Genomic DNA, 55,269 nt, shown 5'->3' with positions numbered 1-55,269 from the left:
TTCCTTGCCTTCCGAAGTCTCCGCGAGATTGTCGGCATCATCACTGCCATGCATCATCACCGTGGGGACCTGGATCGGCGGATTCTCGCGCAGCCGCTTTTCAAGCTGCTCGTGCTCAGCTGCGCCCGGCACCTCTCCCCAGCGTTGCAAGTAGGCGTGTATGCTGATCGGAGCCCAGTCGTCGTTGTCCCAGGACGTGGCGGCGCTTGAAAACTCCGCATCGGTGAAATTCCATCCTGGGGACCACGTCTGCCATAGATAGCGGCAGAGGCGACGCCTGTCCTTGTCCATCGCTTCACGGCCTTGCTTGGTTGCGACCAGCCACTCGTACCAATAGGCCTTCGCCAGGTCATAGGACATATCGCCGATCGGCGTGGCCGTGGCGTAGCCGGCGGACATGGCGAGCAGGGCCCGGACGCGATCGGAAAATACTGCGCCCACGACATAAGCGGCCCGGGCGCCCCAGTCATAACCGACGATGAGGGCGTCGCGGAGATTGAGACCTTCGATGAAGTCCGCGAGGTCTTGCCCCAACGCCGCAATCGCGCCGCTTCTCAACGTCGCCGCGGAACGGAAAGTCGTGGGCGTGCAGCCGCGCAAATAAGGCGCGAGAACCCGGCAGCCGAGCCGGGCAAGTTCAGGCGCGACCTTGTCCCAGCAGTGCACGTCGTCGGGCCAGCCATGGACAAGTACCACAGGCGATCCTCGCGGATCTCCCGCTTCCTCATAGGCGATGTTCAGATGCGGAGTTTCCACGTACTTCGTCATAGACGTCTCCGTCTTGTCGATCATGCGCCAAACCCTCTAAGGGGGCGGCAATATCCGGTGAAAACCAATGCCGGCGACACAGGTTCCAGAACTGACCGGCTCCAGGTTGATATCGGCGAACGAGATCGGATCAATCTCTGCGATCGTCGTTGGCAGGGCTGCTCCAGGAGCACTTGCGCTTATGAGCGGCCCCATGAATTGATATGTGTCTGTGGAAACTTTGGGCTACGACTTAGTCCCTGCAACCGGAACTGACAGGAAATTCAATGGCACGTGTTCGCTGTATCACCGAGATGGGCATGGGCGTCGATGTTCACGGCAAGGACGCTACCAAGGCGGCCAGGCGCGCGGTCTCGGATGCGATCCGTCATTCAAGCCTCGGCTTTTTCCGCATGCTCGGCAAGACTGCCAACGACATGTTCGTCGATGTCACTATCGGCGTGCCGAATCCGGACGCGGTCGATACTGCTGCTGTCGCAAAGGAACTTCCCTATGGCACGGTGAGCGTCAGCGCTGTCAGGGGCGGCCTCGAGATTCCAGCCGAGCAGGGCAGCGATGCCATCATCATCGCCAACGCCGCCGTGATCGTAAGCCTCGAGGACGGCAAGCCGGGTTAGACTTCTCTTGCCTCATAGTTGGGCTTGCCAATTCGGTCCCGGCGTGAAAGACATGGAACAGACGGCTTGCTCATGGAGCTTGCCGCGTAGGCGTTAACGTCAACCAACGCATATCAGCACAACGGGAGTTTGTGCCATGCCTGGTTTGACCCAACAACAAACGCCTTTCGTGCTCGGTGTTTTTCTCAGCGGCACGCATAGTTTCACTAAAGATCGGCAGGACGTCGTCGTGCTGCGCAAAGGCCTCGGCGTCGAGGGCGACGCGCATTGTGGGACGCTGGTCAAGCACCGCTTCGATGCGGCGCGCGATCCGACGCGGCCAAACCTGCGGCAGGTCCACCTCATCCAAGCGGAACTCATCGACGATCTGACCCGCAAGGGCTTCGTCGTGCAGCCCGGCGACCTCGGCGAGAACATCTCCACGCGCGGGATCGATCTGATGGCGCTGCCCGTGGGCACGCGCCTGCATATCGGGCACGAGGCGATCATCGAGATCACGGGCTTGCGCAGTTGTTGCGTGCAGATCGACACGTTTCAGCCGGGAATGCTGCGCGAGATCAGCGCGCGCGTCGACGGCAAGCTGGTTCGCAAAGGTGGCGTGATGGGCATCGTCATCGAAGGCGGCGAGGTGCGGCCGGACGACGCCATCGTCGTGCGCTTGCCGGACGGACCGTTCGTGCCGCTCGAAGTGGTGTGATGAGGAACTCGAGGTCCTCGGGAGGTGGCGACGTCAAGTTGGTTGGCGCGATCGGGCCATCGGCAGAATATCGGCTGTTGTCGACAGGCGGTTCGCGCTGCAATCCACATGCAGCCCAAATCCCGTCACGCCGGGATCGCCGAGTTCAGGCCGAAGCTGGAGGCTCGGGATCAGGTAGTCGCCGCCGTTCTGCTGTCGATACGGAATCGGTGGCGTTGTCGCCAATGTCCGCATCCGCATCCGCAGGCGGTCGGCGATGAGATCGAAGCCCTTCTCGTCGAGCTGGTCGACCCGGTAGGCCACGAAGGGTGGCAGCACGTCGTAGCCCGGGTAATAGAGGATGCCGTGATTGATCGGAAACAGGAGGTCATCGATAGGTCCATTGATGCCGCGCGGCGAATAGTGCTGCTCCCAGCCGCCGGTGGTCACGATCAGCATCGCGCGCTTGCCCGCCAGCGTGCCTTCGCCGAAACGGTCGCCCCAATGACGGTCGCTATGCTCGCCGACGCCATAGGCAAAACCATAAGCATAGACGCGATCAACCCAGCCTTTCAGGATCGCAGGCATCGTGTACCACCAAAGCGGAAACTGCAGGATCAGGACGTCGGCCGATAACAGCTTCTCCTGCTCTGCCTTGACGTCGTCAGTCAGCGTGCCCGCGGCGAAGGCTTCGCTCGAGGCGGCGCCGGGCTTGAGGCGCGCATCCTTCGCCAGTGCGGGGAAGTCGGCACGATCGATTTCCGACTTCCAATTCTGCGCATAGAGATCCGATATCAGCACGTCGTGGCCCTGGGCTGTCAGCTCGGCGACGGCAACATCGCGCAGCGCGCCGTTGAGCGAACGCGGTTCGGGGTGGGCGAAAACAAGCAGCACGTTCATCGGTCGATAATCCCTGCGGAAACTGCCCCTCAGCTAGACGATCCCGGGCCGATCCACTACATCTTAGCAATGCATAAGATTGTGCCGAATAATGGATAAATCCGATATCACGCTGGAGCGGATGCGCAGCTTCGTCCGCGTCGCCGAGCGCGGCAGCCTGTCGGCGGTGGCGCGCGAACTCGGCGTCGGGCAGTCCACCATCACGCGTCATTTGCGCGAACTCGAGGAGGCCGTCGGGGTACCCTTGCTGTCGCGCACCACGCGGCGCGTGACGATGACCGACGAGGGCGGCCGCTATTATGCCAACTGCATCCAGATCCTGCGGCTGGTGGAGCAGGCCGGCGACGAGGCCCGCGGCACGCGCGGACAGCCGGCCGGCACGATCCGGATCTCCTGCACGGCGGCGATCGGCGTCCTGCACATCAGCCGATTGATCTTCGCATTTCAGGATCGCTATCCCGATATTGCGATCGATCTCAGCCTTACCGACGAGCGCGTCGACCTTGTCCGCGAAGGCGTCGACATCGCGTTGCGCTTGGGACCGCTGACGGACAGCTCGATGAAGCTGCGCCCGCTCGGCCAATCGCGGCGTCTGATGGTGGCCGCGCCCGCTTATCTCGACTCGCACGGGACGCCCTCTGTCCCGCAGGATCTCGCGCAGCACCAGGGCATCCGGATGTCGAACATCGCAGGCAGCGACATGCTGGACCTGGAGGGGCCGCGCGGCGAGCGCCACACAGTTGCGTTCGGCGGACGGCTTCGCGTCGACCACGGTCTTGCCGCGCGCGAGGCGATGGTCGCCGGCCGCGGCATCGCGCCTGCGCATCGATGGCTGGTGGACGACCTCTTGAAGGCCGGTCGACTGACAGAGATCCTGCGGCGCTATAGGCCGTCACCCGTCCCGCTGAACATGCTGGTCGTGCCGGAGCGCGCGGGCATCGCGCGCGTTCGACTCTTGATCGATTTTCTCGCCAGCGAGATCGGCTCCATCCCGGGCATTGAATCGCCGCGTTCGCGCGCCGGGAAGCGGCCTGCACAGAAAGGCTGACGCCTTGGTTGCGAACCGATCACGCCTGGCCCTGGAAGAGATTGTAGCCGGGCGTGAGCAGATTGTGCGGATCGTAGCGCCGCCTGGCGTCGCGCAGCAGTGGCCATCGCGGGCCGAAATGTTCGCGCCAATCATCCGGCGACATCGCAAAGGCGCTGACGGGATAGAGCATACCGCCCGCCTTGCGAACGCGATCGTAGAGCGCACGGTTTGCTGCAACCATCCGCGCGGTTGAAGCCGCATCGGTGTCGGACGGAATGCGGATCACGTTGAACGGAAACACGACGCTCTCGTCCGGCAACCGCACCAGCGGCGCGCGAAACGCCTCGGTTTGCATCGGGTACCAGGTGATCCGCCCGAATGGCCCGACATCCGCGTTGCTCAGTCCGCCCATGATCTCGCGCGCCATCTGTTCGGCATTGCTGCCGCGCAGGAACGTGAACAGCCAGGGCTGCGGAATGGACCACTGGCCCTTCGACCGCAGGAGGTTCTCGAACTTGGCGAAGGCCAGCGCATCCTCGCGATAAGAGAGGTCGGCGATGACAGCCTTGCCGCGGTCATCCGCGAGGTCAGCAAGCGCCGTGCTCTCGTCGGGCGCGGTGTCGCCGTTGTAGAAGATCGCGCCCTCGAGCTGATAGCGCCAGCCGCCGCTGCCGTCGGGCAGGATCGCGCCCTGCAATTGATCGAAACGCTTAGCTGCCAGGGCGCGCCGCTGATCCGTGGTCAGCGAAGCAAGGTCGCGATAAAAGAGCTGATAGCGGCGAACCCGCTCGGGTGCGCGCACCAGGCGCAAGCTGGCACGGGTGATGATGCCGCATTGGCCGAGACCGGCTCTGATGGCATCAAACAGATCGGAATTCTCGGTCGCCGAACAGGTCAGCTCCCGGCCGTCCCCGGTCACGGCGCTCAATTCGAACACGTGATCGGCCTGCATGCCGTGTCGCGACGACATCCCGCCGATACCGCCGATCGCGATCGTGCCGCCGACGGACAGGCCGAGATAATTGGTCAGCACCGGCGGCGTCAGCCCGCGTGCCAATGTTGCGTCGAGCACGCTCTGCCATGTCGCCCCGGCCTCGACCACGATGCGGTCAGCCTTGACGTCGCCGATGCGATTGAACTCGCGCATGTCGACGACGACACCATCTGTCAGCGCGCGGCCATAGGTCGAATGGCCCTGGCCGCGCGCTGCGACCTTCAGTCCGCGCTCGGCTGCCCATCGCATCAAGGTCGCGATGTCCTCGCTCTCGGCCGGCCTCAAGACCGCGCGCGGCGGCTTGTGGACGATCCTCCCGAAATCGTCCGCCGCCGCGGCGCGAACAGTTCCATCATGACTGAGCTCGCCCTTGAGCCGCGGTCCGTCGTTCGGATTGGCGTGTATTGGTGTGTTCATGTGAGCACCGGAAGCGAATGCCGCGGTAACGCCAAGACCTGCACGCAGCAGCGTGCGTCTGTCGGGGGACATGACGTGCTCCTCGATTTGAAAAGCCTGGCAAGGCAAATCAGCGCTGAGCCGCTCTGCAAATTGGGTTCACGGAGCCTGAGAGACAATCGACGCTACGCGGAATTGACCTTTCCGGAAATCGAGAAAATCAGGCCGCGTTAGAGACGCTCGCGCTTCAGTCGCTCTGCGAGCAATTCCGCGAACAGCCGTGTCTTCGCCGGCGGCATGCCGCTCGGCGGAAACACCGCCTGGACCGGAATCCGCGGCGCCTCGAACTCTTCGAGCAGGATCTCCAGCGCACCGCGATCGAACAGTTCGGCGATCTGCCAGAACGGACCGTATCCAATACCAAGGCCATGGCAGGCGGCGGCATGCGATGCGGCGACATTGTCGGTGCGGAAACAACCGCTGACGCGGACATTCCGGACGCGACCACGCACCTGGAACCGCCACGCCCCCGTCTCGCCTTCGCGAGTGCCATGCAGGATGCATTGGTGGCGGACAAGGTCGTCGGGACGATGGGGGCGGCCGTGGCGATCGAGATAGCCGGGCGCGGCGTAGACCACCGTGCGAAGCTCGCCGAGACGTCGCGCTTTCAGCGACGAATCCGGCAGATCCCTGATCCTGATCGCAAGATCGAAGCCGCCGCCGACAACGTCGATCGGGCGATCGGAGCCCTGCAGGTCGGCCTTGATGCGCGGGTAGCGCGCGATGAAGTCGGCAAGCGCGGGTGCGACGAAGGTCGAGCCGAACAGGACCGGCGCGCTGACGCGGAGCAGTCCCGATGGCTCGGCCCGCCGGCTCGCCGCTTCCAGCCGCGCCTCACTGATCTCGGAGAACGCCGGCTTGACGCGCCGATAGAACGCAAGGCCGGCTTCGGTGGCGAAGGATTTTCGCGTGGTGCGCCTGACGAGTTCGACGCCGACACTATGTTCCAGCGCCAGCAGCGAACGATTGACGGCCTGCACGGAACGGCCGAGCCGGCGCGCCGCGGCGGTCTGGCTGCCGGTCTCGATGACAGCCAGAAAGGCCTCGATTTCTTCCATCGAACCGCCTCCACATTTTCTCGAAATGCGGGAGGATATAGTGCTGATATCGATGGATGACCGCAAGGGCAGTCGGAGCGCTTCGCGATCGTGTCAGGTCGCGATGGAGCGCAGCGAGCATGACGGAGGTCGTCAATTCTCGATTATTCGGGTAACAGATTGGGAATGTCCTGCTATCTCGGTCTCGATGGTTTTCGCGGCGGCTGGGTGGTGGCCTGGATCGACGATCAGGGCAACCACGGCTTTGACCATTCGCCGCGCCTGGATCGGCTTCTCGCGGCCGCGCACAAGCGCGCCATGATCGATATGCCGATCGGCCTCACGATCAGGGGGCATCGGACCTGTGATCTGCGCGCTCGCGCATTGGTCGGCGCTTCCGTATTTCTCGGGGCGCGGCGCAATCTTTGGGAGTTTCCGGACCAGGCTTCGGCGAACCGCTACTATTGGCAGCACGAGGGCCTGGGCATGGGCGTGTCCTGCCAGCTCTGGAACATCAGGGGCAAGATCAGGGAAGTCGACGATTTCATCACACCGGAGCGTCAGGCGACGGTCGGCGAGGCGCATCCGGAACTGATCTTTCGGAATCTCGGCAGGCAAATCCGCCTGGAAGGCAAGAAGTCGGAGCAAGGTCGCGAGCAGCGGTTAAAACTGTTGGCCGAGCGGGGCTTTGTCAAACTCTCGCACTGGCTGGGACAACGTCGCGGCACCGGGATCGGACGCGACGATTTGATCGATGCCTGTGCCTGCGCGGTGGCCGCGCGAGACAGTAATGCCCGCCTCGGCGGCGATGAGGTCGACCTTCGCGGCTTGCGGATGGAGATCAATTACTAATAACGGCGGGCCTGTTCTGCGTGAGCTTCGGCGCTCTCACTTCCGCGTAACCTCCGGGAAAATCCACATCGCGACCACCATGAACGGAGCGAGCACCAGGATCGCGATCTTCGGACCGTGCTGCCCGATCGAGTCCTGGTAGAAGTACGCCGCGCAAGCGACGAGCAGCACGATGATCGATAGAGCTGTCTTGATCGGGACGGGCATCGGCATACTCCTCTATGAGGCGGTCAATCCCTGCAGCGGCAAGCGCACGAGCGCGAGCGCTGCGATCTGGACCAGACCAAGGACGGCGAGCCCGCTGCGGCTGTCGCGCCACGCGCTCGGAATGATTTGAAACACGGCGGGAATGAACAGGAACACCAGGCCGCCGAACACCACGACGGAGGTCCAGCGCAACATCTGGTGCGCAAACGAGGCCACATCCGCCAGCAGGATCACCAATAGCGCGAGATTGACGAGCACGAGCGCCCCGCCGGCCAGACCCGCGATCGATTGCGGCCTGGCGCTTGGCGGGAACATGCCGACCAGCGTGAAGAAACTGAGGCAACAGGCTGCAAAGGCCGCTGCGAACAGCGCCAGCGCCAGGACATTCGTCTCGATGCCCGCCATCGCGATTACTCCGCCGGCACGGAGCTCACGGCCGGATCGATCCGCGGCGTGCGCGCGGTCTTGCGCATGTTGCGCTTGACGAAACGCGTGTCGTAGCCGTTGAAGAGATGCCCGAGCAGGCCGCGATCCAGGTCGGAGGTGCCGAACAGCCAGTCCATGACCGGGAAGGTGAGGTTCATGTTCCGCTCCATCATGATCGATTGATCGTGATGGGCGGTGTGGTGACGGCGGATCGTGTTCACCATCGGTACGTTGCGGACGAACCAGTTCTCCTCGACATGGCAGCAGAAATGCATGAACTCGTAGATCAGGTACATCGACGTCGTCGTTGCGATCAGTAGCCATCCGACATTCGCCGAGATGATATAGCCGGCCACGATCGCGAGCGGGATCGACATCAGCGTGAAGGTCGCGAGCGCGTAAGGCGGGAAGAATGTCACGCGCCAGTCATGATGATCGGCGAAGCGCATCTCTTGATCGGTGAAGAACTGGTGATGCATCAGGGTGTGGCGATTGTAGATCGCGCGGAACGCCTTGATCTGCGAAGGGCGGTGCATCACGTAGCGGTGGATCCACCACTCGAAGAAGTTCGCGCCGAGGAAAGTTATGGGAACGATGAGCAACTCCCATGCGCGCAGGTCGCGGATATTAGCGATGTAGATGTAGAGCGCGGTGAAGCCGATCGCGTAGATGATGAAGACGTGCAGCCAGCCATTGTACCAGCCGGCGACGCGCTCCCTGTAGGTTTCGCGGTAGCGGCGCTGGCGATCCGACATGGCGGTTGTTGCGAGTTCCATGGCCGACCTCCCGATGTCGAACTGAGATGACATTCGAACTTGCGTGTGATATATCACTCATCTATCAATGCTGCAAGATGGTGGTTAACGCCATGAGGTGGCAGGAGGAAACGCATGAAGAGATTTTGCGGAGACCGTACCATCGACGGCGTCGTGGTCACGGTGGACGGCCGGCCGCTCGATCAGAGGCTCGATCTACACCGCTACACCGCGAACGGTTTCGAATGGAGCTACGAAGGCGAAGAGCCACGGCAGTTGTCGCTGGCGATCCTTGCCGAGCACTTGAACGACGCCGCCGCGGCAAAGGCGCTGGTCGAGCCGTTCATGAAGGCGGTGGTTGCTAATTTCGGCAATGAGTGGGAAATGAGCTCTGCCGACATCGACGCCGCGCTGGCGGCACTGCGGAAAGATCCGATTTCTTTTCGGGCGGCATCCTGAAACGAGCGGGGTGGAGATTTGGAAAGTGGGGCTCAGGTATAAGGCGGCGGTGCTGCACGCGCCGAAATCTCCGCTCGTCATCGAGACCGTCGAGGCGGGCGAACTTGCGCCCGAGGACGTCCTTGTCCGCGTCAAGGCAGTGGGGCTTTGCCATACCGATCTCGAGGTGATCGAAGGCAGCCTGCGCAATCCGATGCCGATCCTGCTTGGTCATGAGGCGTCCGGCATCGTCGAGCAGGTCGGCCCGAACGCGCGCGGCGTGTCGGTCGGCGATCACGTCGTCCTCTCCTGGAATCCGCATTGCGGGCATTGCTTCTATTGCGACCGCGACCTGCCGATCCTCTGCGAACCTTATCTCGCACAGGCGCCGCTCGCGGTGCAGTTCGATGGGCTGAGCCGCGCCCGTCTGGGCGATGGGCGCGAGCTCAAGCATCTGATGTATCTCGGCGCGCTCGCCGAATACTGCATCGTGCCGGCGCAGCAGGCGATCGTGGTGCCGAAGGACCTTGCCTTCGACCAGGCCTGCCTGATCGGTTGCGGCGTCATGACCGGTGTCGGTGCTGCGCTCAACGTCGCCTCTATCCATTACGGCGACAGCGCGTTGGTGATCGGATGCGGCGCGGTGGGTCTTGCGGCGGTGCAGGGCGCGCGCATGGCCGGTGCCGGCGCGGTGATCGCTGTCGATCTCGACGACGGCAAGCTTGATCTGGCCAGGCAGCTTGGGGCCACGCATGCGATCAACGCCGGCAAAGAGGACGTGATCGATCTTTCGCGCCAGTTGACCGGCGGCCGCGGCGTCGATGTCGTTCTGGAGTCGGCCGGCAGTGCACGCGCCTTTCGGATGACCAGCGAGGTGGTGCGCCCCGGCGGCGAGATCATCTGGCTCGGCAAGATCGATGTCGCGCAGGACGTCGCGTTTCGATGGGGTTCGCTGATGCAGGAAAAGCGCATCCGCCGCTCCAGCTATGGCGGTGCCCGTCCCTTACGCGACTTTCCGATGCTGGCGCGCGCCGCACTCGACGGCCGGTTGAAGCTGGAGCAACTGATCACGGCGCGAATATCGCTTGAGGAAGTCAACGAAGGTTTCGATGAGCTGCGGCGCGGCGCGGCGATCCGCAGCGTCGTAGTGTTGTGATCACGTCTCAATGGTCTTGCGGGTGAAGCTTTCGATGTAATCGAGCAGGCGATCGGACGCCTTCGCCGCTTCCTCCGGATCGCGCGCGGCGATCCGCTCGGCGACATCGGCGTGCAGGCGCGCCGACAGCGGCAGGTCGCCGACCTCCCGATAGTGCTGGTACCAGAAGCGTCGCGAGAGGCCGTGCATGAGGCCCATGGCGCGAGAGGCGAACTCGTTTCTCGCGGACTGGCTGACCAGTTCATTGAAGGCGCGATCGAGCCGCATGAAGGTCATGTCGTCGGCTTCGTCGGAGGCGCGGCGCATGTCCCTGGCGATCGTTGAGAACTGCGCGATTTCCTCCGGTGTCGCGCGCTCGGCGGCGGCGCGGGCCATCAGCCGCTCAAGCTCGCGGCGCACTTCGAGCAGGCGCATCTGTGTCCTGAGGTTGATCTGCGACACCAGGATGCCCCGTCGCGGCAGGATGACGACGAGGCCATCGCGCGCCAGCCGCTGCAAGGCCTCCCGGATCGGGGTGCGACCGATGCTTAGTTTGGCTGCCAGCGACTGTTCCGACAGGATGGTCTCGGGCGGCAAGGCGAGAGTGACGATCAGTTCCTCGAGCTGCCGGTAGGCGCGGTCGGTCAACGTCTCCTGATCGCGCTCGTCGCGTTCGGGCTCGACGCTACGCGGCGCATGGCGCAAGCTTGGCTCGCCTTTCCTCGACCTGGCAGCTTTGCTGGTGCGGGCTCGTCCGGTTCGCCTGTCGGAGGCCATCTGCCGTGATTCTCCCTCTGCTCGTCACGATGATATTTCACGCGTGACGAGGAGGGTCAATCGGGCCTCGGTGCGGTCTGGCGAGCCGCAACGCTCTCGATCAGTGCGAGATGCTTTCGAGCGTTCGACCCCTGGTTTCCTCGCCCAGCGTGAATACGACAAGAGCTGCAAGCGCGAAGGCGCCGGCGCCGAGCGCGAACACACCGGACTGCCCGGCGACCGGCAGGATGAAGCCGATCAGCGAGGGACCGATCAGCGAGCCGATGCGCCCGATCGCCGACGCAAAACCGGTGCCCGTCGCCCGCACATGGGTGGGATAGAGCTCCGGCGTGTAGGCGTAGAGCGCCGACCACATCCCGAATGCGCAGAACTGCATGCAAAGACCGGCGACGATCAACTGGGTCTGGCTGGTTGCGCCACCATAGAAATAGCTGGCGATGGCGGCGCCGAGCAGGGCGCCGATCAGCGTGGGCTTGCGTCCGAGTCTTTCGATCAGCCACGCGGCGGTGAGGAAGCCCGGAATGCCCGCCAGCGAGATCAGGATGGTGTAGAAGACCGACTTGGTCACCGGAAAACCTTTGGCCTGCAGCAGGGCGCCAAGCCACGTCGTCAGGCCATAGAAGCCGAGCAGGGCGAAGAACCAGAGGCTCCACAGCATCACCGTCCGTCGTGCATAGCCGGGCGCGAACAGCGTGGCGAGACCGCGCGTCCTCTGCACCTCGACGAATTGCGGCTCAGGTGCCGGCAGCGCGGCGCCGTTGAGCCGCTGTGACACCTTTGCCTCGATCTCCGACATCACCCGGTCGGCGCCGGCGGCATCGCCGTGGGCGGCGACCCAGCGCGGCGATTCCGGCACGTAGCGGCGCACGATCAGGACGAAGATCGCGGGGATGCCCTGCAGGATGAACACCCATCGCCAGTCGGCAAACGAGAGCACGGCGTAGCAAAGCAGGCCGGACGCGATGAAGCCGAGCGGCCAGAACCCTTCGAGCAGGGCGATGTAGCGGCCGCGTTGCTTGGCGGGAATGATCTCGGAGACCATTGATTGTGCGACGGGGAACTCCATGCCCATGCCGAAGCCGAGCAGGACGCGCGCGGCCGCCAGCGTTTCCAGCGAAGGCGCAAGCCCGCAGAGGATGCTGCCCACGCCCCAGAAGATCATGCTGACCTGAAACACCCGGGTGCGGCCGAACCGATCGGCCAGCATGCCCGCCGACGCCGCGCCGATGAACATGCCGAGGAAACTCATGCTCGAGAGCAGGCCGGCCTGCGCGGTCGACAGGCCGAAGCTCTGCTTGATCGGACCCAGCACGAAGGTAAGCGCGCCGAGATCCATGCTGTCGAAGAACCAGGCGGTGGCAATGATGGCGAAGATTCCGCGCTGGTAGGAAGTCAGTGGCAGCCGCTCGAGGCGGGCAGCAATCGCGGATGTCTGTACGGTCGATGTCGCGGCGTCAGAAAGCGGTCGCGCCAGACCGATGGAGCCGCCCGTCGTCAAGCTACTCATGTTCGTCCTCCCCGAAATGCATTTTGTGTGCTTTTGTATATATCTGACATATTACTGATATCCGCATGACGTGCAACGGGGGTATTGCCCTGGGACGTGCGGGGTGCTGCCAGATGGGGCTTTTCTTGGCGGAGCCCCGGTCTGTCGCCCGCGGGCCAGGGCGGTCCGACCCCTCTCCATCATCCCTCGGGCCAGTTCAAGGCTGTCACAGGGTTTGACGGCCGGCTGGATGAAAACGCCGCCGGGGCCGCAATATCAGGGGCAGACGATGAAGTCGTAGGGCGACATCAAGTTGGCGCGCAGCCTTTATAGGTCGAGGTCGCCTCGTTGCCTGGAAACGGTATCAACTCGGCTGTTGCTGAAGAAAGTCGTTGGCGGCGGCCATGAATTCGCCTGCCGCTTCGAAATAGGCGAGGTGGCCGGCGGCTATTTCCCGATAGGCGGCGCCGGGAATGCTGTCAGCCAGTTCGCGCGTCGTTGTGACGATCTGGTCGTGGGCGCACCCGATCACGACGGTGGGGCGCACGAGTTGTCGGGCCTGTGCGCGTACGTCGACTTGGAGATCGAGCTCGATTTGACGGGCTATTCCGTCCCAATTGGCGGCCGACATGTAACCACTGATCATGGCCTCAATCGTCATGCTACCGGCGCCGGAGACGAATGCCGGTGTCAGGCCAGAGAGCACGAGCAGTCTCGTGAACGCGTCTCGGTTGTGGCGGACGAGGTCGAGCCATAGTCTGAATTGCAGCTCCAGCCTCGGTTCGGCGCCGGAAGCAAAGCCGGCAACCAGGATGAGCGAGCGAACCAATTGGGGTGAGGCAGAGGCAAGTTGGATTGCAATCGCCGCCCCGAGGGAGTGGCCGACCAGATCGAAGCGCGCCGCGCCGGCTGCTCGGGCGACCGCGGCGACCTGGGCGGCGAGCTTCTTCAAGCTAAGCGCTCCGCCGGCGTCCGTCGTTTCTCCCGAGCCCGAATAGTCGAGGCTGATGACGGTCCGGCTCTTGCTGAACTCTTCGATGATCGGTCCCCAATGAACGTCAAGGGCGGATGTCCCGTTCACCAATACGATAGCGGGCCCACGGCCCTGGACCCGGTAGGCGACGCGAGCGTCGTCCACGATCGCCATACCCTTGCTTGACATAAATTCACCTTATCGAATGCAGCGTGACAGTTCACTGCCGCCGTACTTAGTCTCGACGGAGAGGCGACATTTGAATCTCCGCGATGTTGTATGACGTATATCATGTAAAAACCTCGAAATGATGACTGATGGGCACATTCGCGTTACGGCTGTAACAGGCGCCAGTCACGAGGGCGCCGTGCGATAAACCCGCGACTCACTCCTCGCGGCGAAAATACTCTGGCTTCCCCGTGGTCCAGGTCTCGGCCCAGAGTTGACCGCCGCCGTCGATGGTCAGCGTCTCGCCGGTGATGAATCTGCCCGAGGGCGCGGCGAGATAGGCGCAGGCTTCCGCGATGTCCCACGGCGAGCCGGCGCGCATCATCGGGTTGGAGCGCGGATAGGCGGCGCGGGCTTGTTCGCTGTAGACGTTCCAGCCTTCGCTCTCGATCGCGCCGGGCGCGACGCAATTGACTCGGATGTTCAGCGGCGCCCATTCGACTGCGACCGCGCGCGACAGGCCGATCACGCCGGAGCGCGCGGCGATCGTGTGTGCGACGCCGTAAAGCCCATGCGTGGTGACGACCACGATGTTGATGATGCTGCCAGGCGCCTTCTGTTCGCGCCAGTGCTGCGCGGCGGCCTGCATCATGTACCAGGTGCCGTTGAGGTTGGTGTTGATGACGGCATTCCAGCCCTTGATCGAGAAATCGATCGCCGCCTGCGGAAATTGCCCGCCCGCACTGTTGACGAGACAATTGACGCGACCATGTGCGGCCCAGACCGCATCGAACAGCGCGCCGACCGCGTCCGGCTCTCTTATATCGGCGGCATGCGCGGAGGCTTTCAGGTGACGGCCAGCCAGTTGCGCCGCGAGCGCGTCAAGCTTTTCCTTGTTGCGGCCGACGAGAGCGACATGCGCGCCGAGCCGCGCGAACAGAAAGGCGACCGCGCGCCCGATGCCGCCGGCGCCGCCGGAGATCACCACGACATAGTCCTGCAGCGCATCGGCTGCAAACACGGTCGGATGTCGCGCAAGTTCGTCGTCGCTCGGGCCGGCATTTGCAGAGGTTTGATCGTCACCCATCTGTCAGATCCCTTGCCACGCACGCCCATCGGTACACCAGCACATGATCCGGTGACGTTGCAATCGGGTTTTCTGAAAAGATTATGCCCGCGCAAACGTGCTACGTTGGCGCGACCAGAGCCGACTATTCCGCAAGGCACCATGAACGGGAACGTGCATTGTTCGCAGCGCCACCGCATTCCATGATGGCGCCACCTTGATCCCTCCATCCGCAGAGCCCCCATGACAGCAGAAGCGATTCGCCCCGCCGCCCATCACCAGCCCTGGTACAAGATCCTCTACATCCAGGTCCTGATCGCGATCGCGCTTGGCGTGCTGCTCGGCCATCTCTATCCCGGCCTCGGCAAGGAGATGAAGCCGCTCGGCGACGGCTTCATCGCGCTGATCAAGATGATGATCGCGCCGGTGATCTTCTGCACCGTGGTGCACGGCATCTCCTCGATGGGCGACCTCAAGCGCGTCGGTCGCGTCGGCCTGAAGGCGTTGATCTATTTCGAGACCGTCTCGACGGTGGCGCTGGCGGTCGGCCTGCTTGTCGGCAGGACACTGCAGCCCGGGAAGGGCTTCAACATCGACCCTGGCTCGATCGATCCCCATTCGGTCGCGACCTACGTGACCAAGGCAAAGGAGGAGGGGATCGTCTCGCATCTGATGGCGATCATTCCCGACAGCTTCTTCGGCGCGCTGGCGCGCGGCGACCTGCTCCAGGTCTTGCTGATCTCGATCCTGTCGGGCTTCGCCATCGCCTTCATGGGCAAGGCCGGCGAGCCGATTGCGTACGCAATCGACCAGGCCGCGAAAGTCTTCTTCGGTGTGATCCGCATCATCGTGCGCGTCGCGCCGCTCGGCGCCTTCGGCGCGATGGCGTTCACCGTCGGCGCCTACGGGCTCGGCTCGCTGTGGAATCTCGCGGCGCTGATCGGCACCTTCTATCTGACCAGCGCGCTGTTCATCCTGATCGTGCTCGGCTCGATCGCGCGGCTTGCAGGATTCTCCATCATCCGCTTCATCGGCTATATCAAGGACGAGCTTTTGATCGTGCTCGGCACCTCATCATCGGAGACGGTGCTGCCGCAGATGATCCAGAAGATGGAGCATCTCGGCGCCTCGCGCTCGGTGGTCGGCCTCGTGATCCCGACCGGTTACAGCTTCAATCTCGACGGCACCAACATCTACATGACGCTGGCGACGCTGTTCCTGGCGCAGGCGACCAACACGCCTCTGACGATCTGGCAGGAGCTCGGCATTCTGGGCATTGCCATGATCACCTCGAAGGGGGCGTCCGGCGTCACCGGAGCCGGATTCATCACGCTGGCCGCGACGCTGTCCATCGTGCCTGACATCCCGATCCAGTCGCTCGCCATCCTCGTCGGCATCGACAAGTTCATGAGCGAATGCCGCGCGCTCACCAACCTGATCGGCAACGGCGTCGCCTGCGTCGTCATCAGTCTTTCGGAGGATGAGCTCGACAAGGCCAAGCTGCACGAGACCATGGCAAACCCGCTCGAACTCGGCGAGGCACTCGAGCCGGGCGGAGGCTCCTAGGCCCGTTCGTGATGCATAGCCGACGAGGTATGCTTCTGAGCGCGTCCACAACACCAGCGGTCCCCGGTTCGAGCAACGAGCGCGTTCTCCGTGCACCCGCTTGACTAACCCATATCCATTCGGTTATGGATATATCAATAGCCAGCGGGTTATCGATCTCAAATGCCGAACGCGCACGATGAACTCTTCAGGGCGCTCGCCGATCCGACCCGGCGGGCGATCTTCGAGCGATTGTGCCGCGAGGGAGAGCAGACAGTCGGGGCTCTGACGGCTCTGGCCGGGGTCTCGCAACCGGCGGTCTCGAAGCATCTCGGGGTGCTGAAACACGCGGGACTGGTGCGTGATCGCCACGAAGGTCGCCAGACGCACTACAGCGCGCAGCTCGGCGCCTTGGCCCCGTTGATCGACTGGACCAGCCAAATGGCCGGCTTCTGGCAGAGCCGGTTCGACAACCTCGAAGATTTGCTGAAAAGGATGGATCAATGACCAACATTGCGACCGAAACGCGCTCTGTCATTGTGGAACGTGAGATACCCCATCCGCCGGAAAAGATCTGGCGCGCGCTCACGCAACCGCATTTGATCGAGGAGTGGCTGATGAAGAACGACTTCAGGCCTGTCGTTGGTCATCGTTTCAATCTTCGCGGCGAGTGGGGCGGCGTGCTTGATTGCGAGGTGCTCGCGATCGAGCCGAACAAGGCACTGTCCTACACCTGGAATTTTACCCATGACGATGCAGCCTTCAATCTAAAGAGCGTGGTGACCTTTACGCTCACGCCAACGAGCACGGGCACCCATTTGCGCATGGAGCAGTCGGGCTTCCGGCCGGACCAGAAGCAGGCTTATGGTGGCGCCCACGCCGGGTGGCAGCAGTTCTTTGCGAATCTGGAGCAGATTCTGGCGCGGACAGATTGAGACGTGCAGGTGTGCGCAATGGCCAACAGGACGTCCGGCAAGTCAACGAAGGTCGCGAAGAAGGCGGCCGCCAAGCGGGGCGATGCGAGGTCGCAGCCTCGCAAGGCGGCAAAGCCTGTGCTCCTTGCAGGCGGCAACCCGCAGATCGCGAAGGCTTACGGCGATGCCCCGGTGCAAGCCTACATCGCGGCCATGCCGGGCTGGAAAAGCGATCTCGGACGCCGCCTCGATGCGCTGATCATGCGCACCGTCCCCGGCGTGCACAAGGCGGTCAAATGGAATTCGCCGTTTTACGGCGTCGAGGGCCAAGGCTGGTTCCTCGGGATCCATTGCTTAACGAAGTACGTCAAGGTTGCTTTCTTCCGCGGCGCGTCGCTGCGTCCTGTACCGCCCGGTGAATCCAAGAGCAAGGATACGCGTTATCTGGACATCCGTGAGGATGACGAGCTCGACGAAGTGCAGTTCGTCGCATGGGTGGAGCAAGCCAGCCAATTGCCCGGCGCACGAATGTGAGCGACCGGTGGGAGGACGAGTGACAACAATGAAGCAAGCCACAGCAACCATGAAGAAGAGCAGCGCGAAGGAAGGAGAGGGCGGCTCTCCCTCTCGGCTGATAGATGCGAGGATTAGGGAACTGGGTGATTGGCGGGGCGAAACGCTTGCTCGAATCCGAGATCTCATCAAGCAGGCCGACCCCGAAGTGGTCGAGGAGTGGAAGTGGAGAGGCGTTCCGGTGTGGTCGCACGGTGGAATCATCTGCACCGGTGAAACCTACAAGAGCGTCGTGAAGATGACCTTTGCCAAGGGCGCCTCGCTCGAGGACCCGTCAGGCCTGTTCAACTCCAGCCTTGAAGGCAACACCAGGCGTGCGATCGATATCCATGAGGGCGACAAGATTGATGAAGCCGCGTTGAAGGCGCTCATTCGCGCCGCCGTGGCGCTGAACCTCTCTCAGAAGAAACCAAAGCGCGCTTGAGAAGTGTAACGATCACTCCGGCACGCCCGCCGCCCGCAGCGCCTCGGCATAGGTCCGCGCCATGGGCTCGACCGGGAAGGGGATGCGCGACAGAAAGCCCGCGATCGAAAATTCCGGCTCGACCTTCAACAATTCCCGCGCGACCTGTGCGGCGCGGTCGCGCTCCCCGCTCTTCACCAGCGCCACGGTCAGCACGCGCAGCGCCACTGCGAAGCGGCGGTTTTGCGCCAGCGCCTTCTCGGCCCAGACGATCGCTTCGGGGAAATTCCCGTCCAGGACGGCGCAGATCGCGAGCGCTCCGGAGGCGAACCAGCCGCGCGGGTCGCGGGGATTGAGCCGCTGCGCCCGCTCGATCATGGCGCGGCCGGCACGCTGATTGCCGCGCATCGCCTCGATCCAGCCGCCGAGCGTCAAGGCCATCGCCGAATTCGGATTGATCGCGAGCGAGCGGCTGAACAATTCGCGCGCCGGCTCGATCTCGTCGGCCATGTTCCAGATCGCGAACGCGGCCATCCACAGCACCTGCGCATCATTCGGCGCGAGCTCGACCGCGCGCCAGGCCAGCGCGACGGCGGTGCTGCGATAGTCCTCGTCCGGCCGCACCCAGCCCTGGAAGTGACGCAGCGCGTGGCAATAGGCGGAAGCCGCCATTGCCGGTGCGTAGGCGGGATCGATCGCCAGCGCCTGGTCAAGGCGACTGATCGCCGCCGCAATGCTCTCAGGGGTGAACTCGTAACGAAGGCTGTAGGCGCGCAGCAGCAGGTCGTATGCGTCGAGCTGGCTCGGCGGAGAGGACCGGCGGCGCTCGGCTTCAGCCAGATGCAGCGTCGGCTCGATCGCGGCCACCACGCTTTCGGTGATGCGGTCCTGCAGGTCGAACACCTCGCTGGCGTCGCCATCGAAGCGGTCAGCCCAGAGATGAGCGGCCGAACTCGCGTCGATGAGCTGGCCGCTGATCCGCAAACGGTCGCCGCCGCGACGAACGCTGCCTTCCAGCACATAACCGACGCCGAGCTCGCGGCCGACCTGCCGGATGTCGACCGCCTTGCCCTTGTAGGTGAAGGAGGAGTTTCGCGCGATCACGGACAGTCCGCTGCAGCGCGACAGCGCCGTGATGATGTCCTCCGCGATCCCGTCGGCGAAATATTCCTGCTCGGCATCGCCGCTCATATTGGTGAACGGCAGCACCGCGATTGAGGGGCCCTCGAAGGCGGCAACGGGCGAGCTCGTGCTTTCGTCATCGGCCTGCTCGCGGACCTCGCCAACGAAGCGAATGCCTTTGCGCGGCAGCGTGCGGATCAGCCGCTGCTCGTCGCCATTGTCGCCGATCGCCGCGCGCGCGGCGTTGAGCCGGCTGCTCAGCGTCGCTTCCGAGACGATGCGTCCGCGCCAGACTGCCGCGAACAGGTCATCGCGGCTGACAACACGGTCGCGTGAACGGATCAGGAATTCCAGCAGATCGAACACCTGCGGCTCGACGGCGACAAGCCGGTCGCGGCGGCGCAACTCGCGGCGCTCGGTATCCAGAACGAAGTCATTGAAATGATAAAGCAAATTTCAGGGCCTGCCGGCTGGAACGTGGGTCGCGGCGAACCTAGCACAAGGCGGCTGAGGCAAAAATCAAAGCCGTCTGAAGGATAACTCCAACTAATCTCCAAGCGGCCATGACCGGTAAGGGGCAATAGGTCGCCAGTTCGAACCAGGAGATTGCCATGTCAGAGGATGTCAACGAGAGCCGCCGCCGTTTCTTCGGCGTTGCTGCCGGAACCTTCGCTGCCGCCCAGTTCGGCCTGATCGGACCCACCCACGCGCAGGGCGCCGAAAACGCGACTGCGCCTGCGGTACGACCGGGCGCGAACACCTCGTTCGGCCCCTTGAAGCAGATCGACGCCGGCGTCCTCAATGTCGGCTATGCCGAGGCGGGACCTGCCGGTGGCCCGGTGGTGATCCTGCTGCACGGCTGGCCATACGACATCTACAGCTATGTCGACGTCGCGCCGCAACTCGCGTCCGCCGGCTATCGCGTGATCATCCCTTATTTGCGCGGCTATGGCACCACGCGTTTCCTCTCTGACGCGACATTGCGAAACGGTGAGCCGGCTGCGCTCGCGGCTGACATCGTGACGCTGATGGATGCGCTCAAGATCGAGAAGGCGACGCTCGCCGGCTACGACTGGGGCGCGCGCACGGCCAACATCATCGCCGCGCTTTGGCCGGAGCGTTGCAAGGCGATGGTCTCTGTCAGCGGCTACCTGATCGGCAGCCAGGAAGCCGGCAAGATGCCGTTGCCGCCGAAGGCCGAACTGCAATGGTGGTACCAGTTCTATTTCGCCACCGAGCGCGGACAGCAAGGCTATGACAAGTACCGGCGCGATTTCGCCAAGCTGATCTGGCAGCTCGCTTCGCCGAAGTGGCATTTCGAGGACGCCACCTTCGAGCGCAGCGCCGCCGCCTTCGACAATCCCGATCATGTCCGCATCGTCATCCATAACTATCGCTGGCGGCTCGGGCTCGTCGAAGGGGAAGCGAAATACGATGATCTGGAGAAGAAGCTCGCGAGATCCCCTGTTATCACAGTGCCGACCATCACCATGGAAGGTGACGCCAACGGCGCGCCGCATCCGGAGCCGAGCGCCTACGCCAAGAAGTTCTCCGGCAAGTACGAGCACCGCCTCATCACCGGCGGCATCGGCCACAATCTGCCGCAGGAGGCCCCGCAGGCTTTTGCGGAGGCCGTCATCGATGTCGCCAAGGTCTGAAAGCGCGGGGATCGAACCGATGCGACGGAATCTGAAATGGGCTGTGGCGGCTCTCATGATGGCGTGTGCTGCGACCGCGGCGCCGTTCGCCGCGAGCCTTGCCGATGGTGGGGCGTCGCCGATCTTCGGCGTCAGGATTCCCGACGGCTATCGCGACTGGAAGCTGATCGCCGTCGGGCAGGAGGTCGCCTTCGATGAACTCAGGGGCGTCCTCGGTAACGACACGGCGGTCAAGGCCAGTCGGAACGGTGCGCTGCCGTTTCCGGACGGCACCGTCTTCGTCAAGCTCGCCTGGAAACATATCCCGGTCGAAGGTCTCAAGGGGGCCTTCATCACGGGCTCGCCCACGACCGTTCAGGTCATGGTCAAGGACTCCGCCAAATACGCCACCACCGGCGGCTGGGGTTTTGGCCGGTTCGTCGATGGCAAGCCCGTGGACGAGGCCCAGCACAAGACCTGTTTCGCCTGCCACGAGGCGCACGCCAAAGACCACGATTTCGTTTTCACGCGCTACGGACGCTGAGAATTCACAGGAGGCGTGGCCGCCGATCTGGCGCAACAGCCGTCGCGAAGCTACTTTCTCCCGGCAACGCACGCGAGGAATGGCCTTGAGCATCACCATCTACGGCATCAAGAACTGCGACACCATGAAGAAGGCGCGCGCCTGGCTCGACGGCCATGGCGTCGCCTATGATTTCCACGATTACAAGACGGCCGGCATCGCCAAGGACAAGCTGAAGCAATGGAGCGACGAGGTCGGCTGGGAAACGCTGCTCAACCGGGCCGGCACCACATTCAAGAAACTGCCTGATACCGACAAGGAAGGCCTGAACGAGCGCAAGGCCCTGGCGCTGATGGCGGCGCAGCCGTCGATGATCAAGCGCCCGGTGCTCGATCTCGGCGGCAAATTGCTGGTCGGCTTCAAGGAAGACATTTACGCCAAGGAAGTGAAATCGCGCGGCCGCAAGGGGTAGGGCGTAGACGATTTCCGGGAACCTCTCCGGCTTGGCCGCATCTAACTCTCGGATTTGCGAGAGATGAAGCGAGAACGCCGTGGAACGGGCTACCACTCCCAAAAACGGGTCGACTGCGGCCGACGACGCCGAACTCGTCAAGCGCGCCTTGGTTCGCGACGAGGCAGCCGTTCGTGCCATCCTGAAAGCCAACAACCGCAGGCTCTACCGGCTGGCGCGCGGCATCCTGCGCAATGACGGCGAGGCCGAAGACGTCGTCCAGGAAACCTATGTTCGGGCCTTCACGCATCTTACCGATTTCCGAGGGGAGTCCAGCCTTTCGACCTGCGGATCGCAATGAACGAGGCACTGGGACGGCTGCGCCGCGACCGGCCCGGCGTCCAGATTTCGTCACTGCCAGAAGGTGCGCTGGAGGCCCAAGTCATCCGGTTTCCCGTGATGTCTACTGCAGCCGATCCAGAAAAATCGATGGCCCAGCGCGAAATCCATGATGTCGTCGAGCGCGCGATCGACGAGCTGCCGGAGGCTTTTCGCCTCGTCTTCATCGCGCGCGTGATCGAGGGCATGAATGTCGAGGAGACCGCCGACGTTCTCGACCTGAAGCCTGAGACGGTGAAGACGCGGCTGCACCGCGCCCGTTCCATGCTGCGCGACAATGTCGAGAAGAAGATTGGTCCAGCCATCATGGAGGCGTTCCCGTTCGCCGGCCGCCGCTGCGACCTGCTGACCGAGGCCGTGCTGAAACGGCTCGGCTGCATCTGAAGAATTCCGGGAACCTCGGCCCGCCATCGCCATCCAACTCCTGTGCAAACGAAACGCGCCGCCGGGAACGCTGCGGCGCCACAGGAGGTCGGACATGTTCGCTCAACTAGGAGCGGCGATCGCCGCTGTCATGTTGTTAAGCGGGCCGGCGCTTGCCGAAGGCAAGCTCACCGATCCGCAGATCGCCCATATCGCCTACGCCGCCGGCAACATCGACATTGCGGCGGCCAAGCAGGCGCTGACGAAGGCCAGCAACAAGGATGTCAAGGCGTTCGCGGAAGGCATGGTGCGCGACCACGAGGCCGTGAACAAGCAGGCGCTTGACCTCGTCAAGAAACTCAATGTCGCTCCCGAAGATAACGACACCAGCAAGGCGCTGTCGAAGCAGGCGGCCGACAAGTTAGCCGAACTCGGCAAACTCAGCGGCGCAGCCTTCGACAAGGCCTACGTCGCTAACGAGGTCGCTTATCACAAGACGGTCAACGGCGCGCTGGAAACAAAGTTGATCCCGTCGGCCAGCAATGCCGAGCTGAAAAGCCTGCTGCAAACCGGACTGAAAATGTTTCAAGGTCACGAGCAGCATGCCGAGCGTGTCGCCGCAGGCCTGAAGTAACCAGTTTGTCGTAGCGGAGCTTCCCATGCAGCCTGGACGCCTTCGTCTGATTGCCGGCGTGCTTGCCCTTGTAGCGATGGCTGTCCCGGCGCATGCGGCGACGATCACGGTCGTGATGGAGAACCTGGAGATCTCGCCGGCCGAGGCCACGGCCAAGGTCGGCGATACCATCGAATTGGTGAACCGGGACGTGATCGCGCACACTGCGACCGCAAAGAACGGCGATTTCGATGTGATGATGCCGCCGAAGAAGACGGTGACTTACGTGCTAAGGAAGGCCGGCACCGTCGACTATTACTGCCGCTTCCATCCCAACATGAAGGCGGTGCTCAAGATTGGTGGTGAGCCGTCGCGGTGACTGCAGATTCCTGAACCTCGTCCCGACTGCGACTGACCCTCGCATCAGATCAGTCCTCGGCATTGAAAGGTCATCGCAACTGCGCGGAGCTCTAGACAGTCCGCGATCTTACAAGAGACTGCGGCAATGAGGCGAGGAACAGGACAGCACAGACGCAAAGCAGGACGATGTCCTTGAACAGAAATTCGCCGGTCAAATTCCAGGCCATCGGGTCAGTCGATATGCTCCATTTGACGACCCCGGGCGTCGTGAAGAAGAACGACCAGGTGATTGCAAAGGTGACTGCGCCCATCAACGAACCGACGGCTGACAGGAGCGGGCTGAAAGCGCCTGCCACAAGCAAGGCTGCAATCGCAAACTCGACAGCACCGAGGAAATACGCTTCTCCCCTGAGGCCGAAGATCGACAGCCATGAAATGAATGGACTGTTGCTGATGAACTGAGCGATGCCCTGTGCCGACTGCAACGTGAATTTTTGCATGCCGAACGATACGAAGATGATGACCATCACCCAGCGGAGGATCGCCAGCAAACGATAAGATCCGCCTCCATTCTCAGCGACATTGAAAGATGGTGTCTTGTGCGTCATTTCTTTCCTTCCCGACGAATATTGATTTCGGCTGGCGCGCAGATACGCGTTCCTCACTGCATTTACGCACGGGCAGGAGGGTCGTTACCAGTCGCCTGCTCACAATGATGTGTGTGGCGGAAAGTCTTGGCTGATCGGCGAAGCTACACGGACATTCGGCAATCCGTCCTCGGGTCGTCACTCCCAAATTCCACGGAAGGGTCAGTCGAATTCGAGCACGTCGGCGGGTGTGATGCGGCCCGGAGTTCGATGGAAGAGATCGCGATCGATCACCGCATGCAGCTTTGGCACCGGCAGCTTGTCGCCGCCGCGCATCAGGTTCTTGATCTCGAAATGGCCGTCCTCGCAGATCGTCTTCAGCGAGGCAATGATGCGGGTGATGTGGCCGTCCTCGCCGAATGGCAGCAGCAGCCGCTCATAGGCGACCAGCCGTCCATAGATGTCGTCGATATGGGCAATCGTGTAGACCGGCAGGCCGCGCGCGATGCAGGCGTAATAGGCCGGCATCACGATCGGCGCGAGGCGCGGCCCGATATAGTCGTCGAGAGCGCGGCCCTTTCCGGTGTGGCCGTAGGCGTGCGCCATCCGCGTGCCTTCACTCTGGATCGTCAACCGCGGCGGCTGCCGTTCGGCCTCGACCGTGTAGTGCACGAGGTCGAGCTCTTCTTCCTGGAGCCGCTCCGGCTCGTACTCAGCGGCGCGCGGCGTCGACTGGTCACGGGCGTACAGCCTGAGCCAGGCGTTCAGCAGATCGCGCTGCCGGATCGATTTCACGATCGATGAATTGGCGCTCTGAAATTCCAAGGTCGAGAATCCGCCCCAGGATCAATGGCCAGAGCATCCGCTTGACGCGGAAATATTCTATGAAGGCTTGGCTGCGCAGCAAAACACCGTTAATGGCGGCTTTCCGAAGCGACAATTCGGGTGTGGCGGCAATTCGACTATGGGAGAAGACGGAACCGATGTGGGTGCGTCCTCTATGCCCAGCTTTCCGCCTTGCCTAACCCTTGTCGCATCGGCATATTCCGCCGCCGGAGGCGGCGGTCCAGGATGGATTTCCGGGGTCGCGGGAAACCAACCGGATCAGGAAAAAATTGGCCACGCGCGGGAAGCGCGGTGCCGACGGGGGAAATTATTTGGCCGACGAGTTCATTCTCGAGACCCACGGATTAACCAAGGAATTCGCGGGTTTCTTCGCCGTACGCGACGTTGCATTGAAGGTGCGTCGCGGCAGCATCCATGCGTTGATCGGGCCTAACGGCGCCGGCAAGACGACGTGCTTTAACCTCCTGACAAAATTCCTAAAGCCCTCCGCCGGCCGGATTACATATAAGGGACAGGACATCACGGCGATGCCGCCGGCCGACGTCGCGCGTCTCGGCTTGGTGCGCTCGTTTCAGATCTCGGCGGTTTTTCCACATCTGACGGCGCTGGAGAATGTCCGCGTCGCTTTGCAGCGCCAGCACGGCAATTCCTTCGATTTCTGGCGCTCGAAAAGCGTGCTCGACCGCTATAATGCCCGCGCACTCGAACTGCTCGACGACGTCGGCTTGAGCGAGTTCGCCAACACTCCCGCCGTCGAGATGCCCTATGGCCGCAAACGCGCCCTTGAGATTGCAACGACGATCGCACTCGACCCGGAGATGATGCTGCTGGACGAGCCGATGGCCGGTATGGGCCATGAGGACATCGACAAGATCGCCGCGTTGATCAAGCGCATCTCCGCGAAATACACCATCCTGATGGTCGAACATAACCTCTCGGTGGTGGCGAACCTTTCCGACATCATCACCGTGTTGACGCGAGGGCAGGTGCTCGCCGAAGGCCATTATGCCGACCTCTCCAAGGACGAGCGCGTGAAGGAAGCGTATCTGGGAGCCGGTCATGCCTGAGCTGAAAATGGCCGAAGCCGCGGCCGCAAAGCCCGCGGAAGCAAAAGTGTTGGCCGTGCAGGACCTCCAGGCCTGGTATGGCGAATCCCACATCCTCCACGGCATCAATTTCCATGTGAATGCCGGCGAGGTGGTCACGCTGCTCGGGCGCAACGGTGCCGGCAAGACGACCACGCTGAAATCGGTGATGGGAATCATCGGCAAGCGCTCCGGTTCGATCCGCTTCGAGAACCAGGAGATCATCCGCGCGTCGTCCGACAGGATCGCGCGGATGGGTGTTGCGTTCTGCCCTGAGGAGCGCGGCATCTTCGCGAGCCTCGACGTGCGCGAAAACCTTTTGCTGCCGCCGACGGTGCGGCCGGGCGGCCTGTCGCTCGACCAGATCTTCGATCTGTTTCCGAACCTGAAGGAGCGCCTTGCGAGCCAGGGCACCAAGCTCTCCGGCGGCGAGCAGCAGATGCTCGCGATCGCGCGCATCCTGCGTACCGGCGCACGCTTCCTGATGCTGGATGAACCGACCGAGGGGCTCGCTCCGGTCATTATTCAGCAGATCGGCCACACCATCGCGCGGCTCAAATCGGAGGGGTTTACCATTCTGCTGGTCGAGCAGAATTTCCGTTTCGCATCGACGGTCGCTGACCGCTACTACATTGTCGAGCACGGCAAGGTGATCGACGGTTTTGCCAATTCAGAGCTCTCCGCCAACATGGACAAGCTCCACACTTATCTCGGCGTCTGACATTTGCCGACATCAAGAAAAGCAAGAAGGACAATCGTCATATGAAGAACAGGATTTCGGCGCTGCTGCTCGGCACCGCCCTGACGTTCGCCTCGGCCAACCTCGCGCTCGCCCAGGACAAGACCGTCAAGATCGGCTCGCTCTCCGACCAGTCCGGGCTTTATTCCGACCTCGGCGGGCCCGGCTCGACGCTCGCGGCGCAGATGGCTGTTGAGGATTCCGGGCTGCTCGCCAAGGGCTGGAAGATCGACGTCATCTCCGGCGACCACCAGAACAAGCCGGACATCGGCTCGACCATCGCGCGGCAGTGGTTCGATGTCGACAAGGTCGACGTCATCGTCGACGTGCCGAACTCCGGCGTGGCGCTCGCCGTCAACAACGTCGTCAAGGAGAAGAACGGCGTCTACATCAACTCGGGCGCGGCGACCTCGGACCTGACCAACGCCCAGTGCACGCCGAACACGGTGCATTGGACCTACGACACCTACATGCTGGCGCATTCCACCGGGCAGGCGCTGGTGAAATCCGGCGGCGATACCTGGTTCTTCCTCACCGCGGACTACGCCTTCGGCGCTGCGCTGGAGCGCGACACCACGGCCGTCGTGACCGCCAACGGCGGCAAGGTGCTGGGCAGCGTCAAGCATCCGCTCAATACGTCGGACTTCTCGTCCTTCCTGCTGCAGGCGCAATCGTCCAAGGCGAAGATCATCGGCCTTGCCAATGCGGGCGGCGACACTACCAATTCGATCAAGCAGGCCGCCGAGTTCGGCATCGTCTCCGGCGGCCAGAAGCTTGCGGCGCTTCTGTTGTTCCTCACCGACGTCAAGGCGCTTGGGCTTGATATCGCGCAAGGCCTGAACTTTACCGAGACCTTCTACTGGGACATGAACGACCAGACCCGGGCCTTCTCCAAGCGGTTCTCGGAGCGGTCGAAGGGGCACGCCATGCCGTCCATGGTCCAGGCGGGCGTCTATGCGGGCCTGCGTCACTACTTCAAGGCGCTCGAAGCGCTCGGCGGCAATCCGCATGACGGCACCAAGATCGTGGAGAAGATGAAGTCGATCCCGACCGAGGATGATCTGTTCGGCAAGGGCGAGATCCAGCCGAACGGTCGCGCCATCCATCCGGCGTACCTGTTCGAGGTGAAGAAGCCCTCGGAGTCCAAGGGGCCGTGGGATTTCTATAAGCTGGTCGCCACCGTTCCGGCCGACCAGGCGTTCACGCCGCTTTCCGAAAGCAAGTGCGCGCTGCTCAAGAAGTAACTATCATCGCCCGCCGGCGGTAAAGCCGGCGGGCTCCATTCGGGGGGAAGGGGCGAAGGCCAAAGCCATGCAGGCTCTCTACGCACAGCTACTGGTGGGACTGATCAACGGCTCGTTTTACGCGCTGCTCAGCCTGGGGCTTGCCGTGATCTTCGGCATGCTCAACATCATCAATTTCGCCCATGGCGCGCTCTACATGATGGGCGCCTTCTGCGCCTATTTCCTGCTCAACATCGCCGGCATCGGTTATTGGTGGGCGCTGATCATCGCGCCCATCGTGGTCGGCATCTTCGGCATGATCCTGGAGCGGACCATGCTGCAATGGCTCTCCGGGCTCGACCACGTCTATGGCCTGCTCCTGACCTTCGGCATCGCGCTGATCATCCAGGGCGTGTTCCAGAACTATTTCGGCTCGTCCGGCCTGCCGTACCAGATTCCCGACGCGCTCCGCGGCGGCATGAATCTCGGCTTCATGTTCCTGCCGATCTATCGCGGCTGGGTGGTGGTGTTCTCGCTGGTGATATGCCTGGCGACCTGGTTCCTGATCGAGAAGACGCAGCTTGGCGCCTATCTGCGCGCCGCCACCGAAAATCCGACGCTGGTGCGTGCCTTCGGCATCAACGTGCCGCGGATGATCACGCTGACCTACGGCCTCGGCGTTGGGCTTGCGGCACTCGCGGGCGTGCTTTCGGCGCCGATCAACCAGGTGCGGCCGCTGATGGGCGCCGATCTCATCATCGTCGTGTTCGCGGTGGTCGTGATCGGCGGCATGGGATCGATCATGGGATCGATCATCACCGGTTTTGCGCTCGGCGTGATCGAGGGACTGACCAAATATTTCTACCCCGAGGCTTCCAACACCGTCGTGTTCGTCTTGATGGTGCTGGTCCTGCTTGTGAAGCCCACGGGACTGACCGGACGGGCGGCCTGATATGTCAGCACTCACCGACGACACCCTGCCGATCACGCCGCGCGCGATGCGCGACGAGATGGTCGCCTTTGGCCTGATGGCGGTTCTGCTGGCCATCGTGCCGCTCACAGGCATCTATCCGTTCTTCGTGATGCAGGCGCTGTGCTTTGCGCTGCTCGCCTGCGCCTTCAACCTCCTGGTCGGCTACGGCGGCCTGCTGTCGTTCGGGCATGCGATGTTCTTAGGGACAGCCGGCTACGTCTCGGCGCATGCGCTCAAGGTGTGGGCATTGCCGCCGGAGCTCGGCATCATCGTCGGAACGGCCGCTTCCTGCGTGCTTGCCGTCATCACCGGCTACGTCTCGATCCGCCGGCAGGGCATCTATTTCTCGATGATCACGCTGGCGCTGTCCCAGCTTCTTTATTTCATCTACCTGCAGGCGCCATTCACCCATGGCGAAGACGGCATCCAGGGCGTTCCCCAGGGCTATCTGTTCGGCGTCTTCGACCTCTCCAAGCCGACGGTGCTGTATTACGTCGTGCTCGCCGGGTTCCTGGGCGGCTTCCTGCTGATCTACCGCACCATCAACTCGCCGTTCGGCGAGGTGCTGAAATCGATCCGCGAGAACGAGCCGCGCGCGATCTCGCTCGGCTACAAGACCGACCATTACAAGCTGCTCGCCTTCATCCTGTCGGGCACGCTCGCCGGCTTTGCCGGTTCGCTCAAGGTGTTCGTGGCGCAGAACGCCTCGCTGACCGACGTGCACTGGTCGATGTCGGGCGAGATCGTGCTGATGACGCTGGTCGGCGGCCTCGGCACCATTTTCGGTCCCGTGGTCGGCGCCTTCATCATCATCGCCATGCAGCAATATCTGGCTGGCTACGGCCAGTGGGTGACGGTGATCCAGGGCGTCATCTTCGTTGCCTGCGTGCTGACCTTCCGTCGCGGCATCATCGGCGAGCTCGCGCGCCTGCTGAGACGCTCGCTGTAGGGCGCGTCTTCGTAGCCGCCCGGGTGGAGCGCCAGCGTAACCCCGGGGTCGTTCGTCAACGTTGGTGCAGATGTCCCGGGTTAGGCTTCGCTCCACCCGGGCTACGACAGCGTTGCGTGGCGAGCACCCCACAAAGCGGTGGATGACCCGGTTCCGCCGGCGAAGCGCTGGCCGTCCCTGCACAGAATGTTCTATGACAGTTTTGTGACGGATCGCGGGGCGGTAATCCCGGAACGATGGAATTTGACCCTATGTTGCGCTGGTTTCGAGCCTTTTTGCCCAAGGAGGAGCGATTTTTCGACCTGTTCGCCCGGCATGCCAAGACTGCCGTCCAGTGCGCGATGGCGCTGCAGGACGTGCTGAAGGGCGGGGAGGAGACACCGGTCCACTGCCAGCGTGTCAACCAGTTCGAGAATGATGCCGACAATATCACCCGCGAGGTCCTGACTGCCGTCCGGCGCACTTTCATCACGCCGTTCGACCGCGGCGACATCAAGAACCTCATCACCGCCATGGACGACGCCGTCGATCAGATGCAGCAGACCGCCAAGGCGGTGGTGCTGTTCGAGGTGCGCGCATTCGAGCCGCCGATGCGCGAGATGGGGACCCTGATCGTGGAATGCGCCAACCTGGTCGGGCGCGCGCTGCCGCTGTTGCAGTCGATCGGCAGCAACGTCTCGATGCTGACGCAGATCACGGAAGAACTGACCAAGCTCGAGGGCCGGGTCGACGATCTCCACGACATCGGGCTGAAGGAGCTCTACCTCAAGCACCGCGACGCCAACACCATGGATTTCATCGTCGGCGCCGAGATCTACGATCATCTCGAAAAGGTCGCCGACCGCTTCGACGACGTCGCCAACGAGATCAACTCGATCGTGATCGAGCAGGTCTAGGTAGGTCACGTGGACGCTACGCTTGGTCTTCCGATCCTGGTGATCCTGATCGCGGTCGCCCTGCTGTTCGATTTCCTGAACGGCCTGCATGACGCTGCGAATTCGATCGCGACCATCGTCTCGACGCGTGTCCTGCGGCCGCATTTCGCGGTGTTCTGGGCGGCGTTCTTCAATTTCATCGCGTTCATGGTGTTCGGGCTGCATGTCGCCAACACCATCGGCACAGGGATCATCGAGCCCGAGGTCGTCGACGCCACCGTGATCTTCGCCGCGCTGGCCGGCGCCATCGTCTGGAACGTGATCACCTGGGCGCTCGGCATTCCCTCGTCGAGCTCGCATGCGCTGATCGGCGGCCTGGTCGGCGGCGGCATGGCGAAGGCAGGGATCTCGGCGGCGGTGTGGAGCGGGCTCTCCAAGACGCTGCTCGCGATCGTGCTGTCGCCGTTGATCGGGTTCCTGCTGGCGCTGTTACTGGTCGCGATCGTGTCCTGGCTGTCGGTGCGCTCGACGCCATTCGCGGTCGACCGCGCTTTCCGTGTCATGCAATTCGCCTCCGCCTCGCTCTATTCGCTCGGCCATGGCGGCAATGACGCGCAGAAGACCATGGGCATCATCGGTGTGCTGCTCTATTCGCAGGGGCATCTCGGCGCGGAATTTCACATTCCATTCTGGGTGGTGCTGGCCTGCCAGGCGGCGATGGCGCTGGGCACCCTGATGGGCGGCTGGCGCATCGTCCGCACCATGGGCCTGCGGATCACCAAGTTGACGCCGATGCAGGGCTTTTGCGCGGAGACCGGCGGGGCGGCAACCCTGTTCATGGCGACCTTCCTCGGGGTTCCCGTTTCCACCACCCACACCATCACCGGCGCGATCGTCGGCGTCGGCGCGGCTCGCCGGGTCTCGGCGGTGCGCTGGAACGTCGCAAGCTCGATCGTCTATGCCTGGGTCATCACCATTCCGGCCGCCGCCGCGGTTGCGGCGGCGACTTACTGGGCGGTGATGGCGTTGCGCTGATCAGGTAACCAATTTGAGCCCGATAATACCGGCTACGATCAGCCCGATGCTCGACAGCCGAAGCGCGGTGGCCGGCTCGCCGAACAGGATGATGCCGAGCGCCGCTGTCCCGACCGCACCGATGCCGGTCCACACCGCATAGGCGGTTCCGATCGGCAGCGTTTTCAGTGCCAGCCCGAGCAAGACGATGCTGCCGAGCATGCTCAGGAGCGTTAGCACCGACGGAACGAGCTTTGTGAAACCTTCAGTATATTTGAGCCCGATCGCCCAGCCGATCTCCATCAGACCGGCGACGAACAGGATGGTCCAGGCCATGACGACCCCTCCAAATTGGGCAGGGTCGTCCCCGCGGTTGACATGGTGAAAAAGAAAGGTCGTCCTTCCCACCATCGATATGGGACTGGCCGTTGCGTTCCACAATCACCAAATAGGCTTGATTGACACTGGTTTCCCTGCCAAACGCTCCCCGCCATGTCCGATGTCGCTCTGACAGCCGAATCGCCGTCCCGTTCCCCGCTTGCCGATGAAGTGGCGCGGCGGCGCACCTTTGCCATCATCTCCCACCCGGACGCCGGCAAGACCACGCTGACGGAAAAGCTGCTGCTGTTCGGCGGCGCCATCAACCTCGCGGGGCAGGTCAAGGCCAAGGGCGAACGGCGGAACACGCGGTCCGACTGGATGAAGATCGAGCGCGAGCGCGGCATCTCGGTGGTCACTTCGGTGATGACCTTCGAGTTCCAGGACCACGTGTTCAACCTTCTGGACACGCCGGGCCACGAGGACTTTTCGGAAGACACCTACCGCACGCTGACCGCGGTCGACTCCGCCGTCATGGTGATCGACGCTGCGAAGGGCATCGAGGCGCGCACGCGAAAGCTGTTCGAGGTATGTCGCCTGCGCGACATTCCGATCATCACCTTCATCAACAAGATGGACCGCGAGAGCCGCGACACGTTCGAGCTCCTGGACGAGATCGAGAAGACGCTGGCGCTCGACACCACGCCGATGACCTGGCCGGTCGGCCGCGGCCGCGATTTCATGGGCACCTATGACGTCAGGAACGGCGGCGTACGCCTGCTCGAGGGCGGCGGTGCCAAGACCGGGCAGGCCGAACAGATCGACATCGCCGATCTCGCCGGTCGCAATCCCAACCTCGACGTCACCGAGATCAAGGACGAACTGGCGCTGGTGTCGGAAGCCTGCAAGCCGTTCGAACTCGCCGCGTTCCGCGAGGGCCATCTGACGCCGGTCTATTTCGGTAGCGCGCTGCGCAATTTCGGCGTCGGCGATCTCCTGGAAGGGCTCGGGCAGTTCGCGCCGGCGCCGCGCGCGCAGGATTCCGACCTGCGCAAGGTCGAGGCATCGGAGCCGCGGATGAGCGCTTTCGTGTTCAAGATCCAGGCCAACATGGATCCGAACCATCGCGACCGCATCGCGTTTGCCCGGCTGTGCTCGGGCAAGCTCAGCCGCGGCATGAAGGCAAAGCTGGTGCGCACCGGCAAGAACATGAGCCTGTCGAGCCCGCAGTTCTTCTTCGCGCAGGATCGCTCGGTCGCGGACGAGGCCTTCGCCGGCGACGTCGTCGGCATTCCCAATCACGGCACGCTGCGGATCGGCGATACGCTCACCGAGGGTGAGGATCTGACCTTCGTCGGCGTCCCGAGCTTCGCGCCGGAAATTGTCCGCCGCGTGCGGCTGACCGACGCGATGAAGGCGAAGAAGCTGAAGGAGGCCTTGCAGCAGATGTCGGAGGAGGGCGTCGTGCAGGTGTTCCGCCCGCGCGACGGTGCGCCCGCGCTGGTCGGCGTGGTCGGCCCGCTGCAGCTCGACGTGCTGAAGGCGCGGCTGGATGCCGAATATTCGTTGCCTGTGGAGTTCGAGGTCAGCGAATTCCAGCTCGCACGCTGGATTTCCTCCGACGACCGCAAGAAGCTCGATGCGTTCATCGCCGCCAACAGCTCCGGCATCGCCGACGATGTCGACGGCGATCCCGTGTTCATGGCCAGGAACGAGTTCTATCTCGGCTACACCCAGGAGCGAGCCGAGGGCATCACCTTCTCCAACGTCAAGGACGTCAAGCGGAAGGCGTAATGGCGGCGTCGCCCTGCGTAGGGTGGGCAAAGCGAAGCGTGCCCACCATCGCGAGCGGAGTGTGAATGGTGGGGCACGGCGCAAATGCGCCTTTGCCCACCTACATCTGCAACTACATCTGTCGTCCCCCGCGAAGGCGGGGGACCCAGTACGCCGCGGCCTTTCGGTTAAGCACTACTGCCTCTGGAATACTGGGTCGCCCGATCAAGTCGGGCGACGACGGCGGTATGTGCGGAACCAGCCGCGCACGCAAGGAAGTGAACACGCGCCAGCTTGATGACGCCGCTTGCCACCCTCATTTTCCCAGGGGCGGCATCCAAAGGGCTTGCTTCATGCTGCGACGCGTCGTGATCTGCCTCGCATTCATCGTCCTCGGAGTTTCCGCGGGTCGCGCCGCGGAGCGGCAGCAGACCAACCCGGTGCCGTTCGCGCATACGCCCTGCAGCGTGCTCGACGAGGGACCCTGCACACCGTCCTATTGCAGTGTGTTCAACCATGGGCCGTGCATCCCCGAGATGGACTATCCCTATGGCCAGAACCTGCAGGTCACGGTCCTGACGGTGCCGCCGCAGGACCAGGCCGAGAAATACAAGAAGCCCGATCACGATCTCGATACCATCGGCGATCTCTTCGCCGCGCTGCGCTCCTGCTGGACGCCGCCGCCGGCCGACGACGCGCGCGAGGGCATGCAGATGTCGGTGCGCTTCAGCTTCAAGCGCTCCGGCGAAATGATCGCCACGCCCCGCATGACCTTTGCGACCACTGGCGTGCCGGCGGATACCCGCACCACCTATCTCAACGCGATCAACGCATCGCTGAAATCCTGCCTGCCGCTGAAATTCAGCAGCGGCCTCGGCGGCGCGCTCGCCGGCCGCCCGATTGCGATCCGCTATGTCGACAATCGCGAATTGAGCAAGCAGGCGGAGAAGCCGTAGCTCCGTCGCGTGTCATTCCGGGGCGCGGACAAAGTCCGCGAACCCGGAATCCAGAGGTTAGCCTGCGTGCATATCAACTCCAGATTCCGGGTCTGGCCCTTCGGGCCATCCCGGAATGACGGTGGCGCCCCCTGACGCATTGCACAACCTGCCCCCAAAATGATACGCGAGGTCGATAAACCGCACCACGCCGAGGGAGGGACACCGTGGGACTGCTGGTGATGATCCTGGGATTGGTCCTGTTCTTCGGCGTCCACTCCCTCACGACCCAGCGCGACCTGCGCGCGCGCCTCATCGATGCCGTGGGTGAGGGCGGCTACAAGATCGCTTATTCTCTGGTCTCCGCGATCGGGCTGGCGCTGATCATCTGGGGATTTGCCCGTTACCGCGCGACCGGCTGGATCGACGTCTGGTATCCGCCGACGTTCCTGAAGCACATCACCATCGCGCTGATGCTGCCGGCCGTGATCCTGGTGGTGGCGTCCTACATCCGTGGCCGCATCTACACGACCCTGAAACATCCGATGCTCTCCGGCATCAAATTATGGGCGGCCGCGCATCTGCTCGCCAATGGCGATCTCGGCTCGATCATCCTGTTCGGCTCGTTCCTGGCCTGGGCGGTGTTCGATCGGATCTCCCTGAAACATCGCGCCGATGCGGGTGCCCCGCCAATTCCGGTCGGCGGCCCCGGCAACGATGCGATCGCGGTCGCGGTCGGCGTCATCGCTTACGTGGCGCTCGCATTCGCGTTCCATCCGGTCGTGATCGGCGTCCCCGTCGTTGGAGCTTAATTATGTCCGTGCAATCAGCCATCAAGCGCAAGACCGCACCCGATATTCTCGGCCGCAAGAACGGCGAGCCGATCGTGATGCTGACCTCGTATCACGCGCATACTGCGGCGCTGGTCGACCGCTACTGCGACGTCATCCTGGTCGGCGATTCTCTCGGCAACGTCATGCATGGGCTCGAGACCACCGTGCCGGTGACGCTCGAGATGATGATCCTGCAGGGACGCGCGGTGATGCGCGGCTCAGAGCGCGCGCTGGTTGTGGTGGACATGCCGTTCGGCTCCTATGAGGCGTCGAAGGAGCAGGCGTTTCATTCCGCAGTGCGGATTTTGAAGGAGACCGAGTGCGGCGCGGTGAAGCTCGAAGGCGGCGCCCGCATGGCGGAGACGGTGGCGTTCCTGACCGAGCGCGGCATTCCCGTGATGGGCCATATCGGACTGACGCCGCAATCGATCAACACGCTCGGTTCGTTCCGCGCGCAGGGGCGCGATGAGAAAGGCTGGGCGCCGATCGAGAACGATGCGAAAGCAATTGCCGAAGCCGGCGCCTTCTCGGTTGTGATCGAGGCGGTGGCCGAGCCGCTCGCGCGCAGGATCACGCAGGCGATCGCCATTCCCACCATCGGCATCGGCGCGAGCGCGGCCTGTGATGGCCAGGTGCTGGTGCTCGAGGACATGCTCGGGCTGTCGCCGCGCACGCCGAAATTCGTCCGCCGCTACGGCAATCTCGGACCCTCGATCGAAGCCGCCATCGAAGGCTACGCCGCCGACGTCCGCGCGCGCAAATTCCCCGGACCCGAGCATGTCTACGAGATGAAGAAGAGCTAGAGGTTGGCGAAGTCATACCGAGTTGCTCGGCGATGGACGTTGCGTTCCCTCCGCCGTCATTCCGGGGCGCGACGAAGTCGCGAGCCCGGAATCCATCGGGCGGCAAACTTTGCGGTGGAATGGATTCCGGGCTCACGCTTACGCGTGCCCCGGAATGACAGCGCGTGAGGAAGCACGTCCCGCCATTCCGGGAGACGTGAAACAAACCTGTAGGACACGGTGATGGACTGGTCAGGGCATTCGATTCCGGACATGCGGCTCGAGGCGCGCTTCGGCGACCGCGTCGTGCCGGTGTTTTGCGAGCGGCCGAAGAGCATCTGGGCGATGATATCGGAGGCCGCTGCCAGGAACCCTGACGGCGAGGCGCTGATCTGCGGCGACAGGCGGATGAGCTGGCGCGAGGTGGTGCGGCAGTCCGCACAAGTCGCGGCCGGATTGCAGAAGCTCGGCTTGCGCGCCGGCGATCGGGTGGCGGTGCTGCTCGGCAATCGCATTGAATTCGTGCTGACGATGTTCGCAGCCGCGCATGCCGGCCTCGTGACCGTGCTGCTCTCGACGCGACAGCAGAAGCCCGAGATCGCCTATGTCCTGAGTGACTGCGGCGCCAGGCTCCTGATTCATGAAGCGGCGCTTGCGGAGCGTGTGCCTGGCGCGGCCGACGTCCCTGACCTGAAGCATCGGATTTCGGTCAGCGACGACAGCGCATCGCAATTCGCGACGCTGCTGGACAATGCGCCATCGCAGGCGCCCGCCACGGTCAACGAAGAGGATACGGCGATGATCCTCTACACATCAGGCACCACCGGGCGGCCGAAAGGCGCAATGCTCGCGCATTGCAACATCATCCATTCCTCGATGGTGTTCGTGTCGTGCCTGAAGCTGACGGCGGCGGATCGCTCGATCGCGGCGGTGCCGCTGGCGCATGTCACCGGCGCGGTGGCCAATATCACGACCATGGCCTGCTGCGGCGGCGCGCTGATCATCATGCCTGAGTTCAAGGCGGCGGAATATCTGAAGGTCGCCTCCCGTGAGCGCGTCACCTACACGGTGATGGTGCCGGCGATGTACAATCTCTGTCTGCTGCAGCCGGATTTCGACAGCTACGATCTTTCGAGCTGGCGCATCGGCGGTTTCGGCGGCGCGCCGATGCCGGTCGCGACGATCGAGCGACTGGAGGCAAAGATACCCGGATTGAAGCTCGCCAATTGCTACGGCGCCACCGAGACCACGTCGCCCTCGACGCTGATGCCCGGCGAACTGACCGCCGCGCATATCGACAGCGTCGGCCTGCCGTGCCCGGGCGCCGAGATCGTCGTCATGGATGGCAATCACCGCGAACTGCCACGCGGCGAGATCGGCGAGATCTGGATCCGCAGCGGCTCGGTCATCCGGGGCTATTGGAACAATCCGAAGGCGACAGCGGAAAGCTTCACTGCGGGCTTCTGGCACTCAGGCGATCTCGGCTCGATCGACGAGCGCGATTTTGTCCGTGTGTTCGACCGCCAGAAGGACATGATCAACCGCGGCGGCCTCAAGATCTATTCCGCCGAGGTCGAGTCGGTGCTGGCGGGCCATCCCGCCGTCGTCGAGAGCGCGATCATCGCAAAGCCGTGTCCGGTGCTGGGCGAACGCGTGCATGCGGTGGTGGTGACCCGCGACGAAGTCGGCTCCGAAGTCTTGCGCGCCTGGTGCGCCGAGCGGCTGTCCGACTACAAGGTGCCTGAGACGATGACGATCACGCGTGATCCGTTGCCGCGCAACGCCAACGGCAAGGTGATCAAGCGGCAGTTGCGGGAGGCATTTGCGGCGAGTCTGACAGCGCCGGCGTGAGGCGGGGGCGGAAAGCGGCCTGCGACGCGGGACGAACCCTCGCGCCGCCGCGATCGCAAACCTGCCCCGCACCGAATGCCCTTGCTCGTCGGGACAGGCTTGTCCCCGCCTGGCAGGCGAGGCATATTTTCCAGACGATCTTTCAAGGATTTCGCAAGGCGATGAACCAGGGAATCCAGCAAGTCGTCAGCGCTTATGTCAGACTGAAGGGTGTGACCGCGCTCCTGGAGATGAAGGCTCACCGGGAGAAACTGTTGTCTCGCGCGCTCGACACGGATCACTATAGCCTCGCGCTGTCACGTGAGCTGTGCCAGCAAGATCTCGCCGCGATCGAAGACGGCATCCAGCATATCTTGAAGAGCGGAACGCTGCGAGGTTGCGTCGATCGTATGCAGCCTCACTCGATCGCCGGCTGGGCTCAGTGTGTCGACCATCCGGAAATCCCGCTTCGCGTGGAAGTCTATTTTGATGGCAGACTGGCCGGTAGCGTTCTGGCCGACCGCTATCGACAGGATCTCGAAACAGCCAACCTTGGAAGCGGCAACCACGGTTTCGACTTCAGACCCGATCAACATGCTTTCCTCAGCGCAGAACTGATCGAGGTTGCGTCGCCGGATGGCAGGGTCCTTCACGGGGGAACGTTGAAGCGGGCACCTGCGGCGAGTGTCGACCAGGGTTTGGCCTCAAGCAGCCTAACGACAGGGCTGATGTGAACTTGGAAATCGGATACGGGCCGAAGGCGTCATTGCGGTTGCGCTACTCCCTCGGACAGGCTTTTATGGGCAGGTCCGATTAGCTGGGCGGTGATCTAGGCAATTTAATCCGGCCATCGCTATTTAATATTTAATACTTGCGGGACCGGCGGCATTTTCCGTCATTTTCCAGGTCCAATCGAGTTTCTTGAGCGGGTGTCAAACGCAAGGCAGCATATCGTCGGCGTCAAGGTGCGGCTGAACAACCAACAACCGCGAGGGACTCGAAGACGTGCTTGTTGGCTTGAACGCTGACAATGGACCAGAGATTGCGGCAGCGGCCGCTTAACGACCGATAGCCAGGATCAATTCGACGCCATGGAAGAATGCGATCTTCTCATTGCGCTGCTCCGTACAAGCCATGACTTGGCAACTCGTTACGGGCAGGTCGTCCGTCTCAGGGCAGAACTGGACCGACTGTCTCGGCTGACCACACTGCCGGCATCCGATTTCCTCGCAACATTTGGTCCGAGCGTGGACGCGACACCGAAGCGGCGCATCAAGTGATATCGGCTAGCCCCGGCGCAAAATCGGGGATTTACGCCTGGACGCGGCCTGACCATCGCGGGTGAGGGGCCGGGCTCGGCCACTGATCAATTAAAGGCTGTGTTGCTTCGCAATATGACGTCCGCATGTCGGATTTAATATTGCTATTATTATCGAACAATGTTAATTAATTAAATCGCGGGGCAGAGGAGATTAATACCATGGATTGGATGACCTGGACGAAATTCACACGCGCTTGGTCTCTCAAAAGCGTTCTTGGCGGACTGGCTGTGTTAGGGATCGCGGCCACCGGTTACGTCGTCCACGGAGGTGGCAGCCCTACCAATTGGACCGATGGCGGCGTCCAGGGCCCGCCTGGTGGTGTCGTCCAGGGCGCTCCGGGACCTGTCGCCGGCGCTGGACTTCCTATCGCTCTTGTTGCAGTCGGGTATGGCGTCTATCGTCTCGTAAGGCGTCGTCGCAAATCGCACTGACAACTCCATCGCCCGCTGGAACACGGCCGACCTGAGGGCAAGCGGCCAAGCACATGGCGTGACCGTCCCACCTGTGTGAGCGAAGCCGACGCTCTGCCTGTCGCGACAGGCGACGCCCTTCAGTCTGCTGCATTCCACGTCGACCGTGCACGCCTTGAAGGCCCCGGAATTCACGTTAGATATGTCGCGGGGGGATCCTGAAAGGGAGCCCGTTCAATGACGCCACGCTTCGTTTTCTTGGCTTTTTCAATCGCATTTATTTTGGCCGCGACTTTTGCGGCGATCACAACGGCCAGGCAGATCCATAGCTATCAGGCCACTATAGCGGGACGGGCAATCTGAGCCGGATGGGGGGACTCGAGTGGTCCTGACGAAGCATTCGGCCGCGTGGAGCGCGTCTTGCCATCGTGGCCCGTTCCGGCTGCACCGCACCGTGACGAAGTTGCCGCAAGAGCATCACCGAGAGCCTCAGGATTTCCGCAGTAACGGATACAGCGGACATTGCTCAGCGCGACCTTCAACGCCGGGTCGTGACCCGAAGCTGACATTTGCATCGGCAAGTGCCCCTTAACTGACGTTATAGCATGTCTGGCTCGGGTCCGGGATTTGCGCAGAACCGAAGTCGGGACCAGCAGCAATGATCCATAAGAGCGTTGACCACTAGCCTCTGCGGAACGTTCGAGGGTTTTGCCAGCCGAAGCGGCACGATCTGTTCGTCATGCGGCCGTTGCGTTGCCAGCGTATTGCTGCCCTTCTTGTTCCAGCCAATCGCAAAACACCGCAGTCTGTGAGCCACTTTCGCTCCCTGCGGGCAAGTAGGCGAAGTAACTCCTCGCCGGAAGACTGACATCGGGAAACGGCGCGATCAGGCGGCCGGCCGCGACGTCGTCGCCGATTAGGGCGGTTGGTCCCATCGCCACGCCCAAACCATCGATCGCCGCCTGAATGGTTAGGAAGAAATGATCGAATGTCAGCGTCGCCATCGGAGTGACGCGAGGCTGTCCGGCTTGCACCAGCCAATCGTGCCATAGCCGCGGCATCGAAGTGACGTTCAGCAACGTGTGCTGCGCGAGATCGGAAATATCCTCCAGCGGCACCTTCGCGACCAGTGCGGGGCTGCAGATCGGCAACCGGCGCTCCGAAAGAAACAGCCGCGACGTGAAGCCGTGAAACGAATCCGGGCCACCGCGGATGACGACGTCGAACGTGTCGGCAAGCGCGTCAATCGGGTCGTTTGACGTGGTGAGGCGGACCTCGATGTCGGGTCGCTCGTCGCGAAAACGGCTCAGCCGGGGAAGAAGCCAGCGCATGCTGAACGTCGCCAGCGCGTTGACGCGCAGCACGGCCGCCGGCACTTCGCCGCGTGTCGCGCGATGGCGCTGGACAGCGGACGAAATGCGGTCGAGCGCCGGGCTGATCTCCTCGAGCAGCGCCGTGCCGGCGGGTGTAAGCGTGACCCGCCGCGTCGATCGCCAGAACAGCGCGGGCGCTCCCAGCCGATCCTCAAGGAGGCGCACCTGCTGACTGATTGCGCCATGCGTCACGCCCAATTCGGTCGCCGCTTCCTTGAAGCTGCCAAGGCGAGCTGCCGCCTCGAAAGCGCGGACGGCGTTGAGCGGCGGCAAGGTCCTGCGCTGGACGGGAATACTCATTGGGTAGAAATCCTAACTCATAGCCCGATTATTACTGATTTGTGACGGTCGCCTCAATAGTCCAGGGTGAATTTGTCATGAGGGATCAGTGCATCGGCGGGTCCGAAACGGATCGCAATGTAGATTTTCTCTCTTCACCCCGGGAGCAGGAGGAATCGACATGAACGACGCAGCGATGGTGGCTGCGAGCCGTCCGCGCGAAACCGAATCAGGCTCGTCGGCCCCGGCGAAATCGCGCAGCCTGCTGGCCGCGTGCCTCACCCACGCGCTTCATGACGGCTATACCGACGGTCTCTATGCCTTCCTGCCGGTCTGGCAGGCGCAGTTCGGCCTGTCCTATGCGGCGCTGGCCGTCGTGCGCGCACTGTATTTCGGAACTATGGGGGGCATGCAGATTCCGGCCGACCGAGCTCTTCGCGGCTTGTCGCCGCGCGTGGCGCTAATCCTGTCCACCGTCGCCGCGGCGGCGGGCTTGCTGATCATGGCGCTGCCGTTCGGCTTTGCGGGGCTTTGCGTCGGCCTCGTCGTGGCCGGCATCGGATCGAGCATCCAGCACCCACGTGGTTCGATGCTCGTCACCGACAGCTATGGCGCGGCGTCGCGACGTCCGCTCGGCATCTACAACTTTTCCGGCGATCTCGGAAAAGCCGTGCTGCCGGCGCTCGTCGCGGTGCTGCTGCCGATCTTCGCCTGGCAATCGGTGTTGGGGTTAATGGCGGTGCTTGGAATTGTCCTGGTTGTCGCGCTGGTGTCGCTGGCACCGGCGGCTTCCGTCACGAGGAATGTCACGGCAGAGGCGACGTTCGGCCGCGGCCGCGGCGGCTTTCGCATCCTCACGACGATCGGCGCGCTCGATACGGCGACCCGCATGGGATATCTGCTGTTTCTGCCCTTCCTCATCCATGGACAGGGCGGGGGGTTGCCGGCCGTCGGAGTCGCGCTTGCCCTACTGTTCGTCGGCGGCGCGTTCGGCAAGGCGACATGCGGCTGGCTCGGCGAGCGGCTGGGTGTCATCGGCAGCGTCATGGTGACCGAGGCCGCAACCGCCTTGCTCATCGCGGCGACGCTGTTCACGCCACTGACGCCAACGCTCAGCCTGCTGCCGCTGCTTGGCATCGTGCTGAACGGCACCTCTTCGGTGCTCTATGGCACCGTGCCGGAGCTTTCCGGCGGCGATACGGGGCGGGCTTTCGCGGTCTTCTATACGAGCGTCATCGGCGCAGGAGGTCTCGCGCCGATCCTCTTCGGCGCGATTGCCGATCACAGCAGTCAGACGATCGGCGTGTTGGCCTCGGCGGCGACTGCCGCTTTGATCGCCCCGATCGTGCTGGCGCTGCGGCCTCATCTGCGCAATTCCACCGCGGGATCGCGCGAGAAGTCCGTTTGATGCCAGTGCCGGATGGCGGCGCCGCGCAGGATATTTCCGAAGATCGGGGTCAACCGGAAGTCCTGCCGTGAGGCCAAGCGGCGCTTCTGACCCGGAGCGGATTTCATCGTGAGACATGACTTCTATCGTGCGCCGGCGTGAGCTGGTAGCCTTCCAAGATGGGCACGACAGTGGCCGGCGGCTTACCCGACTTGATATGCTGGCGCGATCGAGCGCGCTGCTTGATGGAAGGAGTGATAAGATGATACTCAATCCGGATCACGTTACGATCGCAGTGGCAGACGCCGGCAAGGCGATTGAATTCTTCGCGCTCCTTGGTTTCAGAAAGGATCATGTCGCAACGATCGACGGCGGCATTCCCGCCCAGTACATGGGTATGCCGCGCATGAAAGCGCAGCACATAACCCTCGTGCTCGAAGGATCGAAGCCGCATTTCGAGATTCAGCTGCTTGAATTCGACCCGCTCTCGGGGACCGATCCCGGAGCGCACCCGACGAATCTGCGAAAACTGGGCTTCAATCACCTTGCGTTCCGCGTCGACGACATCGAGGCGACCACCGCGCACCTCGTAGCTAACGGCGTAGTCATGTTAAGCGACGAGATGGACTACATCGGTCGAAAGCTGCGGCTCTTCGAGGGTCCCGAGGGTATCACCTTCGAGTTAGTGCAGCGGGACGATTAGACGCTTCTGTCTCAGGCGAGCCATCCGTCACCTGAGCAATCCTGATTTCGCCTTTTGGCGCGATTACGAAGTGCGGGTGGCGCTCCAAAGTTGTCGGCTGGTCGGGGTGAACCGGAAATGGCTGGCCAGCCTTCCGAATGGTGAGTTTGACCCAAACCGGAAGTTAGCTCAGTCGGCCTGCTGCAAATTGTCCCAAAGATAAGAAATGACCTTCTCCTTGGTACCGCCCGTTTCTATCAATGTCTCGGTTTCTGTTAACGCCCGCGCGCCCCTGCGCTCATAAAATGCGCGTGCCAAAGAATTTTTTGTGAGGACGGTTGCTATCATAGCCTTAAAGCCGTTGCGACCAGCGTAGTCAATGCACGCCTCCAACAGAACCTTGCCTGCGCCTTTCGCGATATACTCGGGATCTAAGTAAATCGCGTAGAGTTCCGCGACACCGCTTTTAGTTGTTGGTCCGACGTCCGCAAAGCCAATCATCATGTCATTGTCAAATGCTACGAACACAGAGAACGGATCACCTAGAGCCAGATGCCCCCTATCCTTTTCAATCCAGCGGTAAGCCCGGTCTTCAGTAGAAAGGCCGTCTAGGTATTCAAGTGTATAGATATCCCGGTACGCTGCGCGAGTGGCTGCGATATGAATCCGAGCAACTTGAACGGCATCATCTTGAGTAGCTCGTGTAATTCGGAAATTTTCATTCATTCGAAATAGTAACCCGATCCATGGAATTAAATAAGGCGTTCGTTCGCGACGTATCCGCTATTGGCCGATCAGCGAAGTGGTGGGCGCCGTAATTAAGGCCGGCTTAGCAGCGCATCAGCGTACCAGCTTTATCGACGTGTTTGCGTTCGTTCGCGGCATGATCGACAGCTCATGGCCCATCGGAAGACCGGAAGTGACCGCCGCACGTCTAGAACGACGCGGATGGCCCCACGCCAGACATCCACGCGGCTGACGACACTCCACCCGCTCAGTTAGGAACGATTCGTCGCTGTGTGCTTTGTTCGATCTTTAGCGAGCCTGACATGCATCGCGGGAAAGAGGACAAGCCGTCTAGTGACTTGGCGCGCAGCGCGGTAGCGATTTGGCTATTCATCCTTTCTTTGGGGCTTCTAGCGCTGGTCGAGAAGTTGACGTAAGAGCGCCCCGCTTTGCTTACGCCGCTTGTTAACGACGTAGCCATTCCGCCAACTCTCCAAATCGCGCTGCAACCTGCAACTGGTGCTCTCCGCATCGGGACACCCCGAGTGGAGAGAGCCTTCATCCGGCGCCAGCCATAGCCCAAGCTTCGCTTCGGCGTCTGAGGTTCAGCCTGATGGATGGCGCTCTAGCGTCGAAGCTGAGCTTCGATGGCCGGCTTGTCGATGACCGACCAGACCTCCACGATCCTGTCTTCCCGGAATTCATAAATGACGTTCTCGGCGAAGGAGACTCGTTTCCCGTTGATCTCCAGTCCGAGGAACTCTCCCTTTGGCGTGCAGTCAAAGAGCAGCCGGCTCGACACGTAAGGCGGATCGGAGATCAGGAGCTGGATGTTGAAGGTGAGGTCCGGAATCTGGCGAAAGTCATTTTCCAGCATCTCGCGATAGCCGGACGGTCCGAGCTGCCGACCGTTGTGGCGCACATCGTCGTGGACGAACCGCCCCAGGTTCGCCCAGTCCTGCGCATTCAGGCAGCCGATGTAGTTTCGATAGATTTCGGAGAGATGTTGCGGCGTCACGACAGACTCCCTGTGCTACCTGAGAAGTGACTGAAGCATCCAATGCCATGCTGAGGAGGGGCTGGACGGGCGCGACGCGGGCGTAAAGCGGGCAGGGTAGCCTTCCACCGTTAACGCTTTGATCCGCCTCGCTTTGCCTTGCCACCGCCATATCATTAGGGTAACGCCGCCGCGATGTGGGGATCGGGCGCGGCTGCCGCCCGTGCATTTTGCTTCGCCCTCCGGGGATGGGATAGCCTTAAGTGTCTGAATTATTTAGTGAAGTCGACGAGGAACTGCGTCGCGAGCAGCTCAAGAAGCTGTGGGACAAGTATTCGCTTCTGATCATTGCGCTCGCGATTCTGGTCGTCGCCGGCGTCGGCGGTTGGCGCGGCTACGAATACCTCCAGGGCCAGAAGGCGGCCGAGGCGGGGGCGGCCTTCGACCGGGCCGTCGAGCTTTCCGAACAGAACAAGCACGCCGAGGCGGAGGCTGCTTTTGCCGACCTGGCTGCGAAGGCGCCGGCCGGCTACCGCGTGCTGGCGCGGCTGCGTTTGGCTGCGGAGGTCGCAACCCGCGACCCGCAGGCGGCCGCCAAGATGTATGACGAGATCGCCGCCGACCGCAGCGTCGGTGCGGCGGAGCAGGATCTGGCGCGGATCCGCGCCGCGCAATTGCTGCTGGAAAGCACAACCTACCAGAACATGCTGCAGCGGCTCGAGCCCGCCACGGCAGCGAACTCGACCTTCCGTCACACCGCGCGCGAGTTGCTGGCATTGTCGGCCTACCGTGCCAATGACGCCGCCGCGGCGCGACAGTGGCTCGACCTGATCGCCAATGACGCCGAGACGCCGCCGAGCCTGCGTTCGCGCGCCGAGGCGTTGCAGGCCCTGCTGCCGCCGGTCGCCAAGAGCTGATTGAGAGCTAACGAGTTGAGTAAGGGATCGCCCATGCGCCGCTCGCAACGTCTGATCGCAGCCGCCGTCGCCGTCGCACTTTGCAGCGTGCTGGCCGGCTGCGGAGGCGGCGGCCTGTCCAATTTCGATCCGTCGGACCTGCTCGACTTCCTCGACACCAAGAAGAAGCTGCCCGGTGAACGCAAGCCGGTGTTCCCCGATGGCGTGCCGGGCCTGGAGCAGGGCGTGCCGAAGGAACTGTACAAGGGCTCGCGGCAGGAACAGATCGACCAGCAGAACGCGCAGGCCGCCGCCGCTGCCGCTCCGCCGCCTGCGGAGCCTCCGCCGGAGCAGGCGAAGTCGAAGCGGTCGAAGGGCAGGGCGGCCGCCGCCAGCACGGCGCCTGCGGCGGAGCCGGCTGCCACCGATCCCGGTGCCGCGCCATCCGAGGAGGGCGCGGCCGCCGCACTGCCGCCGGAGCCGAAGGCGAAGAGGATGGCACGCAAACGCACCACCGCTCCGCCGCCCGATCAGACGGCCCAACCGGCCGCGCAACCGGCTCCCGCGCAGCCCACACAGCAATCCGCCGCACCATTCCCGGCCCCGCTGCCGAGCGGCAGTTTTACGCGCTAGTTCCTGCTAGACTTGGTTGAGACGCGTTTCCGCGCACAGCGCTTTGATGATCCATGCCCTTCACGATCGCCATCATCGGCCGGCCCAATGTCGGAAAGTCGACGCTGTTCAACCGTCTGGTCGGGCAGAAGCTCGCGCTGGTCGATGACGAGCCCGGCGTAACGCGCGACCGCCGCGAGGGGCAGGCGCGGCTCGGCGACCTCGAATTCACCGTGATCGACACCGCCGGTCTCGACGAGGGCGCCAAGGGCTCGCTGACCGCGCGCATGCAGGAGCAGACCGAGACGGCGATCGGCCTTGCCGACGCGCTGATGTTCGTGATCGACGCGCGGGTGGGACTGACGCCGACCGATCGCGCCTTTGCCGATTTCGTCCGCCGCGCCAACAAGCCGGTGGTGCTGGTCGCCAACAAGGCCGAGGGCAAGCATGGCGAGCTCGGTGCGATGGAATCCTATGCGCTTGGACTTGGCGATCCCGTCCAGATTTCCGCCGAGCATGGCGAGGGCATGGGCGAGCTTTATGATGCGCTGAACGCGCTGATGCCCGAGCGCGCCGTAGACGAAGACGCCGAAGATGACGAACCGGAATCGGACGAGGACGTCGGCCGGCGTCCGATCCGTGTCGCCATTGTCGGCCGCCCGAATGCCGGCAAGTCGACGCTGATCAATCATCTCCTCGGCGAGGAGCGGCTCTTGACCAGCCCGGAGGCCGGCACCACGCGGGATTCCATCGCGGTTGAAATCAACTGGCAGGGCCGCGGCTTCCGCCTGTTCGATACCGCGGGCCTCAGGCGGCGGTCGCGGATCGAGGAGAAGCTGGAGAAGCTGTCGGTCGCGGATGCGCTGCGCGCGGTGCGCTTTGCCGAAGTCGTCGTGCTGATGATGGATACCCAGAACAAGTTCGAGGAGCAGGATCTGCGCATCGCCGACCTGATCGAGCGCGAGGGGCGCGCGATCGTGCTCGCGGTCAACAAATGGGACCTGGTCGAGCGCAAGCCGAACCTGATCTCGGCCTTGCGCGCCGACGCCGATCATTGGCTGCCGCAGGTGAAGGGCGTGCCTGTTGTCGCAGTCTCCGGGCTGACGGGTGAGGGCGTGGATCGTCTGATGAAGGCGATCGAGGAGGCCTATGCCACCTGGAACAAGCGCGTGCCCACGGCCGCGCTCAATCGCTGGTTCGAGCAGGCGATCGCGGCCAATCCACCGCCCGCGGTGTCCGGCCGCCGGTTGAAGTTGAACTACATCACCCAGAACAAGGCGCGGCCGCCGAGCTTCGTCTTGTTCTGCTCACGCGCCGACGCCGTGCCGCAATCCTATCTGCGCTATCTCACCAACTCGCTGCGCGAAACCTTCGACCTGCCGGGCACGCCGGTGCGCATCACGCTGCGCGAAAAAGCCAATCCCTTCGCGCACAAGCGCAAGCGGTTGTCATGAGCGAACAGGCTGCCGCCGTCGTCGACCCGCCACCGGCGCGGAGCGGCGCCGCGATCTTCATCTTCGGCACCGTCCTGCTCGACATGCTGGCGCTCGGCGTCGTCATTCCGATCCTGCCGAAACTGATCGAGGGCTTTGTCGACAATGACACCGCGAGCGCGGCGCGGATCTTCGGCCTGTTCGGCACCGCCTGGGCGCTGATGCAGTTGTTCTTCTCGCCGATTCTCGGTGGATTGTCCGACCGGTTCGGGCGGCGACCGGTGGTGCTGCTGTCGAATTTCGGTCTGGCCGCCGACTATGTGCTGATGGCGCTGGCGCCGTCGCTGGTCTGGCTGTTCATCGGCCGCCTGATCTCCGGCATCACCTCGGCCAGCGTCTCGACCGCGTTTGCCTATATCACCGACGTCACCGCGCCGGAGCAGCGCGCCAGGATGTTCGGCAGGATCGGCGTCGCCTTCGGCGCCGGGTTCATCCTGGGGCCGGCGCTTGGCGGTCTGCTCGGCGGCATCGATCCGCGATTGCCGTTCTGGGTCGCGGCAGGCCTGAGCTTTGCCAACGGGCTCTATGGCCTCTTGATCCTGCCGGAGTCGCTGCCGCGAGCGCGGCGCTCGCCGTTTCGCTGGAAGAGCGCCAATCCGATCGGCGCCCTGCATCTGCTCGGTTCGGACCGCGTGCTCGCAGGGCTCTCGCTTGCGAATTTTTTCGCCCAGCTTGCGCATGTCGTGCTGCCATCGACCTACGTGCTCTATGCGACCTATCGTTACGGGTGGGACACCGCGACCGTCGGCGCGACGCTTGCGCTGGTCGGTCTTTGCCAGATGATCGTGCAGGGCGCGGCGATCGGCCCGATCGTCAGCCGCTTCGGCGAGCGGCGAGCGCTGTTGTTCGGGCTCGCCTGCGGTGCCGTCGGCTTTTTGATTTTCGCGAGCGCGCCGACCGGAGCGCTATCCTGGTTCGGCATTCCCGTGATGGCGCTGTGGGGCGTCGCGGGCGCGGCGATCCAGGCGTTGATGACGGAGCTCGTCGCGCCCGATCAGCAGGGCCAGCTCCAGGGCGCCACCAACAGCGTGCAGAGCGTGTCCCAGCTCGTCGGGCCGTTCCTGTTCACGCTGACCTTTGCCCATTTCATCGGCGCGACCGCGCCGTTCAAACTGCCCGGCGCGCCGTTCTTCCTCGCGGCCGCGCTGCTGCTGCTGGCGCTGGCGGTTGCGTGGCTGACGCTGGCGAAGAAACCGCAAGCTTCGTAGGGCGGGCAAAGCGAAGCGCACCCACCATTGCGAGCACATCGCTCGATGGTGGGCACGGCGCTACGCGCCTTTGCCCACCATACAAGTCTCACGCCATCACTTCTTCACCAGCGGGCATTCGCTGGCTTCCAGCGGCTTGGCCGCGTCTTCCGGCGCGATGGTGGCGATCAGCTTGTAGTAGTCCCAAGGGTATTTGGACTCTTCCGGCTTCTTCACCTCGAACAGATAGGCCGGGATGATGCGGCGGCCGTCGGCGCGGAGCGGACCCTTGCCGAACAGCGGATCGTCGGTCGGCAGTTCCTTCATCTTGGCGACGGTCTTGGCGCCGTCATGCGTGTTGCCGCCCATCGCCTCCAGCGTCTTCAGGTAGTGCAGCACGGCAGCGTAATTGCCGGCGACGGTCATCGACGGCATCATGCCCTTCGGCGACACCTTGGCAAAACGCTTGGACCATTCGCGGGTCTTGTCGTTCAAATCCCAGTAGAAGGATTCCGTAAACGTCAGGCCCTGCGCAGTCTTCAGGCCGAGCGAGTGCACGTCGGTGATGAAGAGCAGGAGCGCCGCGAGCTTCTGGCCGCCGGAGACGATGCCGAATTCCGCCGCCTGCTTGATCGAGTTGGTGGTGTCGCCGCCGGCATTGGCAAGCCCGACCACCTTCGCCTTCGAGGACTGCGCCTGCAGCAGGAAGGAGGAGAAGTCGGAGGTGTTGAGCGGATGCTTGACGCCGCCCAGCGCCTTGCCGCCATTGGCGACGACGACTGCGGTAGTGTCGCGCTCCAGCGCATGGCCGAAGGCGTAGTCGGCGGTCAGGAAGAACCAGCTGTCACCGCCGGCCTTGGTCAGCGCCTTGCCGGTGCCGTTGGCGAGCATGTAGGTGTCGTAGGTGTAGGAGATCGTGTTCGGCGTGCAGGCCTTGCCGGTGAGATCGGCGGTGGCGGCACCGGAGTTGAGGTGCACCGCGTTCTTCTCCTTGACGAGGTTGGCGATCGCGAGCGCCACGCCCGAGTTCGGCGTATCGACGATGACGTCGACCTTCTCGTTGTCGATCCACTGCCGGCCGATATTGACGCCGACGTCGGGCTTGTTCTGGTGATCGCCGCTCAGGACCTCGATCTTCCAGCCCTTGGCGCGCAGGCCGGAATCCTCGACCGCGAGGTTGACCGCGGCGACCGAATTGGGGCCGCCGATGTCGGCGTAAAGGCTCGACATATCGTTCAAGACGCCGATCTTGACGGTCTTGTCCTGAGCTTTGTCCTGGGCGAAGGCCGGGGTCGCAAGACCCAATCCGGCACAGGCGAATAGCGCGGCGTAGCGCCGCGCGCGCGTCGTTTCCATGTGTTCCCTCCTCTGTTGATGCCGGGATGGCTCTCTTGCTGGAGCCTTTCACCCGCGGCGCGATCGGTCGAAGACCTTTCAGGTTCCCGCTTATCCTGTCTCGCGCCGTCCGGCAATGCGCTTATCGTAGCGCATCGGAGGTCAGTTTGAATTTCTGGATGCGCTTGGCGGTGTCGACCTCGGCCGTATAGACGCTGCCCTTGGCGCCGACGGCCATGGCATGGACCCAGTGGAATTGCCCGGCATTGCGGCCGCTGCGGCCGAAACTGCCGACCACGGTGCCATCGTCGCGCCTGACGATCCGGATCTCGTTGTTCTCGCCGTCGGCGCTCAGGAGATAGGTCTGTTTTGGGTCGGGCCAGAGCGCGATATCCCACACCGCGCCGTTGCCGAGCGTATTCTTTTCGAAGAACCACTCTTTGACGAAAGTCCCATCCTTCTTGAACACCTGGATGCGGTTGTTGATGCGGTCGCAGACATAGACCAGCCCGTCATTGGCGAGCTTCACGCAATGCACGGGATTGCCGAATTGTTGAGCAACCGGCGCCTTCGGATCGTAGGCCGGCTGCTTGTCGTCGTTGGGCGGATTGCCGTAGGCGCCCCAGTGCCGCTTGTAGGCGCCGGTGGTGGCGTCGAAAACGATCACGCGGCGATTGCCGTAGCCGTCGGCGACGTAGATCTCGTTGGCCTCCTTGTCGATCGCGGTCTCCGCGGGCTTGCCGAGCTGGGTGGTGTCGCTTGAGCCCTTGCTCGGCGCGATCTTGCCGATCTGCGAGACGAACTTGCCGTCGAGCGTGAATTTCAGGATCGCGTTGTCGTTGTCGGCATTGCCGCCGACCCAGACGAAGCCGCGCTCATCGACCTCGATGCCGTGCTCGCGGCCGACCCATTCATAGCCTTCGCCGGGCCCGCCCCAGGCGCGCAACAGGTTGCCGTCGGCATCGAACTCCAGCACCGGCGGCGCCGGGACGCAGCATTTCGAACGCGGCGGATTGAGCGTTGCGCCTTTCTCGTCATCGGTCAGCGAGCGCGGCCGATGGATCACCCAGATATGGCCCTGCCAGTCGACCGTGATGCCGCCGACCTGCCCGAGGATCCAGTTGTTCGGCAACGGTTTTGGCCAGGCCGCATCGACCGCGAAGGTCGGAATGTCGCCGGCATGCGAGGGCGCCGACAGGCAGAAGCAGGCGATGCAGGCTGAGATGAATCCGAAAAGAGTGAAGCGCGCGCGATTGAGCCTCGGCGTCATGGTTGCCTCCCGTGATTTTCTTGTTGGCGGTGTGCCCGCTCAGGTAGCAGTCAATCGCGCGGCGCGAATGGTGTCAACCGTCGCACGTCGTCATTGCGAGCGAAGCGAAGCAATCCATTTCGCCGCTTGCGGAGGCGTGGATTGCTTCGTCGCTTTCGCTCCTCGCAATGACGGCGGGAGAGGCAATGACGAAAGGCTTACGCCGGTGCGCGGAAGCTCATCAGTGTGCGCGTCGGGTAGTCGAAGAACTTGCCGGTCTCGTTCCACTCCGGCATGCACATCGGCACGATGAATTCCGCTGCCTGCTCGGGCGTGTCGAGATCCATCGGGTCCTCGCCGGGAAACACCGCGGCGCGCATGCGGGTGCGGATCGGGCCGGGGTTGAACAGGTTGACGCGCAGCTTTGTGCTCGCGGTCTCGTTGGCCCAGGCGCGCGCCAGCGTTTCCAGCGCAGCCTTTGAGGCTGCATAGGGGCCGAGATAGGCGAGTGCCTTGTTGGCCGCGCCCGAGGTGATGAACACGGCGCGTCCGGAATCGGATACTTTCAAGAGCGGCTCCATGCAGCGGATGAGCTGGAAGTTCGCGGTGACGTTGACCGCCATCACGTCGTTCCATGATTTCAGATCGATGTGGCCGAGCGGCGAGGACGGGCCGGCGACGCCGGCATTGCCGACGAGGATGTCGAGCTTGCCGTGGCGCTCATGCAGCGCGGCGCCCAAGCGGGCGATGCCGTCGGAATCGGTGAGGCTGAGCGGCACCAGCGTGGCGCTGCCGCCAAATTTCCGGATCTCGTCATCGAGCTCCTCGAGCCCGCCTTGTGTCCGCGCCACCGCGACGATATGCGCGCCGGCTTTGGCGAGCGCGAGCGCGGTGGCATAGCCGATGCCGCGCGAGGCGCCGGTGACGAGGGCGATGCGGGAGGCGAGGGGAAGGGGCATCAGGCAAATCTCTTCGACGTCGTCCCGGCGAAGGCCGGGACCCATACTCCGCGGCGGTTATGATGCGCGACGGCGGTCGTGTCCAATGGCTTCCAAACAACGAAAGCCGGTGGTTATGGGTCCCGGCCTTCGCCGGGACGACAGATCAGCTCGCTTCCGCCAGCAGCGAGAGCTGCCGCGGCTGCGGCTCGGTTTCGCTCTGGTCGGTGAGGTGCGTCGGGTAGGCGCCCGTAAAACAATGGTCGGCGAATTTCGGGTTGGCGGGATCGCGGCCGCCGGGATAGCCCATGGCGCGATACATGCCGTCGATCGACAGGAAGGCGAGCGAATCGGCGCCGATGATCTCGCGCATCTCCTCAAGCGTATGGGTCGCCGCGAGCAGGCCGCCGCGGTCCGGCAGGTCGATGCCGTAATAGTCGGGATAGAGGATCGGCGGGGAAGCGAGGCGGAAATGCACCTCGCGCGCGCCGGCGTCGCGCATCATGCGCACGATCTTCTTCGAGGTGGTGCCGCGCACCAGCGAGTCGTCGATCAGGAGGATGCGCTTGCCCTCGATCGCGGCACGATTGGCCGAGTGCTTCATGCGCACGCCGAGTTCGCGCACGCTCTGGGTCGGCTGGATGAAGGTGCGGCCGACATAGTGATTGCGGATGATGCCGAGCTCGAACGGCACGCCCGAATACTGGCTGTAGCCGACCGCGGCGGGCACGCCGGAATCCGGCACCGGCACCACGACATCGATATCGGGATGGCTCTCACGCGCGAGCTGCGCGCCGAACGCCTTGCGCACCTCATAGACCGAGCGGCCGCCGACGACGGAGTCGGGCCGCGAGAAATAGATGTATTCGAAGATGCAGGGCCGCGGCGGCTTCGGCGGGAACGGCTTGTGGGTATGCGCGCCTTCCTCGTCGAACACGACGATCTCGCCGGGCTCGATGTCGCGGACATATTTGGCGCCGATCATGTCGAGCGCGCAGGTCTCCGAAGTCAGGATCGGCCGGCCGTCGAGATCGCCGAGCACGAGCGGCCGGATGCCAAGCGGGTCGCGCGCGCCGACCAGCTTCTTGTTGGTCAGCGCGACCAGCGAATAGGCTCCCTCGATCGCCCGCAGCGCCTCGATGAAACGGTCGACAAAGTGGCCGCGCTTGGATTGCGCCACCAGGTGCAGGATCACCTCGGTATCGGTGGTCGACTGCATCATGGCGCCGTTCTTGACGAGCTCGCGGCGCAGCGACAGCCCGTTGGTGAGGTTGCCGTTATGGCCCACGGCAAAGCCGCCGGCGTTGAGCTCGGCGAACAGCGGCTGCACGTTGCGCAGGATGGTGGCGCCGGTGGTGGAATAGCGGACATGGCCGACCGCGGTCGAGCCGGGCAGGCGCTCGATCACTTCGCGGCGGGAGAAGGTGTCACCGACCAGGCCGAGCCGGCGTTCGGAGTGGAAGCGGCTGCCGTCGAAGGTGACGATGCCGCAGGCTTCCTGGCCGCGATGCTGGAGAGCGTGCAATCCGAGCGCCGTGATGGCGGCGGCCTCGGGGTGGCCGAAAATGCCGAACACGCCGCACTCCTCGCGTAGCGTGTCGCCTTCGAGATCATCCTGCAATTCGATCGGCCCCGAATTGGGGTCAGGTTGCTCGGCGTGATCGGAAGGAGATTGCATCGCGTTCATCGCCTCATCTCTGTGGCCTGTGCTGGATCTAGCCCAACAGGCCTAAGTCAAGGTTTAACGGCCCGCAGGTTTTTCGATCAGCTTTTTAAGGCTGTCGCGGGCAGGTTTGCTATAGCCATCGCCCGACGCCGGCGCGGCGGGTTCGGCGTCAGTCTGGTCGTCTTCCGGCTTATTTTTCTTGAACCGCTTTAAGATGGTGTTCTCGGGGTCGTCAGGCAAGAGCGACATCAGCCAATCCCCGGTTCCTTGCAGCACCACCCGGGATTTTGC

General features: G+C 63.2%; 58 protein-coding genes and 1 pseudogene (2 of these 59 only partly in view). 36 read left to right on the top strand and 23 right to left on the bottom strand.

What is annotated here, in order from left to right:
• On the bottom strand, nt 1–792 hold the 5' portion of the coding sequence (locus tag I6F35_RS04040; RefSeq protein ID WP_225116345.1) for an alpha/beta hydrolase. 174 nt of this gene lie to the left of the window's left edge; the window shows 792 of its 966 coding nt (coding positions 1–792); its start codon is at nt 790–792; its stop codon lies beyond the left edge, outside the window.
• Between the two features lie 242 nt (nt 793–1,034).
• Between I6F35_RS04040 and I6F35_RS04035 the strand changes: the two genes are divergently transcribed.
• Both I6F35_RS04035 and I6F35_RS04030 read left to right on the top strand, forming a co-directional pair.
• Complete coding sequence (locus I6F35_RS04035) at nt 1,035–1,385, top strand: Lin0512 family protein (RefSeq protein WP_225116344.1); 351 nt, start codon at nt 1,035–1,037, stop codon at nt 1,383–1,385.
• A 136-nt stretch (nt 1,386–1,521) separates the two neighbouring features.
• Nucleotides 1,522–2,082, top strand: a complete 561-nt coding sequence (locus tag I6F35_RS04030) for an MOSC domain-containing protein (protein ID WP_225116343.1) — start codon at nt 1,522–1,524, stop codon at nt 2,080–2,082.
• A 33-nt stretch (nt 2,083–2,115) separates the two neighbouring features.
• On the opposite strand, the gene I6F35_RS04025 is transcribed toward I6F35_RS04030, so the two are convergent.
• Nucleotides 2,116–2,961 (bottom strand): NAD(P)H-dependent oxidoreductase, encoded by an 846-nt coding sequence (locus tag I6F35_RS04025; RefSeq protein WP_225116342.1) that lies wholly within the window; start codon nt 2,959–2,961, stop codon nt 2,116–2,118.
• A 91-nt stretch (nt 2,962–3,052) separates the two neighbouring features.
• Between I6F35_RS04025 and I6F35_RS04020 the strand changes: the two genes are divergently transcribed.
• On the top strand, nt 3,053–4,009 hold the full coding sequence (locus tag I6F35_RS04020; protein WP_225116341.1) for a LysR family transcriptional regulator: 957 nt from the start codon (nt 3,053–3,055) through the stop codon (nt 4,007–4,009).
• Nucleotides 4,010–4,028: 19 nt separating this feature from the next.
• On the opposite strand, the gene I6F35_RS04015 is transcribed toward I6F35_RS04020, so the two are convergent.
• Both I6F35_RS04015 and I6F35_RS04010 read right to left on the bottom strand, forming a co-directional pair.
• Nucleotides 4,029–5,474: an FAD-binding protein gene (locus I6F35_RS04015; RefSeq protein ID WP_225116340.1), complete on the bottom strand. Its 1,446-nt coding sequence runs from the start codon at nt 5,472–5,474 to the stop codon at nt 4,029–4,031.
• A gap of 137 nt (nt 5,475–5,611) precedes the next feature.
• Complete coding sequence (locus I6F35_RS04010) at nt 5,612–6,499, bottom strand: LysR family transcriptional regulator (RefSeq protein WP_225116339.1); 888 nt, start codon at nt 6,497–6,499, stop codon at nt 5,612–5,614.
• A 165-nt stretch (nt 6,500–6,664) separates the two neighbouring features.
• Between I6F35_RS04010 and I6F35_RS04005 the strand changes: the two genes are divergently transcribed.
• Nucleotides 6,665–7,330: a DUF429 domain-containing protein gene (locus I6F35_RS04005; protein WP_225116338.1), complete on the top strand. Its 666-nt coding sequence runs from the start codon at nt 6,665–6,667 to the stop codon at nt 7,328–7,330.
• Between the two features lie 36 nt (nt 7,331–7,366).
• Here I6F35_RS04005 and I6F35_RS04000 read toward each other — a convergent pair whose 3' ends face one another.
• Genes I6F35_RS04000 through I6F35_RS03990 form a run of 3 tightly spaced genes read right to left on the bottom strand, consistent with a single transcriptional unit; the run spans nt 7,367 to nt 8,739 of the window.
• The gene (locus tag I6F35_RS04000; protein ID WP_201449660.1) at nt 7,367–7,537 is read right to left on the bottom strand and encodes a hypothetical protein; all 171 of its coding nucleotides are present in this window, start codon (nt 7,535–7,537) and stop codon (nt 7,367–7,369) included.
• A gap of 12 nt (nt 7,538–7,549) precedes the next feature.
• Entirely contained in the window at nt 7,550–7,942 is a 393-nt protein-coding gene (locus tag I6F35_RS03995; protein ID WP_225116337.1) for a hypothetical protein, read from the bottom strand.
• A 5-nt stretch (nt 7,943–7,947) separates the two neighbouring features.
• Nucleotides 7,948–8,739, bottom strand: a complete 792-nt coding sequence (locus tag I6F35_RS03990; protein WP_225116336.1) for a sterol desaturase family protein — start codon at nt 8,737–8,739, stop codon at nt 7,948–7,950.
• 114 nt (nt 8,740–8,853) lie between these two features.
• Between I6F35_RS03990 and I6F35_RS03985 the strand changes: the two genes are divergently transcribed.
• Both I6F35_RS03985 and I6F35_RS03980 read left to right on the top strand, forming a co-directional pair.
• Nucleotides 8,854–9,177: a DUF6166 domain-containing protein gene (locus I6F35_RS03985; RefSeq protein WP_225116335.1), complete on the top strand. Its 324-nt coding sequence runs from the start codon at nt 8,854–8,856 to the stop codon at nt 9,175–9,177.
• A 25-nt stretch (nt 9,178–9,202) separates the two neighbouring features.
• Nucleotides 9,203–10,312, top strand: coding sequence for a Zn-dependent alcohol dehydrogenase (locus tag I6F35_RS03980; RefSeq protein ID WP_225116334.1), 1,110 nt, complete (start codon nt 9,203–9,205; stop codon nt 10,310–10,312).
• Here the strand turns inward: I6F35_RS03980 and I6F35_RS03975 are convergent, their stop codons facing one another.
• From I6F35_RS03975 to I6F35_RS03960, 4 genes are all read right to left on the bottom strand, one after another.
• Nucleotides 10,313–10,996, bottom strand: coding sequence for a GntR family transcriptional regulator (locus I6F35_RS03975; RefSeq protein WP_225116333.1), 684 nt, complete (start codon nt 10,994–10,996; stop codon nt 10,313–10,315).
• A gap of 172 nt (nt 10,997–11,168) precedes the next feature.
• Complete coding sequence (locus I6F35_RS03970; protein ID WP_225116332.1) at nt 11,169–12,575, bottom strand: MFS transporter; 1,407 nt, start codon at nt 12,573–12,575, stop codon at nt 11,169–11,171.
• Nucleotides 12,576–12,918: 343 nt separating this feature from the next.
• On the bottom strand, nt 12,919–13,701 hold the full coding sequence (locus I6F35_RS03965) for an alpha/beta hydrolase (RefSeq protein WP_225116331.1): 783 nt from the start codon (nt 13,699–13,701) through the stop codon (nt 12,919–12,921).
• A 211-nt stretch (nt 13,702–13,912) separates the two neighbouring features.
• Nucleotides 13,913–14,782: an SDR family oxidoreductase gene (locus I6F35_RS03960; RefSeq protein ID WP_225116330.1), complete on the bottom strand. Its 870-nt coding sequence runs from the start codon at nt 14,780–14,782 to the stop codon at nt 13,913–13,915.
• A gap of 222 nt (nt 14,783–15,004) precedes the next feature.
• Between I6F35_RS03960 and I6F35_RS03955 the strand changes: the two genes are divergently transcribed.
• The 5 genes from I6F35_RS03955 to I6F35_RS03935 all read left to right on the top strand — a co-directional run bounded on the left by I6F35_RS03955 (nt 15,005) and on the right by I6F35_RS03935 (nt 18,217).
• Entirely contained in the window at nt 15,005–16,327 is a 1,323-nt protein-coding gene (locus tag I6F35_RS03955) for a dicarboxylate/amino acid:cation symporter (protein WP_225116329.1), read from the top strand.
• A 162-nt stretch (nt 16,328–16,489) separates the two neighbouring features.
• On the top strand, nt 16,490–16,813 hold the full coding sequence (locus I6F35_RS03950; protein ID WP_225116328.1) for a metalloregulator ArsR/SmtB family transcription factor: 324 nt from the start codon (nt 16,490–16,492) through the stop codon (nt 16,811–16,813).
• Complete coding sequence (locus I6F35_RS03945) at nt 16,810–17,241, top strand: SRPBCC domain-containing protein (protein WP_225116327.1); 432 nt, start codon at nt 16,810–16,812, stop codon at nt 17,239–17,241. The genes I6F35_RS03950 and I6F35_RS03945 overlap by 4 nt, the downstream gene beginning before the upstream one ends.
• Before the next feature lie 18 nt (nt 17,242–17,259).
• Entirely contained in the window at nt 17,260–17,754 is a 495-nt protein-coding gene (locus I6F35_RS03940) for a DUF1801 domain-containing protein (RefSeq protein WP_225116326.1), read from the top strand.
• A 28-nt stretch (nt 17,755–17,782) separates the two neighbouring features.
• On the top strand, nt 17,783–18,217 hold the full coding sequence (locus I6F35_RS03935) for a DUF1801 domain-containing protein (RefSeq protein WP_225116325.1): 435 nt from the start codon (nt 17,783–17,785) through the stop codon (nt 18,215–18,217).
• Nucleotides 18,218–18,229: 12 nt separating this feature from the next.
• Here the strand turns inward: I6F35_RS03935 and I6F35_RS03930 are convergent, their stop codons facing one another.
• On the bottom strand, nt 18,230–19,771 hold the full coding sequence (locus tag I6F35_RS03930) for a winged helix-turn-helix domain-containing protein (RefSeq protein WP_225116324.1): 1,542 nt from the start codon (nt 19,769–19,771) through the stop codon (nt 18,230–18,232).
• Nucleotides 19,772–19,929: 158 nt separating this feature from the next.
• Between I6F35_RS03930 and I6F35_RS03925 the strand changes: the two genes are divergently transcribed.
• From I6F35_RS03925 to I6F35_RS03900, 6 genes and pseudogenes are all read left to right on the top strand, one after another.
• Entirely contained in the window at nt 19,930–20,976 is a 1,047-nt protein-coding gene (locus tag I6F35_RS03925; RefSeq protein WP_225116323.1) for an alpha/beta hydrolase, read from the top strand.
• A gap of 19 nt (nt 20,977–20,995) precedes the next feature.
• Nucleotides 20,996–21,499 carry a cytochrome P460 family protein gene (locus tag I6F35_RS03920; protein ID WP_225116322.1) on the top strand — a complete coding sequence of 168 codons (504 nt, stop codon included), beginning with the start codon at nt 20,996–20,998 and terminating at the stop codon, nt 21,497–21,499.
• Nucleotides 21,500–21,584: 85 nt separating this feature from the next.
• On the top strand, nt 21,585–21,950 hold the full coding sequence (locus I6F35_RS03915; RefSeq protein WP_225116321.1) for an ArsC family reductase: 366 nt from the start codon (nt 21,585–21,587) through the stop codon (nt 21,948–21,950).
• A gap of 79 nt (nt 21,951–22,029) precedes the next feature.
• A pseudogene (locus I6F35_RS03910) lies at nt 22,030–22,712 on the top strand (RNA polymerase sigma factor).
• Between the two features lie 94 nt (nt 22,713–22,806).
• On the top strand, nt 22,807–23,325 hold the full coding sequence (locus tag I6F35_RS03905) for a DUF4142 domain-containing protein (protein ID WP_225116320.1): 519 nt from the start codon (nt 22,807–22,809) through the stop codon (nt 23,323–23,325).
• Between the two features lie 25 nt (nt 23,326–23,350).
• Nucleotides 23,351–23,683: a cupredoxin domain-containing protein gene (locus I6F35_RS03900; protein ID WP_225116319.1), complete on the top strand. Its 333-nt coding sequence runs from the start codon at nt 23,351–23,353 to the stop codon at nt 23,681–23,683.
• A gap of 91 nt (nt 23,684–23,774) precedes the next feature.
• Here the strand turns inward: I6F35_RS03900 and I6F35_RS03895 are convergent, their stop codons facing one another.
• Together I6F35_RS03895 and I6F35_RS03890 are read right to left on the bottom strand one after the other, a co-directional pair.
• The gene (locus I6F35_RS03895; RefSeq protein WP_225116318.1) at nt 23,775–24,272 is read right to left on the bottom strand and encodes a DUF417 family protein; all 498 of its coding nucleotides are present in this window, start codon (nt 24,270–24,272) and stop codon (nt 23,775–23,777) included.
• A 201-nt stretch (nt 24,273–24,473) separates the two neighbouring features.
• Nucleotides 24,474–25,076 (bottom strand): hypothetical protein, encoded by a 603-nt coding sequence (locus I6F35_RS03890; protein WP_225116317.1) that lies wholly within the window; start codon nt 25,074–25,076, stop codon nt 24,474–24,476.
• Between the two features lie 332 nt (nt 25,077–25,408).
• Between I6F35_RS03890 and I6F35_RS03885 the strand changes: the two genes are divergently transcribed.
• From I6F35_RS03885 to I6F35_RS03855, 7 genes are all read left to right on the top strand, one after another.
• Nucleotides 25,409–26,164, top strand: a complete 756-nt coding sequence (locus I6F35_RS03885) for an ABC transporter ATP-binding protein (protein WP_027579584.1) — start codon at nt 25,409–25,411, stop codon at nt 26,162–26,164.
• Nucleotides 26,157–26,903: an ABC transporter ATP-binding protein gene (locus I6F35_RS03880; RefSeq protein ID WP_225116316.1), complete on the top strand. Its 747-nt coding sequence runs from the start codon at nt 26,157–26,159 to the stop codon at nt 26,901–26,903. The genes I6F35_RS03885 and I6F35_RS03880 overlap by 8 nt, the downstream gene beginning before the upstream one ends.
• Nucleotides 26,904–26,944: 41 nt before the next feature.
• Entirely contained in the window at nt 26,945–28,165 is a 1,221-nt protein-coding gene (locus I6F35_RS03875) for an ABC transporter substrate-binding protein (protein ID WP_225116315.1), read from the top strand.
• A gap of 67 nt (nt 28,166–28,232) precedes the next feature.
• A complete protein-coding gene (locus tag I6F35_RS03870; protein WP_225116314.1) occupies nt 28,233–29,096 on the top strand; it encodes a branched-chain amino acid ABC transporter permease in 864 nt (287 codons plus the stop codon).
• 1 nt (nt 29,097) lies between these two features.
• Nucleotides 29,098–30,066 carry a branched-chain amino acid ABC transporter permease gene (locus I6F35_RS03865; RefSeq protein WP_225116313.1) on the top strand — a complete coding sequence of 323 codons (969 nt, stop codon included), beginning with the start codon at nt 29,098–29,100 and terminating at the stop codon, nt 30,064–30,066.
• A gap of 251 nt (nt 30,067–30,317) precedes the next feature.
• On the top strand, nt 30,318–30,962 hold the full coding sequence (locus I6F35_RS03860) for a DUF47 domain-containing protein (protein WP_225116312.1): 645 nt from the start codon (nt 30,318–30,320) through the stop codon (nt 30,960–30,962).
• Nucleotides 30,963–30,971: 9 nt separating this feature from the next.
• Nucleotides 30,972–31,976, top strand: a complete 1,005-nt coding sequence (locus I6F35_RS03855; protein ID WP_225116311.1) for an inorganic phosphate transporter — start codon at nt 30,972–30,974, stop codon at nt 31,974–31,976.
• Here I6F35_RS03855 and sugE read toward each other — a convergent pair whose 3' ends face one another.
• Nucleotides 31,977–32,291: a quaternary ammonium compound efflux SMR transporter SugE gene (gene sugE, locus I6F35_RS03850; protein WP_225116310.1), complete on the bottom strand. Its 315-nt coding sequence runs from the start codon at nt 32,289–32,291 to the stop codon at nt 31,977–31,979. It lies immediately after the preceding gene.
• Nucleotides 32,292–32,447: 156 nt separating this feature from the next.
• On the opposite strand from sugE, the gene I6F35_RS03845 reads away from it, so the two are divergent.
• The 6 genes from I6F35_RS03845 to I6F35_RS03820 all read left to right on the top strand — a co-directional run bounded on the left by I6F35_RS03845 (nt 32,448) and on the right by I6F35_RS03820 (nt 39,160).
• Nucleotides 32,448–34,067, top strand: a complete 1,620-nt coding sequence (locus I6F35_RS03845; protein WP_225116309.1) for a peptide chain release factor 3 — start codon at nt 32,448–32,450, stop codon at nt 34,065–34,067.
• A gap of 332 nt (nt 34,068–34,399) precedes the next feature.
• Entirely contained in the window at nt 34,400–35,002 is a 603-nt protein-coding gene (locus I6F35_RS03840; RefSeq protein WP_225116308.1) for a hypothetical protein, read from the top strand.
• Nucleotides 35,003–35,208: 206 nt separating this feature from the next.
• Nucleotides 35,209–35,793, top strand: coding sequence for an NnrU family protein (locus I6F35_RS03835; protein WP_225116307.1), 585 nt, complete (start codon nt 35,209–35,211; stop codon nt 35,791–35,793).
• A 2-nt stretch (nt 35,794–35,795) separates the two neighbouring features.
• Complete coding sequence (panB, locus tag I6F35_RS03830) at nt 35,796–36,617, top strand: 3-methyl-2-oxobutanoate hydroxymethyltransferase (RefSeq protein WP_225116306.1); 822 nt, start codon at nt 35,796–35,798, stop codon at nt 36,615–36,617.
• A 222-nt stretch (nt 36,618–36,839) separates the two neighbouring features.
• The gene (locus I6F35_RS03825; RefSeq protein ID WP_225116305.1) at nt 36,840–38,447 is read left to right on the top strand and encodes a class I adenylate-forming enzyme family protein; all 1,608 of its coding nucleotides are present in this window, start codon (nt 36,840–36,842) and stop codon (nt 38,445–38,447) included.
• Nucleotides 38,448–38,608: 161 nt separating this feature from the next.
• Nucleotides 38,609–39,160, top strand: a complete 552-nt coding sequence (locus tag I6F35_RS03820; RefSeq protein ID WP_225116304.1) for a hypothetical protein — start codon at nt 38,609–38,611, stop codon at nt 39,158–39,160.
• Between the two features lie 1,735 nt (nt 39,161–40,895).
• Here I6F35_RS03820 and gcvA read toward each other — a convergent pair.
• Complete coding sequence (gcvA, locus tag I6F35_RS03815; RefSeq protein WP_225116303.1) at nt 40,896–41,831, bottom strand: transcriptional regulator GcvA; 936 nt, start codon at nt 41,829–41,831, stop codon at nt 40,896–40,898.
• A gap of 175 nt (nt 41,832–42,006) precedes the next feature.
• Here gcvA and I6F35_RS03810 point away from each other — a divergent pair, with 175 nt between their 5' ends.
• Both I6F35_RS03810 and I6F35_RS03805 read left to right on the top strand, forming a co-directional pair.
• A complete protein-coding gene (locus I6F35_RS03810) occupies nt 42,007–43,218 on the top strand; it encodes an MFS transporter (protein WP_225116465.1) in 1,212 nt (403 codons plus the stop codon).
• 241 nt (nt 43,219–43,459) lie between these two features.
• Nucleotides 43,460–43,900: a VOC family protein gene (locus I6F35_RS03805; RefSeq protein WP_225116302.1), complete on the top strand. Its 441-nt coding sequence runs from the start codon at nt 43,460–43,462 to the stop codon at nt 43,898–43,900.
• 168 nt (nt 43,901–44,068) lie between these two features.
• Here I6F35_RS03805 and I6F35_RS03800 read toward each other — a convergent pair whose 3' ends face one another.
• Together I6F35_RS03800 and I6F35_RS03795 are read right to left on the bottom strand one after the other, a co-directional pair.
• On the bottom strand, nt 44,069–44,605 hold the full coding sequence (locus I6F35_RS03800) for a GNAT family N-acetyltransferase (protein WP_225116301.1): 537 nt from the start codon (nt 44,603–44,605) through the stop codon (nt 44,069–44,071).
• Nucleotides 44,606–45,230: 625 nt separating this feature from the next.
• Nucleotides 45,231–45,623: an ester cyclase gene (locus I6F35_RS03795; protein ID WP_225116300.1), complete on the bottom strand. Its 393-nt coding sequence runs from the start codon at nt 45,621–45,623 to the stop codon at nt 45,231–45,233.
• A 242-nt stretch (nt 45,624–45,865) separates the two neighbouring features.
• On the opposite strand from I6F35_RS03795, the gene I6F35_RS03790 reads away from it, so the two are divergent.
• From I6F35_RS03790 to I6F35_RS03775, 4 genes are read left to right on the top strand one after another with little or no spacing between them, the layout of a single operon-like run.
• Nucleotides 45,866–46,519 carry a tetratricopeptide repeat protein gene (locus tag I6F35_RS03790; protein ID WP_225116299.1) on the top strand — a complete coding sequence of 218 codons (654 nt, stop codon included), beginning with the start codon at nt 45,866–45,868 and terminating at the stop codon, nt 46,517–46,519.
• Between the two features lie 33 nt (nt 46,520–46,552).
• Complete coding sequence (locus I6F35_RS03785; RefSeq protein ID WP_225116298.1) at nt 46,553–47,131, top strand: hypothetical protein; 579 nt, start codon at nt 46,553–46,555, stop codon at nt 47,129–47,131.
• Nucleotides 47,132–47,184: 53 nt separating this feature from the next.
• Nucleotides 47,185–48,564 (top strand): ribosome biogenesis GTPase Der, encoded by a 1,380-nt coding sequence (gene der / locus I6F35_RS03780; RefSeq protein WP_225116297.1) that lies wholly within the window; start codon nt 47,185–47,187, stop codon nt 48,562–48,564.
• Complete coding sequence (locus tag I6F35_RS03775; protein ID WP_225116296.1) at nt 48,561–49,811, top strand: TCR/Tet family MFS transporter; 1,251 nt, start codon at nt 48,561–48,563, stop codon at nt 49,809–49,811. Before der ends, I6F35_RS03775 begins: the two co-directional genes overlap by 4 nt.
• A gap of 96 nt (nt 49,812–49,907) precedes the next feature.
• Here I6F35_RS03775 and I6F35_RS03770 read toward each other — a convergent pair whose 3' ends face one another.
• The 5 genes from I6F35_RS03770 to I6F35_RS03750 form a co-directional block, all read right to left on the bottom strand.
• Nucleotides 49,908–51,146: an ABC transporter substrate-binding protein gene (locus I6F35_RS03770; RefSeq protein ID WP_225116295.1), complete on the bottom strand. Its 1,239-nt coding sequence runs from the start codon at nt 51,144–51,146 to the stop codon at nt 49,908–49,910.
• 121 nt (nt 51,147–51,267) lie between these two features.
• Nucleotides 51,268–52,395 carry a hypothetical protein gene (locus I6F35_RS03765; protein WP_225116294.1) on the bottom strand — a complete coding sequence of 376 codons (1,128 nt, stop codon included), beginning with the start codon at nt 52,393–52,395 and terminating at the stop codon, nt 51,268–51,270.
• A gap of 197 nt (nt 52,396–52,592) precedes the next feature.
• On the bottom strand, nt 52,593–53,333 hold the full coding sequence (locus I6F35_RS03760) for an SDR family NAD(P)-dependent oxidoreductase (RefSeq protein ID WP_225116293.1): 741 nt from the start codon (nt 53,331–53,333) through the stop codon (nt 52,593–52,595).
• A gap of 145 nt (nt 53,334–53,478) precedes the next feature.
• Complete coding sequence (purF, locus tag I6F35_RS03755) at nt 53,479–54,990, bottom strand: amidophosphoribosyltransferase (RefSeq protein WP_225116292.1); 1,512 nt, start codon at nt 54,988–54,990, stop codon at nt 53,479–53,481.
• Nucleotides 54,991–55,053: 63 nt separating this feature from the next.
• Nucleotides 55,054–55,269 carry the 3' portion of a CvpA family protein gene (locus I6F35_RS03750; RefSeq protein ID WP_027579562.1) on the bottom strand. Its footprint extends 414 nt past the window's final position, so 216 of the gene's 630 nt are visible here — the last part of the coding sequence; the start codon falls outside the window, past its right edge; its stop codon occupies nt 55,054–55,056.

The organism is Bradyrhizobium sp. BRP22, assembly GCF_020194175.1.
In the GTDB taxonomy this organism is placed as follows: domain Bacteria; phylum Pseudomonadota; class Alphaproteobacteria; order Rhizobiales; family Xanthobacteraceae; genus Bradyrhizobium.
This window is presented reverse-complemented; position numbering and strand designations above follow the sequence as displayed.

What these genes read in the sequence shown, in the direction of transcription:
- I6F35_RS04035 (WP_225116344.1), top strand. Translation starts at nt 1,035, where the DNA reads ATGGCACGTGTTCGCTGTATCACCGAGATGGGCATGGGCGTCGATGTT.
- I6F35_RS04030 (WP_225116343.1), top strand. Translation starts at nt 1,522, where the DNA reads ATGCCTGGTTTGACCCAACAACAAACGCCTTTCGTGCTCGGTGTTTTT.
- I6F35_RS04025 (WP_225116342.1), bottom strand. Translation starts at nt 2,961, where the DNA reads ATGAACGTGCTGCTTGTTTTCGCCCACCCCGAACCGCGTTCGCTCAAC.
- I6F35_RS04020 (WP_225116341.1), top strand. Translation starts at nt 3,053, where the DNA reads ATGGATAAATCCGATATCACGCTGGAGCGGATGCGCAGCTTCGTCCGC.
- I6F35_RS04015 (WP_225116340.1), bottom strand. Translation starts at nt 5,474, where the DNA reads ATGTCCCCCGACAGACGCACGCTGCTGCGTGCAGGTCTTGGCGTTACC.
- I6F35_RS04010 (WP_225116339.1), bottom strand. Translation starts at nt 6,499, where the DNA reads ATGGAAGAAATCGAGGCCTTTCTGGCTGTCATCGAGACCGGCAGCCAG.
- I6F35_RS04005 (WP_225116338.1), top strand. Translation starts at nt 6,665, where the DNA reads ATGTCCTGCTATCTCGGTCTCGATGGTTTTCGCGGCGGCTGGGTGGTG.
- I6F35_RS04000 (WP_201449660.1), bottom strand. Translation starts at nt 7,537, where the DNA reads ATGCCCGTCCCGATCAAGACAGCTCTATCGATCATCGTGCTGCTCGTC.
- I6F35_RS03995 (WP_225116337.1), bottom strand. Translation starts at nt 7,942, where the DNA reads ATGGCGGGCATCGAGACGAATGTCCTGGCGCTGGCGCTGTTCGCAGCG.
- I6F35_RS03990 (WP_225116336.1), bottom strand. Translation starts at nt 8,739, where the DNA reads ATGGAACTCGCAACAACCGCCATGTCGGATCGCCAGCGCCGCTACCGC.
- I6F35_RS03985 (WP_225116335.1), top strand. Translation starts at nt 8,854, where the DNA reads ATGAAGAGATTTTGCGGAGACCGTACCATCGACGGCGTCGTGGTCACG.
- I6F35_RS03970 (WP_225116332.1), bottom strand. Translation starts at nt 12,575, where the DNA reads ATGAGTAGCTTGACGACGGGCGGCTCCATCGGTCTGGCGCGACCGCTT.
- I6F35_RS03965 (WP_225116331.1), bottom strand. Translation starts at nt 13,701, where the DNA reads ATGGCGATCGTGGACGACGCTCGCGTCGCCTACCGGGTCCAGGGCCGT.
- I6F35_RS03960 (WP_225116330.1), bottom strand. Translation starts at nt 14,782, where the DNA reads ATGGGTGACGATCAAACCTCTGCAAATGCCGGCCCGAGCGACGACGAA.
- I6F35_RS03955 (WP_225116329.1), top strand. Translation starts at nt 15,005, where the DNA reads ATGACAGCAGAAGCGATTCGCCCCGCCGCCCATCACCAGCCCTGGTAC.
- I6F35_RS03950 (WP_225116328.1), top strand. Translation starts at nt 16,490, where the DNA reads ATGCCGAACGCGCACGATGAACTCTTCAGGGCGCTCGCCGATCCGACC.
- I6F35_RS03945 (WP_225116327.1), top strand. Translation starts at nt 16,810, where the DNA reads ATGACCAACATTGCGACCGAAACGCGCTCTGTCATTGTGGAACGTGAG.
- I6F35_RS03940 (WP_225116326.1), top strand. Translation starts at nt 17,260, where the DNA reads ATGGCCAACAGGACGTCCGGCAAGTCAACGAAGGTCGCGAAGAAGGCG.
- I6F35_RS03935 (WP_225116325.1), top strand. Translation starts at nt 17,783, where the DNA reads ATGAAGCAAGCCACAGCAACCATGAAGAAGAGCAGCGCGAAGGAAGGA.
- I6F35_RS03925 (WP_225116323.1), top strand. Translation starts at nt 19,930, where the DNA reads ATGTCAGAGGATGTCAACGAGAGCCGCCGCCGTTTCTTCGGCGTTGCT.
- I6F35_RS03920 (WP_225116322.1), top strand. Translation starts at nt 20,996, where the DNA reads ATGCGACGGAATCTGAAATGGGCTGTGGCGGCTCTCATGATGGCGTGT.
- I6F35_RS03905 (WP_225116320.1), top strand. Translation starts at nt 22,807, where the DNA reads ATGTTCGCTCAACTAGGAGCGGCGATCGCCGCTGTCATGTTGTTAAGC.
- I6F35_RS03900 (WP_225116319.1), top strand. Translation starts at nt 23,351, where the DNA reads ATGCAGCCTGGACGCCTTCGTCTGATTGCCGGCGTGCTTGCCCTTGTA.
- I6F35_RS03895 (WP_225116318.1), bottom strand. Translation starts at nt 24,272, where the DNA reads ATGACGCACAAGACACCATCTTTCAATGTCGCTGAGAATGGAGGCGGA.
- I6F35_RS03880 (WP_225116316.1), top strand. Translation starts at nt 26,157, where the DNA reads ATGCCTGAGCTGAAAATGGCCGAAGCCGCGGCCGCAAAGCCCGCGGAA.
- I6F35_RS03875 (WP_225116315.1), top strand. Translation starts at nt 26,945, where the DNA reads ATGAAGAACAGGATTTCGGCGCTGCTGCTCGGCACCGCCCTGACGTTC.
- I6F35_RS03870 (WP_225116314.1), top strand. Translation starts at nt 28,233, where the DNA reads ATGCAGGCTCTCTACGCACAGCTACTGGTGGGACTGATCAACGGCTCG.
- I6F35_RS03865 (WP_225116313.1), top strand. Translation starts at nt 29,098, where the DNA reads ATGTCAGCACTCACCGACGACACCCTGCCGATCACGCCGCGCGCGATG.
- I6F35_RS03860 (WP_225116312.1), top strand. Translation starts at nt 30,318, where the DNA reads ATGTTGCGCTGGTTTCGAGCCTTTTTGCCCAAGGAGGAGCGATTTTTC.
- sugE (WP_225116310.1), bottom strand. Translation starts at nt 32,291, where the DNA reads ATGGCCTGGACCATCCTGTTCGTCGCCGGTCTGATGGAGATCGGCTGG.
- I6F35_RS03845 (WP_225116309.1), top strand. Translation starts at nt 32,448, where the DNA reads ATGTCCGATGTCGCTCTGACAGCCGAATCGCCGTCCCGTTCCCCGCTT.
- I6F35_RS03840 (WP_225116308.1), top strand. Translation starts at nt 34,400, where the DNA reads ATGCTGCGACGCGTCGTGATCTGCCTCGCATTCATCGTCCTCGGAGTT.
- panB (WP_225116306.1), top strand. Translation starts at nt 35,796, where the DNA reads ATGTCCGTGCAATCAGCCATCAAGCGCAAGACCGCACCCGATATTCTC.
- I6F35_RS03825 (WP_225116305.1), top strand. Translation starts at nt 36,840, where the DNA reads ATGGACTGGTCAGGGCATTCGATTCCGGACATGCGGCTCGAGGCGCGC.
- I6F35_RS03820 (WP_225116304.1), top strand. Translation starts at nt 38,609, where the DNA reads ATGAACCAGGGAATCCAGCAAGTCGTCAGCGCTTATGTCAGACTGAAG.
- gcvA (WP_225116303.1), bottom strand. Translation starts at nt 41,831, where the DNA reads ATGAGTATTCCCGTCCAGCGCAGGACCTTGCCGCCGCTCAACGCCGTC.
- I6F35_RS03810 (WP_225116465.1), top strand. Translation starts at nt 42,007, where the DNA reads ATGGTGGCTGCGAGCCGTCCGCGCGAAACCGAATCAGGCTCGTCGGCC.
- I6F35_RS03805 (WP_225116302.1), top strand. Translation starts at nt 43,460, where the DNA reads ATGATACTCAATCCGGATCACGTTACGATCGCAGTGGCAGACGCCGGC.
- I6F35_RS03800 (WP_225116301.1), bottom strand. Translation starts at nt 44,605, where the DNA reads ATGAATGAAAATTTCCGAATTACACGAGCTACTCAAGATGATGCCGTT.
- I6F35_RS03785 (WP_225116298.1), top strand. Translation starts at nt 46,553, where the DNA reads ATGCGCCGCTCGCAACGTCTGATCGCAGCCGCCGTCGCCGTCGCACTT.
- der (WP_225116297.1), top strand. Translation starts at nt 47,185, where the DNA reads ATGCCCTTCACGATCGCCATCATCGGCCGGCCCAATGTCGGAAAGTCG.
- I6F35_RS03775 (WP_225116296.1), top strand. Translation starts at nt 48,561, where the DNA reads ATGAGCGAACAGGCTGCCGCCGTCGTCGACCCGCCACCGGCGCGGAGC.
- I6F35_RS03770 (WP_225116295.1), bottom strand. Translation starts at nt 51,146, where the DNA reads ATGGAAACGACGCGCGCGCGGCGCTACGCCGCGCTATTCGCCTGTGCC.
- I6F35_RS03765 (WP_225116294.1), bottom strand. Translation starts at nt 52,395, where the DNA reads ATGACGCCGAGGCTCAATCGCGCGCGCTTCACTCTTTTCGGATTCATC.
- I6F35_RS03760 (WP_225116293.1), bottom strand. Translation starts at nt 53,333, where the DNA reads ATGCCCCTTCCCCTCGCCTCCCGCATCGCCCTCGTCACCGGCGCCTCG.
- purF (WP_225116292.1), bottom strand. Translation starts at nt 54,990, where the DNA reads ATGCAATCTCCTTCCGATCACGCCGAGCAACCTGACCCCAATTCGGGG.